Below are 53,605 nucleotides of genomic sequence, written 5' to 3'. Positions count from 1 at the left end.
CACTCCGCCACCGCACAGCGCAGCGATGGTCCACGCGGCCACGGGCTCGGCCACGCGGTCGGCGAATTCCGGCTGCACGTTCCACAGGAAAAGCCCTCCGAACAGCAGAGAGGCGAACAGCGCGAACGAGATCACCATCGTGCCCACGATCGACACGTGCAGGTGCCCGCGCCGGTCCACCGCGTTGACCGCCAGGCGCAGGCCGCCAAGTCCCGTATCGCGGGTCACACCGCTGTCGGACGGCTCCCGCGTCCAGGCGGTGATGCCCGCCAGCGCGGTCGCGAAGCCCGCGACCGTCAGCCAGTAGAACGACGCCAGCGTCGCGCCGAACCCCAGCGCCACGCCGGAGGCGCTGATCAGCGGCATCCATGTGGGGTGCGGCAGGCGCAGGATCTGGATCGGCTCGCCGCTGACCGGATCGCTGCCGATGGTCTCGCGGCGGTGGTCTGGGCAGGCACGCAGGGCGCCGGCGACGTCGTGGGCGGGCCGATCACTCAACTCCGGCTGGTCCCACAGCGGCTCGCGCGAGCGAACCTCGGGGATGGCGCGGAAATTGTAGCCGGGCGTCACCGGCTGATAGAGCCATTCCAGCGTGCCTGCTCCCCACGGATTGAGCGGCGCGCGCAGCCCTTGGCGGAAATGGCGGACGAAGTCCCATACGAACAGCGCCACACCCGCCGCCAGGATGTACGCCCCGATCGAGGACAGCAAGTTCAGCCGGTCCCAGCCCAGCCCCTCGGGATAGGTGGCGATGCGGCGTGGCATGCCACGCAGGCCCGTCAGGTGCATCATGAAGAACGCGAGGTTGAAGCCCGCGAACATCAGCCAGAACACCCACTTGCCGATGCGCTCGGACAGCATCCGGCCCGTAAGGTGCGGCATCCAGTAGTAGAGTGCGCCGAACATCGGGAAGACGAAGCCGCCGATCAGCACGTAATGCAGGTGCGCCACGACAAAATAGCTGTCGTGCGCCTGGAAGTTGAACGGCACGCTGGCCAGCATGACGCCCGTCAGCCCGCCCAGCACGAAGATAAACAGGAAGCCAAGCACGAACAGCATCGGTACCGTCAACCGGGGCTTGCCCTGCGCCAGCGTCGCGATGAAGCAGAATATCTGCACGCCCGTCGGCACCGCCACCATCGTCGAGGCCGCCGAGAACAGCGACAGCGACATGACCGGCAGGCCGGTGGTGAACATGTGGTGCGCCCAGAGACCGAAGCTCAGGAACCCCATGCTCACCACCGCCGCCACGGCGAAGCCGTAGCCGAACAACGGCTTGCCCACGAAGGTGGGCAGCATCGTGGCGACCATGCCGGCGGCGGGCAAGAAGATGATGTAGACCTCCGGGTGGCCGAACAGCCAGAACAGGTGCTGCCACAGCAGCGGGTCACCCCCCAGTGCAGGGTCGAAAAACGGCAGGCCCAGCAGGCGCTGGGATTCCAGCAGGATCGAGCCGATGATGAGCGGCGGGAACGCGATCGCGATCATGAACGCGGTTACCAACAGGTACCACATGAGGATGGGCATCCGAGTCAGGCTCATCCCCGGCGCGCGCGAACACAGGATCGAGGCGATGATCTCGACCGCGGCGGTGACGCTTGCGATCTCGGCCAGCGTGATGCCGATCAGCCAGAAGTCCGCCGAGAGGCCGGGCGTGAAGTCCGACGTCGACAGCGGCACGTACATGAACCAGCCGCCGTCCGGTGCTGCGTCGAACAGGAACGACGACAGCACCATCAGCCCACCGTACAGGTAGCAATAGTACCCGAAGGCGCCAAGCCGCGGGAACACCAGGTCGCGCGCGCCCACCATCAGCGGGATCAGGTAGACACCGAACCCCTCGAGCATCGGGATCGCGAACAGGAACATCATGATCGTTCCGTGCATCGTGAAGACCTGGTTGAAGGTCTCGGCGTCGAGGAACGTGTTGTCAGGCACGATCAGCTGCGTGCGCACCAGCAGCGCAAGGAAACCCGCGATCAGGAAGAAGCAGAAGCCGGTGACGAGGAACCGCTTGCCCACCACCCGGTGGCTGACCGAGGACCAGTAGCGCCAGCCGCGCGGCCTGTCCCAGATCTCCTCGAAGCTCTTCGACGGCTCGCCCTTGCGGGCACCGCCGTGCTCGGCGGGGTTGATCCGGTCCAGCGTGGTGTCGGAGGTGGTGTCGGTCATTTCAGACTCGCCAGCCAGGCCGTCAAGGCGCGCAACTCTGGGCCGCTGAGGTGGTTAAACGACGGCATGTTGGCACCCGGCTTCATGTCCTGCACGTCGGCGATCCAGCCCGCGAGGTTGCCCTTGTTCATGCGCCACATGCCGGCGCCCAGCGTCGCGCGGCCGCCAACGCGGGTCAGGTCGGGGCCCAGCACGCCGCCCTCGGCCACGCCGCGCACCTCGTGGCAGGCGGGACAGCCGGCGGTCTCGAACACCTCGCGCCCCTGCACGAGCTGCGTCTGCGCAGCATCCTCTGCCTCGCCCATCGTGTCGTCGAACCAGCGCAGGAAGTCCTCGGGCTCCAGCACGACCACCTCGAATGCCATCAGCGGGTGGGACAGGCCGCAGAACTCGGCGCATTGGCCGCGGAAACGCCCGGTCTCGGTCGCGGTCACCGTCAGCGTGTTGGAGCGGCCGGGGATCATGTCCATCTTACCGGCGATGGACGGCACCCAAAAGGAATGGATCACGTCTTCGGACATCAGCCGCAGCGTGACCGGCCGGCCCTTCGGCAGTACGATCTCGTTGGCGTCGCGCATGGCAAGGCCCTCGGGATCGTAGACCACGTCCCACCAGAACTGGTGACCGGTGACGTCGATCACTAGCGAGTCCGGGTGCGCGCGGGTGATCGCCTGCAGCGTCGAGATCGAGAACACCATCAGGATCAGGATCGACACCAGCGGCAGCACTACGCCGCCGCCGACGATCCACCAGGTGCGCCCGCCGCTGCGCGTCCAGGCGAACCACACCAGCGCCATCACCAGCACGAAGACGACGCCAAAGGCGATGGTCATGCCCCAGGTCAGCGGCAGGATCGCTGCCGCGCCTTGCCCCGCCGGATCCAGCGTGGACTGCGCCCCGAAGTCGCCAAGGGTCGCGGTTTCGAACGGCTCCATCAGGTCCCCCGCCGGTTCAGCAGGTAGGCGGCCATGTCGCGCGCCTCGTCCACGGTCAGGCCCAGCGCGGGCATGGCGGTGCGCGGCGCATAGGCGGGCGGGTTCAACAGCCAGCGGGTCAGGTCGCCAGGCTCGTTGGGCAGGATGCCGGCGATGTAGGCGCGCGAGGCGAAGCCGCGCAGCGACGGCCCGACGGTGCCCTGCGCGCTGCGGATGCCGGGAATGATGTGGCAGGCGCCACAGCCGTGCTGGACCATCAGGTTCGCCCCGCGCGCGGGATCACCGTGCAGCACCTGGCGGCGCGCGGCGTCGAAGTCGGTCCGGCCGTCACCGGCGTCGCGGCGCCAGGCCGCCGTCCCGGCCACAGTCTCGCTGACCGGGTTCCACAGCGCCCGCGCGCGGTCATCGCCCGGCGGCATGGCCGACCAGGCCATGGCGGCCGCGGCGAGCAGAAGCGCGACCAATATGCCGGTCAGCCGCATACTCAGTCCGCTTCGACGTCGAGCGTCTCGGCCAGCGGCTCGATCTCGGGCGCCAGCCCGGTGGGGCCAAGATCCGCAGCGTCCTCGATGTCCTCCTGCGCGCGGACCCGGGCATAGTATTCGCTGACTGCGCGCATGTCCTCGTCGCTCATCTTGTCCGCGATCGCCGACATCACGTTCATCGGATCGTTGTCGCGCGTACCCTCGCGCCAGAGCATCAACTGGTGCTCCATATAGGTCGCATACTGGCCCGCCAGGTATGGCACCGACGGCGGGTTCCCGGTGCCGGACGGCCCGTGGCAGTTCACGCAGGCCGGGATGCCCTTCTCGGCCGAGCCCACCGCACCCAGCATCCCGCCCCATTGCAGCACATCCGGCGCGATGTCCGAGGTCACGTCGCGGAACGGCGCGTCGATGGCGGCGTAGTAGGTCGCTACGGCCTCCATCTCGCGTTCCGTCAGCTTCTGGGCGATGCCGGTCATGATCTGGTTCGGCCGCGTGCCCGAGGCGTAGTCCATCAGCTGTTTGTACATGTACCATCCGGGCAGGCCAGCCAGCCGCGGGAAGGCCGCCGACCCGTCGCCGCGGCCGTTCGCACCGTGGCAGGTGAAGCAGGCCATGCCCGAGCCCCCAAACTCGGCCCCGCCCATGGCCACGAGGCGCCCGGCCTCCAGCAGGTCGTCGTCCACCGGCGCCTCGACCCGTGCGTTGAACAGCGCCCGCTCGCTGTCGAGGTTCGCCACCAGCGCGTCGATCCCCGGCGTCTCGGAGTAGTCCTGCGCACCCGCCGACACCGCGGCGAAAGAGCCGACCGTCAGCACCACGACGGCGGTGATCTTGCTCAGGGGTGTCATGCGCGCAACTCCTGCATCAGGCATCCATCAGGGGGCGAGGGTTCGGAAGATAGTCGTTCTTCATGTGATGAAGCGTCCAGTAGGCCAGCCCCATCAGCGGCCCGGTGGGGTTGTAGCCAAGGTTCTGCGGGAACAGGCACGCGCCGAAGACGAAGACGTTGTGGTGGTCCCACATCTGGCCGTAGCGGTTGACCGCGCTGGTGGCCGGATCGGTGCCGATCACCGCGCCGCCGGTGTTGTGCGTGGTCTGGTAGGGCACGATGTTGTAGTTGCTGCCCACCGCCGCCAGGTTCGTCGACTTGACCGATCGGACGTGCTCCATGTTCTCGGCGATCTCGACGGCGCGGTGCATCACGTAATCGGACATACGCCGGTCGTTGTCGGGAAAGTTGAACGTCATCCGCAGCAGCGGCCGCCCGAAGGCGTCGGTCCATGTCGGGTCGAGGTCGAGGTAGTTCTCGGGCGTCGGCATGCTCGAGCCGTGGACGACGATGTCGCCGTGGTGGCCGTAGTTCTCGCGCACGGCGCGCTTCCATTCGAGGCCCCAGCGCGGCGTGCCCTCGGGGACTGGCTGATAACCGATCGGGCGGCCGTGATACTGCTTGCAAGCGATGTAGCCGCCGCCGACGAAGCCCAGGTCGGAATGGTCGAAATTGTCGCCGTTGTAGTCGTCGACCACCACGCCCAGCGCGCCGGCACCCATGAACGGGTTGGTGATGACGCTGTCGTCGAAGAACGCGTCGACCGAGGCGATGGTCTGGTAGGCATAGTTCCGCCCCACCACGCCGGTGCGCGTCTTGGGATCGTAAGGCTTGCCTAGGCCCGAGACCAGCATCAGGTGCACGTTCCACAGCGCGTAGGCGTTCATGCAGATCGTGTCGGCGGGCTGGAAGTATTCCCGCCCATCGGGCCCGAGGTATAGCGCACCCGTCGCGGTCTGCCCGTCCTCGGACTTCTCGATGCGCAGCACCTGCGACTCGAACCGGATCTCGAAGTTCTCGTGCTCCTTGACGCGGTCGTAGACGCAGATGATGGGGTCGGCCTTGGCGAAGTAGCCGCAGCCGAAGCGTTCGCAGAAGCCGCAATAGGTGCACGGGTGCAGCTTGGCCCCGTAGGGGTTTTCGTATTCGCGGGTGACGTTGGCCGAGGGTATTGGGAACGGGTGCAGTCCCATGCTTTCGGCGGAGCGGCCGAACAGCGTGTTCGAGATCGGCTGCTTCATCGCCGGATTGGGATAGTCTTGGCTGCGCGGTCCTTCGAAGACATTGCCGCCATCGCGCCGCTCGCCCTGCAGGTTGCCGGCATAGCCCGCAGCGCCGCAGATCTGTTCGAAGAAGTCGTAGTGCGGCTCGAGTTCGTCGTAGGTGACACCCCAGTCCTGCACGCTGAGGTCTTCGGGAATGAATTGGCTGCCGTAGCGGTTCTCGTAATGCGTGCGCATCTCGAGATCGCTGGGCAGCGCCCGCCAGAGTTGGCCGTTCCAGTGGATGCCCGCGCCGCCCAGGCCCGATCCCGGCAGGAAAGAGCCCAGCCGCCGCATCGGCAGCGCCTGCTGTCCGCGGTCGTTGCGGAAGGTCAGCGTTTCCTTCGTCACGTCCACCATGTGGTGGTGACGGATCGCGTATTTCATCTCGTCGTGTTCCTCGGGGCCGGCGAAGCTGGTGGCGTCGTGACGATGCTCGCCGCGTTCGAGGATGACGCAGCGCTGCCCGGCATGGGCCAACTCGTAGGCGGCGGTCAGACCGGTCCAGCCACCGCCGATGATCAGCACGTCGGTCCTGGGAAGCGTGGTGGGTGCCATGGATCAGCTCCCTCCGACGATGCGCGGGAATGTGTGGGGGTATTCGCCATGCGCGATGCCCATCGGAGGCTTGTCGAAGGGGCGATTGTGCTTGTCGACGAAGGACAGGTAATAGGCGTGCGCACCAGGGAAGCCGACCATTTCCCAGCCGGCATAGGCGTTGTTGCCCATGTAGATCGGGTCGGCGAAGCAGCCCTCGTTGGTCAGGCTCAGAAGTTCGGTGAAGAACGTGCCGACAGGCACGTCGCTGTCGTCGATGTTGCCCTGCGCTTCCGACATCGCCTGCACGTAACGTTCGCGGCCGGCCGCGTCCTGCGCGGTCACGTCGCCCTCGGCCAGCGCCGCGGCGATTCCACGGCGCAGCAACTCGGCCGGCGGACAAGGTGCCTGGTAGCCCTGCTCCGGCGCGCCTTGGGAAAACGGCTCCTGCAGATACAGCCGCGCTCCCTTGCCGTAATGGGTGGCCATCTGGAAATCTATGTAGTCGACCACCCCCGCCTGCGTCGCCGAGGGGTACTCGTCCGCGGGAATGAAGACGTCGACGATCGCCGCCAGCCAGCGGGCCTCGTTATCGGTCAGGAAGAACCACGGCCGGTCGTCCAAGGCGGCGAAGGCGTGGCCGGCCGGTCCAGCGGTGGCTAGCGCACCGCCCAGCGCAATCTGGCCCAAGACCGCGCGGCGGGAATATTCGGCCGGCATCTGTCTCTCCTGTCGGGTCGCTTTATGACCCCAACGGCAGCTACAGTGTCCAGTTCCGGAAAAACTCCCCGCTACTCCGCGGGTTGTCCGGCGGGCATGTTCTCTTCACTCTTCGCGTCTCTGCCGCTTGTGATCCCGCTGTCTGCGGAAGGCGTCGCCGCCTTGGTGGTCCTGTTCAACGACTTGCGCATGGCGGGACTCGCCGACCGCGCGCGGACCGCACCGGGCTGGGCGAGGCGATGATCGGCGACGCGCTCGCCACGACCGTGTGACGCCGAGCCGGCGACTTTGTTCGACGGCTCTGTGGTTTCCGCAACGTGAAGCGACGAAACAACCAAGCGCGGCGTCCGTTGGCGCAGTGAGACGCGCCGCGGGATCGCGGCGCACAACCGCACCACCGAAAGGAGGATCGCGTGAAACGACTGATCGGAACGACCGCAATCGCAACCCTGATGGCCCTGCCGCTTGCCGCGCAGCAGGACTCGGACAACCAGAGCGCCACCGGCTCCCAGGCACCGGCCGAAGCCGGCAGTCTGGTCACCACCGGCGACGCCAACACCGACGCCACGGCCCAAGGCGGTGTGACCGACGGCACGGCCGCCCAAGCCGACACTCAGGCGGCGCAACCGGCCGAACGCCAGCAGCAAGACACGGCGCAGATGCGCATCGAGGTAACAAGCCTGATCGACCAAGCCGTCTACCTTCCGTCCGACGAGGCGCGGCAGAACGTTCGTCGCGTCATGGATGAGGCGCCGGACAACTGGGAAATGGTCGGCGAAATCCGCGACCTGATCGTGGCGCGCGATGGCACCGTCGCCGGCGTCATGATCGATGCGGGCGGCTATCTCGGCGGCGACAACGCGCAACGCATCGTGCCGATGAATGCCATGACGTTCGTCCGCGACGGCAACGACGAGGGCGAATACTTCGTCCTGTTCCGCGGCAATGAGCAGGCCTTCGGCCAAGCACCCGCCTACGATTCCGCGGCCGTCCGTCAAGCCGGCGGCGCCAGCGCCGCCGAGGCAGGCTTCCTCGACGATGTTCAGCGCGAGGGCCAGCCGGTCGAGATGGTCGACGTGAACGTCGACAACGTCCTTGGCGCACGCGCATACGGTCCGCAGGGCGAATGGGTCGGCGCGGTGTCCGAGCTGGCCGTTGCCGAAGACGGCCAGATCGAGGCCTTCATCGTCGATGTGGGCGGCTTCCTCGGGGTCGGCGACAAGCCGGTCGCGCTTGAACCCGATCAGGTCGACGTGACGCGGACGGGCGACGACGCCTTGCGCGTCAGCGTTGACGCCACCGAAGCCGAGCTTGAGTCGATGGAGCGTTGGGCCGGCGCCGAAAGCTGAGGTTCCGACCTTTGATGAGACGACGAAGGGGCGCGGCAATGCTGCGCCCCTTTTCATGCCTGCCCGAGCCTGCCGAAGCGCCCCAAGGAACTTCGACGGACGGGCTTTGGTTCACAAGGCAGTTTTCTTTGACCCGGGGGCACTTATGGGGGAAGCGAAATTCGACCTGCACTGGATCGATTACACGATCGTACTGGTCTATTTCGTGGCCGTGATCGCGCACGGCCTGTACGTGTCCCGCAAGCTCGAAGGCGGCGCGGACAGCTACTTCCTGGCCGGCCGCTCCCTGCCCTGGTACCTGATCGGCTTCTCGCTGTTCGCGTCCAATATGTCCGGGTCCAGCTTCGTCGGCCTGATGGGTGGCAGCTACGACAATGGCGTCGCGATGTTCAACTACGAGTGGACCGCAGCCTTCGTGCTGATCCTGTTCGCGATCTTCATCCTGCCGTCGTTCCTGCGCGCCAGGATCGGTACGGTCCCGGAATTCCTGGAAGAGCGCTACGACGTGCGGTCGCGCCGGGCGTTCTCGTTGTTCACGATCATGGCGATCCTGTTCATCGACACCGCCGGCGCGCTTTATGCGGGCGGGTTGGTGATCTCGAACGTGACGGGCTACCTGAACCTGTGGACCGCAATCGCGGTGCTTGCGTTGGTGGCAGGCATCTACACCATCCTCGGCGGGCTGTCGGCGGTGGTGGTGACCGACACGGTGCAGGCCCTCTTGCTGATCGCGGGCGCGGCCGTGCTGTTCTGGATCGGCCTGAACGAGATCGGCGGCTGGCAGGAATTGTTCGTGGGCATCCCCGAGGAGAAACAGCACCTGATCCTGCCTGCGTCCGACGACTTCCTGCCTTGGACCGGGCTTTGGGGCGTCGTTCTGCTTGGCTTCTACTACTGGTCGATCAACCAGTTCGTGGTGCAGCGCACCCTGGGCGCCAAGGACCTGCGCGAGGGCCAGATCGGCGCGCTGTTCGCGGGCTTCCTGAAGATCCCCAACTTGTTCCTGATGATCCTGCCCGGCCTGATCGCACTGAAGCTCTACCCGGATCTCGAGACACCCGACCTGGCCTTCCCGACGCTGGCGTTCGATCTGATGCCGATCGGCGTGCGGGGCCTCATCATTGCGGCGCTGATCGCGGCGATCATGTCCTCGCTCGACTCGGCGATGAACTCGGCGTCGACGCTGGTCGTGAAGGACTTCGTCGAGCCGATCTGGAGGGTGAACGAGATCGCCAGGTCTGGCTGGGCCGCGTCGTGACCGGCGTGGTCATGGTGTTCGGCGCGATCTACGCCCCTTCGGTGGCAAGCTTCGAGTCGCTGTTCGAATACTTCCAGTCGTCGCTGAGCTACGTGGTGCCGACCATTGTCGTAGTCTACATCGCGGGCCTTTTCGTGCCGTGGCTGAACGGCAACGGCGCCTTCTGGACCATCGTCGCGGGGCTCGTGGTGGGGGTGCCGCTGTTCATCCTCAAGGAGGTGACCAGCATGTGGACCGACTTCGGCCTACCCGAGATCCACTACACGATCATGTCGTCGATCATGATGGTCATCGGCATCGGGATCCATTTCGGCCTCTCGGCAGTCACACGCCAGTCGAAAAAGGAGCGGATCGAAGAACTGGTCTGGTCGGGCGACGAGGCGAAAGAGATCTTCACCACGCTCGAACGACCGATCTGGCGTGACCGGACGCTGTGGTCGGCGCTTCTGGCCTCCTGCATGGTCGGCTTCATCATCTGGATCTGGTGATGGATGCGGCAAGCTACATGCAGGCGGCTGACGCGGCGATCGCCCGCATGCCCTCGGCCGCCTTCCCGGTCATCATCCTGTTGATGGCCGTGGCGGCCGCCGTCTCGCTTCATTTCCTGCTGTTCCGGCTGGTGCTTCGGTTCGCCGGTACCGATACCGGGCTGCTGGGCTCTCTGCTGCGACGCGCGCGGCGGCCGCTGCGGCTGGCGATGATCCTGGCCGCGCTGGCGATCGTGGTGCCGCGGTTGCATCTACCCTTCGGCTGGGAGCGCGGCATCGGCCACATCCTCCTGATCCTGCTGATCGTTTTCCTGGGCTGGACCGCGATCCTGCTGGTGAACCATTTCACCGACCGCTCGATCCGCCGTCACCGCTTCGACACCGAGGACAACCTTGCCGCGCGCAAGTTCGTCACGCAGATCCGCGTGTTGCGGCGCACCGCGACCATCGTGCTGGGCATCCTGACGGTCGGCGCCGTGTTGCTGACCTTCGACGCGGTGCAGGAATACGGTCTTTCGCTGTTTGCCTCGGCCGGCGCCGCGGGCCTGATCCTGGGTCTGGCGGCGCGGCCGGTGCTGACCAACCTGATCGCGGGGGTCCAGATCGCCATCACCCAGCCCATCCGGCTGGAGGACGTCGTGATCGTCGAGGGCGAATGGGGCTGGATCGAGGAGATATTCGCCACCTATGTCGTCGTGCGCATCTGGGACTGGCGGCGCATGGTCGTGCCGCTGAGCTACTTTATCGAGAAGCCGTTCCAGAACTGGACCCGCGACAGCGCCTCGATCATCGGGTCGGTCTACTGGTATCTCGACTACACCGTGCCGATGGACGCGATGCGCGAAAAACTCGAGGAACTCGTCCATGCCTCGCCGCACTGGGACGGCAAGGTCTCGGTGCTGCAGGTCGTCGACACCGACAAGGACACGGTCGCGCTGCGCGCATTGATGAGCGCACGCACTTCGCCGCAGGCGTGGGACCTGCGCTGCGAGGTGCGCGAGAAGATGATCGTCTGGCTCCAGGGCGAACACCCGCAGGCCCTGCCCCGCCTGCGCGGCGAATTCCGGACCAGTGCCGCCCCGGAAGCGGACCCCGCCCTGCCCCGCGACCGGATCGAAGGAGGAAGCTCGACATGAACCGGACGCTTGTTCTTCTGGGCGGCGCCCACGTGCACCTGCCCGACCACATCGCCCACCTGCAGGCACGCGGCTGGCGGATCGGTGCGGTGCACGACCGCGATGCCGAGCGGCGCGACACCCTTTGCGCGCGGCTCAATGCGCGGGCGCTGCCGGATCTTGCGGCGTTGCCGACGGATGCGGCGGGCGCGCTGGTCTGCTCCGAGACCGTGCACCACGAGGCCGACATCACCGCCGCCCTGAACGCCGGTCTGCCGGTGTTCACCGAAAAACCGCTGGCCGGCAGCGCCGCCGCCGCCGCGCGCTGCGCCGCACTGGCACAGCGCACCGGCATCGACCTTCAATCGGGCTATTTCTTCCGCACGAATGCCGCGTTGAAGGCGCTCAAGGCGGCAGTGGACGAGGGCGAGTTGGGCATCGTCCACGAAGCGAGGATGCGCTTTTCGCATGATGGGGGCTTTGCGGACTGGCTCGACCTCGATTGCTGGATGACGGATCCGGCGCTGGCCTGCTACGACGGCTTCGTGGACGAGGCGGTGCATTGCGTCGACCTTCTGCAGTGGCTTCTCGGCCCGGCGCGCACCGGCCACGCGATCACCGCCAACGCACTGGGCTGGGCGGTCGACGATCATGGCGCGGCGGTGCTGCGCTTCGAAAGCGGCGCCACCGCGACGATCGAGGCAGGCTGGACCGACGCGGCGATGCGGCTGGAGATCGATCTCGTCGGCGACGCAGGCCATGCGCGGCTGCAGGACGGCCAGTTGACGATCCGCACGCGTGGCGACGACGTGCCCGTGCGCTGCCAAACGTTGTCCGAACTCGATGCGGGCGAAGGGATCGAGCCGTTCCTCGACACCCTCGAAGGACGGACGAACGATGCGCGGGTGTCGCCGGAGGAGGCGGCGTCGGTCAACGCCATGCTCGATCGCATGGGCCTGCGCCTCGATGGCGGGACCGCACGGGACTGAGGCCACCGGAACCCGCCGGAACAGCTGACGTTGAAGGCGGAACCACAAACGACACGGAAAGGGGCTTCGATGGAACTCGGACTCGAAGGCAAGACGGCGCTGATCACCGGCGGCGCGTCGGGCATCGGTCGGGCGACCGCCGCGCAATTGATCGAGGAGGGCGCGCAGGTGATCCTGGTGGACGTGCAGGGCGACAAGGTGGCCGAGGCCGCGCAATCGCTGGGCGCGCAGGCCAACGCGCTTCAGGCGGACCTGACGCAGCGCGACCAGGTGAGGGGGCTGGCCGAGACCGTGCGCGAACGCTTCGTCATGCCCGACATCGTCGTCTGCGCCGCCGGCGTGACCGGCGCGAAGGGCCACCCGCTGGAGATGTCCGATGCCGAATGGAACGAAGCCTGGGAAAACGACTTCATGTCGGTCGTCCGCACGCTGCGCGTGTTTGAGCCCGAGATGGAGAGCCGCGGCTGGGGGCGGATCGTCATCGTGACTTCGGAAAACGCGGTGCAGCCCTACTCGGACGAAGTCGTCTACAACGTCGCAAAGGCCGGCCTGCTGAACTTCGCCAAGGGTCTCAGTCGCGCGGCGGCGCGGCGGGGCGTACTGGTCAACACCGTCTCGCCGGCATTCATCGAGACACCGATGACCGACGGCATGATGGACAAGCGCGCCCAGGCCCGGGGCACCGACCGCGACGACGCCGTAGAGTCGTTCCTAGACGAGGAACGCCCCCACATCGAGTTGAAACGCCGCGGAAAACCCGAGGAAGTCGCCGCGGCCATCGCCTTCCTGTGTTCCGAGAAGGCCAGCTTCGTCGTGGGGTCGAACTACCGTGTCGACGGCGGATCGGTCGAGGGCATCTCGACCTGATCACTCCTCGTCAGTCTTCCGGCCAAAACGCTTGCGCGCGCTGTCTTCCATCGTCTTGACGAGACGGATGATGATCAGCGCCAGCGCCGCGGTCATCGCCGCCATCACCCACATTCCGAATCCGATCGCCAGTCCGATCGCCGCGCACAGCCAGAGGCTTGTGCCGGTGGTCAGGCCCTGAACCTTTCCCTTCGCAAAGACGATCATGCCGGCCGCCAGGAAGGCCACGCCGCTGGTCACCGCCTCGATCACGCGGATCGGGTCCATCGCGACGCGATCGGTGAAGTCGCGCGCGTCCGCCAGCGTCTCGAGCATGATGAGGCAATAAAGACAGGAGGCGAGGCCGACCATCATGTGCGTACGCAGGCCCGCCGGGCGCGCGCGGGCCTCGCGTTCGAACCCGATGACGCCGCACACCAACGCCGCCCCCAGCAGACGCACAAGGATCACCAAGGTATCCAGCGAGGTGTCCGTCGCAAAGTCGTTGAAAAGGCTGCCCATGAGTCCTCCGTGGCTTCGCCCGTTCCTTCATGCTCAACGCCGCACTTGCCGCGCGGTTGCCGGCGCCGGCGGAACCGCGGCGTGGGCATCCCGTTGGCGAATACAGGCGCGCCGCATGCCCGGCGCACCGCAGACACATCCGGAACCGCAGATCGAAGGACCTCGTCATACCCTCCAACAAAGTGGCCGTCGTTGCAGGCGGCACCGCCGGCGTCGGACGGGCAATCGTCGACGCTCTTCTGGCAGACGGCTATCGCGTCGGCATCCTTGCGCGCGGCCAGACGCGGCTGGACGCGCTGCGTGACACGTTCGCCGATGCCGTCTTCACCCTGCCCTGCGACGTGGGAGACGCCACCGCCGTGCAGCGGACCGGCGCAGCCATCGAGGAAGCCTTGGGGCCGATTTCGGTCTGGGTCAACGCGGCCATGCTGACCAGCTTCTCGCCCTTCGCGCTGGCCGGCCCGGACGAATTCGACCGGATCGTGCGGGCGACGTTCCTGGGCCAGGTCAACGGAACGCGCACCGCCCTTTCCCTGATGGAGGGGCGCAACAGCGGCCGGATCGTCAACGTCGGTTCCGGGCTGAGCTATCGCGCGGTGCCCTACCAGGCGGCCTATTGCGCGTCCAAGCACGCGATCAACGGCTTCACCGACGCGCTGCGCTGCGAGCTGATCCGCAGCGGCTCGGACATCACGCTGAGCGTGGTGCAGCTTCCGGCGATCAACACCCCGCAATTCGACTGGGCGCGCAATCGCCTGTCGAAGCAGCCACGCCCGGCGGCGCCGGTCTTCACGCCGGAATTGGCCGCGCGGGCGGTGATGCGGGCCATCCGCGACGGCACGCGCGAGATCTTTGTCGGCCGGTCGGTGCTGAAGATGGCCTTCGGTCACTTCGTCGCGCCCGGCTGGCTGGACCGCAAGCTGGCCGATGCGGGTGCCGAGATGCAGAAGTCCTGGCAGGACGAGCCGGGCGGCCGGCCGGACAACCTGGATGCGCCGGACCCGCGGCGCGGCCCGGACGCGCACGGCAGCTATGACGACGAGGCGCAAGAGCGCGGGCTGACCGTCGATGCCGCCCATGCCCGGCTGGCCGTGTTCGGTGGCGTGCCGGTGATCACGTTCCTTCTGGGCCTCGCGATCGGCTAGGCCGCGTCCTTTACGTGCCACCCGGCGACCGAGCGGCGGCAGATATCGCGAACGCCCGCGAGGGTGCGGGAGTGCCACCCGGTCCGCTCATGGCACGCCCCCCGTATCCGGGCCGTGTCGGATGATCAGGGCTAACCATGCCGGCCCGAGCCGGTTCCGTGCTTGACCTCGTTGCGCACCTGACCCCAAGCCAGCAGGGTGAAGATCGCGGTGCCGCCCAGCACGTTGCCGGCCAGGACCGGCAGAAAGAACCCGAACACCGCCTCTCGCAGGCCGGTCTCGGCGATCATGAGCAGATAGAACATCTCGACCGAGCCGGCGATGATGTGGGTGAAGTCGCCGACCGCGATCAGCCAGGTGAAGGTCAGCACGATGAAGAAGGCGTTGCCCTGCGCGGATGGCATCATCCAGACGATGGCCGCGACGATCATTCCCGCCGGTAGCCCCCGCAGAAAGCTTTCGTCCGCCGGCATGTGGACGGCGTGCCGCGACAGTTCGACCACGGCAGTCTTGACCTCGGGGCTGATGACCGTCGTCTGCGACAAGAACGCTGCGGCAATCATCGTGCCTAGGACATTGGCCGCCAATACAATGCTCCAAAGGCGCAGCATGTCCGTGATGCACTCCCGTTCGGGCCGTGCGATGACCGGCAGAACCGTGGTGATCGTGTTCTCGGTGAACAGCTGCATCCGGCCGAAGATCACTACGATGAACCCCATGCTGTAGCCGAAATTCTCCAGCAGGAACGATGACGGCCGGTCCGGCAGGTACGTGCGCAGGATCGCCTCGGACAGCACCGACAGGCCCATCAGGATCCCGGCAGCGGTTCCCGAGAAGCTCAGCGAGGTGAGCGGGCGGCGCAACTCCTCCTCGCCGTCGCGGCGCACCACCTCGTAGATCAGGCGGGCCGACAGCCGCGTCGCCTCCGAGACCGAGTGCTCCTCGCGCTCGTGCCGGACGGCATTGTCGTTGTCGCGCGGGTCGGCGTTGCCGGTCGAGGGGCTGTCTTCGTTCTCTTCCGGTGTCATGCGGGCCTCCTGCCGAAGCTCCTGACAGCGCGGCGCGCGTCCGGCCTCGGCACGCCCGTCAACGGCATTTGCACCGCGACGAGCACGCGCTCGTGCGGATCGGGAATTTGGACGATCATGTCGGGCTCCGTACCGGGCGCAACGCCCGCTTCCGAACGCGGGCCATGACCCGCCGTCGGCAGACAAACCCGCCCGAGCCGGATGGGTTCCGCCATGTCCGCCCCGGCGACCTTGCCCGGAACCGGCCACGCAGCGCGGGCGTTTGCTTCCAGACACATGACGTGACGGGCGCGCGACGACGCACAGCCCGGCCGAGGATACCGATCGATGGCTTCCAAAGATGGACAACCCGACCTGACCCCGCCCCGCGCCGTGGCCGATGCCGCAGCACGGGGACTGGAATTGCGCCGCCGGTTCCACCGGGGCGGCACAGCCGTCGGTGTCGCGCGCGCCCGCGACCTGTCCAACCGCCGCAGGCTGTCGCCCCAGACGATCCAGCGCATGACGTCGTATTTCGCACGCCACGCCGTCGACAAGAAGGCAAGCGGCTTCGGCAACGACGACGATCCGTCGGCGGGTTACGTGGCCTGGCTGCTCTGGGGCGGCGATCCGGGGCGGGACTGGGCCGAGCGCATGGCCCGCGCACTGGACGACGCCTGAACCCGCACGAAGGGGACCTAGATGCTGCAATCTTTCCACGACCTGATGAACCGCAACCTTGCGACCGATGGTGGCAAGGCGAAGCTGCGCGAGGCCTTCTTCGATCCCGGCACCGGCTTGGTGCGCTACATGGCCGTCGATATCGGCGGCTGGCTGGATGCGACCGAGGTTCTGGTCGAGGCCGATCGTCTCGCGCCGCCGGGTGAAGAGGGCGCTTCGTGGATGCTGCGCATCTCGGAAAGCGATCTGGAAGCCGCTCCGCGGTGGCACGAGGGGATGGCCGAGGAACGCATAGACCTGCGGGCATGGCCACCGGTGCTGGTCGGTCCGTTCGGATCGACCTACTCGCCGCTCCTGATGTTCGAGCAGTTGATCGCCGAGCAGCGCGAGCACGAACTCCCGCCGGCCCCGGACGGCGACCGGCTGGTGCGTCCCCTGGAAGAAGTCGGCAGCTGGATCGGGCTGCCCGCCTTTTGCACCGACGGAGAGATCGGCCCGGTGGCGGATCTGCTTTTCGAGATCGACACGCGGCGCGTCGTCACCGTCGCGATCACGCCGAAGTCCGGCACGACGGCAGGCACTGAAGCCGGCTCCGGCGCGACGGAGACGACGGGAAGGGATCAGCTGGGACGAATCCTGCTGCCGCTGACGGCGCTGCGTCACCGCCCCAAACAGGGGACGCACCTTGTCTTCGACACGACTTTGCAGGCACTACACCTGGACCCGGCGTAGCCCCAGCGGCAGGGTGGCGGTCGCCTCGTCTGCGTCCACGGAAAAGCAAAAACCCCGCAAGTGCCAACTCGCGGGGTTTCTGTTATAATGCCTTCGGGCTTGGAGCCTCAGGCCTGGTTGCGCGACCAGTCGTCGACTTCGCGCTCGGCCTCGTCTTTCGAGCGCCCGTATCTTTCCTGCACTGCACCGACCAGCTTGTCGCGATCGCCTTCGATGGTGCGCAGGTCATCGTCGGTAAGCTTGCCCCACTGACGCTTGGCTTCGCCCTGCACCTGCTTCCATTGGCCTTTGATCTGGTCCCAGTTCATTGGTCCCTCCTTGGCTATCGAGTTCATTTGGAGAACGCTGCCCGACGGCCCCGGTTCCGGCCTGTCGGACCATCGCGTCGGGAATTCCTGGCAGCGGGCGGTAAGGCTTCAGCGCCGGTGCCCGTTGCGACGCAATCGCGCTGGTGGTGTCGAAAATCGGCATGGCAGACTTCGGCCGCGGTAATCAGGATCCCTCATCGCTGGCCCGTCAGCCGATCTCGGGTCAAGGTTGCCTTGGTTCGAGCGCACGTCTTCGGGATCGTAAGCCGATCAGCGCTTAAGGTTGAGCGCCGGTCGTCGGCGGTTCATTCTCGGCCGGATCGAACAATGCCGGCACGAACGTGACGCGAACAATGAAGCGATCCGCGCGGCTTTCCTCTTCCAGCCGCGCATCGAGTTGCGATGCGAAGGCAGCGATCAATTGCCGGCCAAGCCCGGTCCCGTCATTTTCCCTGCCCTCGGACGCAACCGTGTTTTCGACCGTCAGGGTGGCGCGCAGGTCGTTGCCCTGCCCGTCCAGGGCAAGTTTCAGCAGGATGCGGAAGTCGCCCGAGGCGTCGGGTCCGCCATACTTGAAGGCGTTCACCACTGCCTCGGTCGCCAGCATCGCCAGCGGACCTGCCTGGTCCGGCATCAGCGTGACCGGGTCCAGCTCGCGTACGACCTCGGCGCCGCTTCGGTCGGCCGAGCCGAGCGTCGCCAGCTGCGCCACGATGTCTTCCAGAAGCACATCCACGCGCAGGCGGGTCAACGACGGCTCCTGGTACAGCGCCTGGTGTACCGATGCGAGGCTGGCCACCCGGTCCTGGAACTGCCTCAGAGCGGCACGAGCCTCGTCGCTGTGCACCTTGCGGACCTGCATGTTGATGATCGATGACATTAACTGAAGGTTGTTCTTCACCCGGTGATGGACTTCCTTTAGCAGGATCTCGCGCTCGCGCAGGGCGTTTTCCAGATCCGCCTCGTCGCGGATGATCTGCGTCGCCATGCGTTCGAATGCGTCGTCGATGTCGCGGATCTCGGTCGGCGCGCGACGGCTCTCGGCAGGGCGATAGATGCGCCTGATGTCGGCGAAGCTGCGCATGCGGCGGCCCAGCGCGTTGACGTGCCGCAGCACCAGCTGGTTCAGCGCCATCAGGGCCACCAGCATCGTCACGGCCCACATGATCAGTGGAAAGCTCAGCGTGGCACCGGTGAACCAGGTCCCTCCCGATGCGCCGCCCGTGACGGGGCTCCAACTGCCCAAGGCATAGGCGCGGTCCCGAACGATCGGCACTACCGCGAAGGTGCGTTCTTCGCCGCCGGCGGTGCGCGCCCGAAAGGTGACGGGCGGGGAGCCGACAAGCCCGCGCAGCGCCACGCCCAGCGGCATCTGCGGGGCGACGGCCGTGCCGGGTCCGGAGGTGGTCAGGATCTCGCCATCCTGGTTGAACGTCACGACAGTCGCCTGTTCGCCGGTCTCGGGCACGCTTTCGAAACCCAGCCCCGCGACGGGGAACGATACCACGACGAAGCCGCGCAGCCCGTCCTGCGGGTTCATGACGGGTTCCGCGAATATGATCACCGGCTGATCGGTAACCGCGCCCCGCGCAGTAAAGCTGATCGTCGGCTCGGCCTGCGCGAACATCTTCCGGACAGCGGGACGCTCCCTGAAGTCGCGCTCCGTATCGGTGGTGTTGCAGCGCGTGATCCGGTCCATATCGATCAGACCGATAAAGGACAGTCGCGGATTCTCCTGAGCTGCGCGGGCGAAGAGCGCCTCGCAGGCCCCCAACGGCGGATCAAGCGCCTCAAGCGCGCCGGCCAGAGTGCCGGCCACGCCCATCGTGGTATGGATGGCCTCGCGCTCGGGAGCGACGATGGCGCTGGTCTGCGCCAGCAGCGTGCTGGCGAAGATCTCGCTGTTGCGCTCCATCGCGCGCCAGGTCTGCCCGATCATGATGATGCCGATGGGCAACATCGCCAGCGTCAGAAGCAGCGCCACGCGCACCATGAGGCTGTCGCGCATCCGCTTCGACGCCCATCCGCGCCCGGGCGCGTGCCCGGCGCCCGCCATTACCAGCTCCTTGGGTTGCGGGCCAGAACCGCGACCGTGGCCGCATCGGTGAGTTCGAGTTCCTCGTTCTTCTCGAAGCCCATGGCTACGGCCAGTTGCGCCCGGCCGCGGCTGGCCCGGCTCTTGATCGTGCCGATCGCGCAGCCGCACATCTCGGCCGCTTCCTCGTACGAGAAGCCTTGGGCCCCCACCAGCACCAGCGCCTCGCGCTGGTCGGCCGGCAGCGCGTCGAACGCCTTGCGGAAGTCGTTCAACGCCAGATGGCCGTCATGGGCGGGCTTCTGGGCGATCATGCGCGCCATCTCGCCGTCGCTGTCCGAGTATTCGCGCTGCGCCTTGCGGCGCTCGGAATAGAAGGTGTTGCGCAGGATGGTGAACAGCCAAGCGCGCATGTTGGTGCCGCGCTCGAACTTGTCGATGTTCGACCACGCCTTCACCACGGTTTCCTGCACCAGATCGTCCGCACGCGCGAGATCCCGCGTCAGCGACATCGCGAAGGCGCGCATGGATTTCAGATGCAGCACGATCTCTTCGCGCGGGTCCATCGAACCCGCGTCGTCGCCCGCCCGTTCATGCTTCATGTGTCGCCGTCTTTCTTCGAATCCTGTTCGCGCAGCCTGCGCAGCAAATCGGTGAAGCGATCGGGCACGTCGTCATCGATCAGGCCGTCATAGACACGCCTGAGGTTCTCGTTGATCGGATCGGATTCGTGGCGCCTGCCCGCACGGCCGTTGTCCTGTTCCTTCATGAGAAAAGCCAATTCCATTCGTCCCGCCCGCGTTTTGTCAGAGCCTGTATGGAACCGAACGCGGCCATGCGGGGTTTGTTCCGAAGATTTGCAGGGGCTGGGGGGTACCACAGAAGATGTCCGACATGAACGAAGCTCTGTCCGACCGGATCGCGCGTCATCTGCCGTTTCTCCGACGCTACGCGCGGGCATTGACCGGCACGCAAAGCGCGGGCGACGCTTATGCCGCCGCCACGCTCGAGGCGCTGCTGCAGGATCGGTCGGTTCTCAAGGAGGGGCTCGATCCGCGGGTCGCGCTGTTCCGGGCGTTCCACATGATCTGGACCAGCGCGGGCACTCCGGTCGAGGTGCCGGACTCGACGCTCGAGCAGGCGGCGCAGAACCATCTGAACCACCTGACGGCGAATTCGCGCGAGGCGCTGCTGCTGAACACGATCGAGTCGTTCACCCCCCACGAGATCGGGCAGATCATGGACATCAGCGCCGGCGAGGCGCGCGAGATGATCGCTATCGCCCACCGCGAGATGCACGACAGCGTCAGCGGAAAGATCCTGCTGATCGAGGACGAGGCGATCATCGCGATGGACATCCGCGCCATCGTCACGGGAATGGGCCACCACGTCACCGGCGTCGGGCAGACACACCGCAAGGCGGTCGAACTGGGGTTGCAGGACTATCCCGACCTGATCCTGGCGGACATCCAGCTGGCGGACAATTCCTCGGGGATCGAGGCGGTGAAGGAACTGCTCGAGACGGTGGGCAACATCCCCGTCATCTTCATCACCGCCTTCCCGGAACGGCTGCTGACCGGCGACCGGCCCGAGCCGGCCTTCATCATTCCCAAGCCGTATTCCGAGCGGCAGGTGAAATCGGCCGTGAGCCAGGCGATGTTCTTCGCCTCGACCGAGACGCTGAGCGCCTGAGGCGGGATGTCCCACGATGGGACACGAAGGTGACGCAGCGTCTTCAATGGCTTGCAGGGACGGATTCACGATCCTTTAGGAAATCGCCTCACTCCGGCAGTCGCGCGGTCTTCCACGCAACTGCCGGTGCGCTTCGGGCCGCGCCGTGGGCAAACACGCCGGTCGTCGTCTGCGCATCCCTCGAAGGCATTCGGGACCGCGTCCCGATCCCTCCAATTCGATGCATTTAATCGTCGCGCCTTAACGGGACGCCCACCCGGACTTTCGCAAAATTCCGGCAAAGAGCGAGTTGCGCGATGTCTGCACTGAAACTGAGACCCGAAGTCGAAGGCCGCCTGCCGGACGAGATCATTGCCACGGCACTGGCGACGGTCCGGGAACATCTGGGCATGGAAGTCGCCTACCTGTCCGAGTTCGTCGACGGCAACAGCGTGTTCCGGGCCGTCGACGCGCCGGGGCTGGAACACGTCATAGCCGCGGGAGACAGCCACGATCTGAAGGACGTCTATTGCAGGCACATCCTGGACGGGCGCCTTCCCGCGCTGATCCCGGACACCAGCGCCGACCCGCTTTGCATGGCCATGGCCATCACCACGGACATGCCGGTCGGCAGCCATGTCGGCGTGCCGATCCGGCGCGGCGACGGCAGCCCCTACGGCATGTTCTGTTGCCTGAGCACCCGCGCGAACCCGACGCTGACCCAACGTGATCTGAGCGTGATGCGCATCTTCGCGGATCTTGTCGCCGAACAGGTCAACACCGCGCTGATCCGGCGCGACAGGCACAGCGCGCAGGTCGCCGAGATCCAGGCCGCGATCCGGTCCCATGCCTTCAGGATCGTCTACCAGCCCATCGTCGAACTGTCCTCGGGCGCGGTGCGGGGGTTCGAGGCGCTGAGCCGGTTCGAGGCCGAGCCGTATCGCGCGCCCGACCTGTGGTTCGCCGAGGCCAGCGGCGTGGGCCTGGGCGTCGAGCTGGAGCTTGCCGCGATCGACGCGGCGCTGGTCGGGTTGGCCGCCCTGCCCGAGCCGCTCTACCTGTCGTTCAACGCCAGCCCGGGGACCGTCGCCTCGGGGCGGCTTGCGAAGGTGCTGGAGGGAAAACCCTTGGACCGGCTGGTGATCGAGATCACCGAGCACGACCAGATCGGCGCCGAGGCGCCATTCCTCGACCAGTTGATGCGCCTGCGCGAGGGCGGGCTGAGAATCGCGGTCGACGACGCGGGCGCCGGCTATTCGGGCCTGCAACAGATCATCCGGATCTCGCCGGATATCCTGAAACTCGACAGGTCGCTGGTGACGGGCATACATGTCGACCCGGTTCGTCGATCGCTTGCGGCCGCGATGGTGCATTTCGCCACCGAGACGAAGGCGCAGATCGTTGCCGAGGGCATCGAAACCGCCGAGGAATGCCGCGCCCTGGCGCGGCTTGGCATGCATGGCGGACAGGGATGGTATTTCGGGCGCCCCGCCGATCTTGCCACGGCGCTGGCCGCCTGCGGGTTGCCGGCGCGCGGCGCGACGGGCGCCGCCTGAAGACGTCGGACCCCTGAGCGGGACGGTCGCGAGGGCGGCTGCGCCCTGATGCCGACAGCCGCGTCGGCACGGCCGCCGGCCGCCGAACGGCGGACGGCGGACAAGAAAAAACCCCGCCTGGCCGGGGAGCCAGACGGGGTGTGGTCACAAGCGCGAAACCGGGAAGAGACGCCCGTGACCGGGGGGAATCGTCAGAGCTGCCGTGTGCGGAGTTGGCGCGCCTGACGCGAGACAGGGATATTCTGCGTCAGCAGAACCCTTTCGGGACGAAACGGCCGGAAAGACTGACGCATCATGTCGTCGATGCGCTCAACGATTTTTGCGATCCAGTCCAGGGGCATCCGCCGCTCCATCCAGTTGCGCATCCCGTTCGGGATACGACTGGGAAACCGGCGACCACGCTTTCGGTTCCGGCATTTCTCGTGCCGCCGCAAGAATTTTTTCCGGCGGTGTTTCGGCACGTCCGGCGTGCGCGCAGGCGGCTCCGGTCTCGCGCCCGTGCGCGCGCTCGACCGATCCTTCGATCTGCCAGGCGCGCGAGTTCGGGGCCTTCGGCGGTGCGTGCGTCACCGCACATTAGGCGCGCGTGAGGACGCGGTCCGGCGTGGAACCCCGCGGCGCTCCCGGCGATTGTAGCCGCGTTGACCCCTTACGGAGCTTGCATGACACCTGACCGCCGACCGGGCGCCGCGAACCGATGACTGCCGCGCATGACGATCTGAACCAGGGCCCGGTGTGGCGCAAGCTGACCAAGGTCAGCGCCCCGATGGCGCTGGGCATCCTGGGCGTGCTGCTGGTGGGGCTGGCGGACGCCTTCTTCCTTGCCCGCGTGGGCGAGACCGAACTGACCGCGGTGGGCTTCGTCTACCCGGTCATCGTCGCCGTCAGCGCCTTTTCCGTGGGCATGTCGGCGGGCGCCAACGCCGCATTTTCGCAGACGCTGGGGCACGGCGACGGCGACGCGGCCGAGGCCCGGCTGACGCTGCACGCGGTCGGCTTCGGCCTGGTCGTGGGCGTCGCCATCGGTGCGGTGCTGTGGCTGGGCGCACCGGCGATCTTCACGACCCTGGGCGCGGGCGACGCGGTGCTGGAGGCGATCCTGAACTACGTCCCGTGGTGGGCGGCCAGTTTCCCGATCCTCGTGGCGACGATGATCCTGAACGCCTCGTTCCGCGCCGCGGGCGACGGCGCGACGCCGTCGGGGATCATGGTGATGACGGCGGTGCTGAACATCGCGCTGACGCCGGTCTTCGTGTTCGGCGTGGGACCGATCGGCGCGATGGGCATGATGGGCGCCGGCGTGTCGACGCTTCTGGCGCGCAGCCTCGCGCTGGCGGTCGCGGTGGTGCTGGCGCGGCGGCAGGGCCGCCTGTCGCCGGGCCCGCGGCCGCTGGAGGGCATGGCCGCGTCGCTGCGCGCGATCACCGCCACCGGGCTTCCGGCAGGCGCGTCGCGGGCGGTGAACCCGGCGGGCATGGCGGCGGTGACGATGGCGGTGGCGACGATCGGCGACACGGCGGTGGCGGGCTTCGGCGCGGCCTCGCGGGTGCAGGCGATCGCGCTCGTGCCGTTCTTCGCGGTGGCGTCGGGGCTGGCGCCGGTGATCGGGCAGGCCTGGGGCGCGGGACGGGCCGAACGCGCGGCCGCCGCCATGCGCGTGGCGGTCTGGTTCGCGCTGGGTTACGGGCTGAGCGTGGCGCTGATCCTGTGGATTTTCGCGGACGCCATAGCGGGCCTGATGACCGCCGGGCAGGACGCGGCCGCCTACACGGCCCATTACCTGCGGATCGTCGGCTGGAGCCTGGGCGCCTACGGTGTCGTGCTGGCCGCCAACGCCGCGATGACGGCGCGGTCGAGCGCGCGCTGGGCGCTGGGGCTGAGCCTGCTGCGGATCGGTGCGCTTTACGTGCCGCTGGCCTGGCTGGGCGTCACGCTCTTCGGCTATGCCGGCGTGCTGGCCGCGACGGTGATCGCGAATGCGCTGGCGGCCTGGGCCGGGCTGATCCTGGCAAGGCACAAGCGGGTCCTGCGTACGGACACCGCGCCGATCGCGGGCCCGGCGAACCGGCTTTGGGCGCTCGGCGACCATCACGGCGAGTAGGGCCGGCACGGCCGATGACGCCTGGACCCGCCGCCTTGCGCGGCACCGGACGGGGCTGGCGCGGCTGTCCTTCGCGGGCACCGAACGGCCGGGGCTGAAGGACGATCTCGACGACAGGCGGTCGGTGCTGGACAGCGGAAGCCTTTTCTGGACGATCTTCCGGGTGTCGCAGGTTATCCGAGGCGGCGCGCCGCCCATGATCGGCCTGCCCGCGCGCCTTTGTCAGCGGCAAGCACGACCCGGCACCAATGGCGCCGACCCGTTTTATCAGAAGGAGAAGGCTATGTCCCGTAAACCGTCCCGCGCCGCGGACCCGCTTGACATGCGACCCGACGCGACGCTGTTGCGCATATGCGCGATCGTCGGGGCGCTTGGCGTCGCGGCCCTGATCGCGTCGAACATCGTGGGCAGCGTGCTGGTGCCCGGGCACGATTGGGTCTCGGACACGGTCAGCGACCTTGCGGCCGGAGAGTTCGAGATCATTCAGGACGTGGGCTTCTACGGTTTCGCGGGCGGGCTGTTCGCCATCGCGCTGGGGCTGGCGCATATGCGGCTGAGCGGCACGCGCATGACGGTGACCATACTGTCGCTGGCGGTCCTGACCGGCATCGTGATCATCGTCGGTGCCCGCAACGAGTACGGCGACAACGACAACGAAGGCGTGGTGATCCACATCTACCTGGTATATGCGCTGGGCCTTTTGTTCCTGGCCGCGTTCGCCGCCCCCATTCCGGCCTTTCGGGATCTGAGCAGGAACCTGAGCCGCATTTCCTTCCTGTGCGCTATCTTGTGGGCGATCATGGCGCCGATCTTTTTCATAATGCCGACCGCGTACGACGGGGCGTGGGAAAGGGCTCTTGGACTTGTTGCGGCTTTCTGGGTGGCTGCCGTTTCCCATGAGATCGGGAAATGCGCATCGCGGGAAAGCTGAGTTTCGTCGAATGAAGCGGATCAAAAAGGGGCGGAAATGACGACCCCGGAATCGGAAAAGGGCCCGAAGGCCCTTTTCACTTTCGATATCTTACGAAAAGCTTAGTTCCAGAAGCCTTCGTCGACGCCTTCCAGCTGCTCCAGCTGTTCTTCGGTCAAACGCGTAACGTAGGCGTAGGTCTCATCGTCGATGGGGACGAGGCTCACGTCGTTGACGGGGATCATGACGTGCTTATCACCGATGTCGAAAAAGCCACCGACCTCAGCAATGATGCCGATCATCTGGCCGTCACGCGACAGGATGATGTCCTCGATTTCGCCGATGTCGTTCCAGCCGTCACCGATCCCCGTATAGGCCTGCTCGCTCCACGCCATCTCGGCGTCGCCTGCAAGACCGGTGTAATCCGTGCCCATCGAATAGATGTCGCCGCCCGTGATGTCGCGGGTGCGGATCAGGTTCGCGCTGTCGGCGTACATGTCGTCGACCGTGTAATCGGTATAGTCGCGGCGCACCATTTGGTTGTCGCCTTCGACGACCACGTTTTCGTTCTCCACGACTTCGGCCTCCATGTGGGTTTCCGCGTAAGCGGCACCCGATGCGAGGACGAGGGCAATTGCACTGGTTCCGAGATATTTCATCAGGATAACTCCTTTTGCTGTGGTTCTGGCCGGTCAACGAGCGCGGAAACCGTCAGTTCCCAAGACATCCGGCCGGATGGTGGATTCTGCCGATGGCGCGCACGGGCGCGGCCCGTGCCTAGACCGTCGAGGTCGTGCGGCGCGGTCCGGCGATCAGCCAGACGATGAAGCCGATCAGCGGCAGAAGGATGATGAACAGCGCCCAGAGCACCTTGGCGCCGGTGGAGGCGTTCGAGCCGATGATGTGCACGAGCGCCCAGATGTTGAGAACGAGCAGGATGAGCCCGCCGATGCCATAGAATTCCATTACAGCCTCCTGTTGCGCCCCGGGGACGCGGACGGGTCCGCGCAACGGACGCCGGGGCGCGTCTTGTTGCGTCTGCCGGACCAACGAATCCGGCCGGGGCGGTGTTCCGCGGCGCCCCCGCTCGGGGCCTGAGGATCGGCGCGGGATGATGTGGAACCGCGCGGGCGCGCGCGGGGTTGGGCCGCCATGTCACGTCTGTCCCGCAAAACCCGCCACGCCCGCTCCATCCTCCGCTCGGTCGAGATCCGGTCGCTGATCACCCTCGCGCTGATCGTCGGCGCGGGCTGGGCCTTCGCCGAACTCGCCGACGAGGTGATCGAGGGGTCGACCCGCAATCTCGACCGCGACCTGCTGCTGCTGCTGCGCACCGAAGGCGACCTGTCCGACCCGATCGGCCCGGCGATGCTGGAGGAGATGGGCCGCGACCTGACCGCGCTCGGCGGCGTGATCGTGCTGACGCTGGCCACGCTGTTCGCCGGCGGCTTCTTCCTGATGCAGCGGCAATACGGCTCGATGGTGTACCTGTGGGCCACGGTGGGCGGCGGCATCCTGATCTCGGGGGTGGCCAAGGAGTTCTTCTCGCGCCCCCGGCCCGAGCTGGTGCCGCACGGGTCCTACGTGCACACGGCGAGCTTTCCGTCGGGCCATTCGATGATGGCCGCGGTCGCCTACCTGACGCTGGGGGTGCTGATCGCGCGGGTCCTGAAGCGGCGCCACCTGAAGGTCTACGTCATGGGGATCGCGATCCTGGTGACGATGCTGGTGGGGATCAGCCGCGTCTTCCTGGGCGTCCACTGGCCGACGGACGTGCTGGCCGGGTGGCTGGTGGGCCTGGGATGGGCGATGATCTGCATGATGGGCGCGCGCGCCCTGTCGCGCCGGGGCCATGTCGAGCCCGAAGCCGACGAGGGCGAGGGCGAGGCGGCGGAGACGGCGGGTCCGCGCTGACGCAAGGCGCCGCCCGCGGTCAGCCGATCGAAGCGGCGCCGCGCTTCCTGCCGCCGCCGCCGTCCTCGTCGCCCTCGGCGTCCATGACCCGCTCGCGCGGCCACCATTCGGGATGCTCGGCGGCGATCCACGACACGAACTGTTCGCGCAGGCGGGCCTCGGCGCTCCAGCCCGTCGAGGGGTCCGGCATCATCGCGTAGAAGCTGACCTCGAGCCCGTCGGGCCCGTGGTTGGTGGCATAGGCGAAGGCGCCGGCCGGGTCGTCGTCCATGATGTCCTCGTCCTCGGCGATCAGCTTCTCGAATTGCTCTCGCAGAGTCCCGACGTCGGCGCGGTGGTCGAGCGTCAGCTTCACCACCTTCATCATCTTCGCCTCGGTCACGGACCAGTTCTCGAACGGTTTCGAGATGAAGTACGTGACCGGCACGACGATGCGCCGGTGATCCCAGGTGCGCAGCCGCAGGAAGGTATAGTAGATGGACTCGACATAGGCCCAGTCGCCCTCGAACAACACGCTGTCGCCGATGCGCACGGGCTTTGCGAAGGCGATCTGCAGCGAGGCCATGATGTTGCCCAGCACCGCCTGCCCGGCGATGCCCGCGATCACGGTCAGCACGCCCGCCGAGGCCAGCAGCGCCATGCCCACCGTGTCGAACAGGTTCAGCCAGTTCATCACGATCACGATGGCGAAGCCGACCATCACCAGCAGGATCAGCCGCCGCAGCGCGTAGATCGAGGTGTAGATCTCGCGCTCGTCCGCGCCGCGCTTGTCGTCGATGTCGCCGACGAAGCGCAGCGTCACCCGTTTCAGGACCGCATCGACGACGCGCAGCATGGCCATGCCCACGCCCCAGACCATCAGCAGCGTCAGGATCGGCCGCAGGATCGCGTTAACCGGCCCCGAGAAGGTCAGCACCCAGTGCAGCAGGATCTGCACGAAGCCGGCCATCACCAGCATGGCCAGCGGCAATCCGCTGCGTTCCAGCGCGGCCTCGAGCCAGCCGCGTTTCGTTCGCCGGGACTGCCGCAGCACGATCGACCGCGTGCCCCAGCCCAGCAGCAGCGTCAGCGCCCCGATCAGCGGAAGCGCGATCCATTCCCACAGCCACAGGCCCGAGACTTCCCGCTTGAGGGATTGTGGGATGTAGGCTTCGTAGCGGCGCGGTCCGAAGGTATCGTACAGCGGCGGAATGTTCCGCACGGTCTGCGGCGTGAACAGCCAGACCGGCCGATCGTCACCGGCGCGGTATCGGCCGATGCGGATGTCGTAGAGCGTGTCGTTCGCCTCGAGCCGCGCGATGCGGATGTTGCGCCGCGGCTGGCCGGCCAGCGGGTCGGAACTGGCGGCGACCTCCTGAATGGCGTCGGGACGCGCGGACAGGTCGCTCCAGTCGATCCAGACCTGCCGCTGGATGACCTCGGCCAGCTGGCGCGCCGCAAGGGGGCCGACGCGCGACTGCGCCTCTTGCGGGACCTCGGTCAGGTTCAGGAAATGCGCGGCGCGCTCGAAGTCGTTCTCCCTGGCGGCGTTCAGGAACCCGCGCACGGTGGTGCGCGGCGTGTCGCGGTCTATCAAATTCGGCGCCGGGCCGAGACCCTCGTTGATGCTGCTCTGCGAGTACCACTCGGAAGCGCCGCCGTCGTCCTGGGCGAGAACGGGAACCACCCACAGGCCGCATATCACGGCCAGGATCACGATCGCCGCAGAGCGGAGGGCGATCCTGCCTGCGGGGTTGCAACCGGGATTGAGCGGCACAGGGTCCTCCCGCGGCGGTGACGACGAACCGAAAGCGAACGCCCCCGCCCGCAAGGGACAGGGGCGGCGGACGCCTCTGCACGTGGCTGCCCGGTATCGCCTTCGAGACCCGCGCGAGGGATGGACGCGGGTTGCAAGGCCAACGCCGCAGGGGATCAGGAAGTTCCGCCCCGAGGCAAAGGCGCCCCCCTACCCGCGGCTCGCGACCGCGTCGTGCACGAGGCCGGCCAGATAGGCGACCTGCGGGTTCTGGTAGCCCGAATGCCGCGCCGTCATTCCCACCGCCCCGGTCATGAAGCCCGAATCCAGCGTGAAGCGATGCAGCGCGCCGGCCGCCACCTCGTGCGCGACCACCCCGCGCGAGATGAACCACAGCATGTCCGAGCGTTGCAGCAGCGGGCGCGCGAACGCCAGCGACACGGTCTCGAACGCGGGACGCAGGCCCGACAGGCCGATCACGCCGAGGTACTTCTCGACCGTCTCGCGGATGATCGCGCCGCTTTCGGGCAGGATGACCGGGCAGGCGCGCAGGGCCTCGGCCGCGGGGCGGCCGGCGAAGGGATGCCCGGCACGGGCGACAAGGTCGATGCGGTCCTCATAGAGGTAATCGAAGCGCAGGCCCGGCATGTCGTCGGCGGCGGGCATCCGGCCGATCATCAGGTCTATCTCGCCCGCGCGAAGCCGGTCGATCAGGTAGCGGTTCGGCCCCGTCGTCACCGCGACCTGCACCTCGGGGCGCGCGCGGGCGAAGTCGATGGCCACCTGCGGGAACAGGCTGCCCGCGACGGTAGGCAGCACCCCCACGGCGATCCGGTCGCCGGCGCCCGCGCCGCCCAGCGCGCGGATACCGGTATCGAGGCTCGACACCGCCTGAAGCGCGTGGCGCCGGAAGGCGCGGCCCTCGGCGTTCAAGACGACGCTGCGGCCGGTGCGGTCGAAGAGCCGCGCGCCGACGAGGGTTTCCAGATCGGCGATGGTCTTGGACAGCGCGGGCTGCGACACATGGCGCGCGCGGGCCGCGGCGCTGAGGCCGCCAAGGTCGGCGACCGCCAGGAACGCCTCGACATGGCGCAGCTTCAGCCCGGTGGGTATAGTCATGGAGTTATGGATACCGGCCGGATTTCTATTTTCCAAGGGCGTGGCGTTATGGAAAGCTCGCGGGCAAGGGATGTTGCCAGGGGGACGGGGATGAGCGATCGTTACGAGGCCGGCATGCGCACGCGCCGCAGGATACTGGGCGATGCCCACGTGGACCGCGCGGAACAGGCGAAGGGCGAACTCGACACGCCGTTCCAGGACCTGATCACCGAGGCCGCCTGGGGTCATGTCTGGTCGTCCGACGCGATTTCCGACCGCGAACGCTCGATGCTGACGATCGCGCTGTTGGCCGCCCTGGGCAATTTCGAGGAGATCGCCATGCACGTCCGCGCCACCGCCCGCACCGGAGCGAGCCAGCGCGACGTGGCCGAGGCGCTGCAGCACGTGGCGATCTATGCCGGCGTGCCGCGCGCGAACCACGCGCTGAAGATCGCCAGGGCCACCTTTGCCGAGATGGGAGAGCAGACATGACCGACACCACGCGCGCCCTGGGGCGCGAAATGGGCCGCGACCCGGCCCCCGGCCCTGGCCGCCTGATCCCGCGCGACCTGAGCGCGCATCCGGTGCCCTACGATCCCGACTACAAGACCTCGGTGCCGCGTTCGCCCTCGCTGCCGCTGTTGTCGCTGGAATCGACGCCGACCGAGGAGACCGGGCCGACCTTCGGGCACGGCGACCTGGGCGCGCTGGACGCGAACCTGGTGCTCAACTGGACGCGCGGCGAGGCGCAGGCGATCGGCGAGCGGATCCTTGTCCACGGCCGCGTGCTGGACGAGATGGGGCGCGGCGTGCCGCACACGCTGGTCGAGATCTGGCAGGCGAACGCGGGCGGGCGCTACCGTCACAAGAAGGACGGCTACCTTGCCCCGCTCGACCCGAATTTCGGCGGCTGCGGCCGGGCGCTGACGGACGAGCACGGGCACTACGCCTTCTTCACGATCAAGCCCGGCGCCTATCCCTGGCCCAACCGCGGCAACGACTGGCGCCCGGCGCATATCCACTTTTCCGTCTTCGGGCATTCCTTCGGGCAGCGCCTGATCACCCAGATGTATTTCGAGGGCGATCCGCTGATCGACCGCTGCCCGATCGTCGCCACGATCAAGGACCGCAGCCAGATCGACCGGCTGGTCGCGCCGCTGGACCTGAGCCATGCGCGTCCGCTGGATCACCTCGCCTACAAGTTCGACATCGTGCTGCGCGGGCGGCGGCAAAGTTTCTTCGAGAACCGGCCGGAGGGCATGTGATGGTCCAGACACTCGACACCCTGCGCGAAACCCCGTCGCAGACGGCGGGCCCTTACGTGCATATCGGGCTGATGCCCGGCTGGGCCGGCAATCCCGGCGCCTTCGAGACCGAGCTTGGCCAGACGCCCGCCGGCGACGGCGCGAAGGGCGAGCGGATCGAAATCACCGGTGCCGTGCATGACGGCACGGGTGCCGTGATGCGCGACGCACTGATCGAAAGCTGGCAGGCGGATGCGGCCGGCGTCTATCCCGGCCAGGACGGCGCCGATCCGGCGGTGTCGGGCTTTGGCCGCTTCGCCGCCGATCCCGACACCGGGCTGTTCACGCTGAAGACGATCAAGCCGGGCGCGGTCACCCTGCCCGACGGGCGGGTGCAGTCGCCGCATATCGCGCTGTGGATCGTGGCGCGGGGCATCAATATCGGCCTGATGACGCGGGTCTATTTCGACGATGCCGACCGCGACGGCGACCCGGTGCTGTCGCGGATCGAGCAGCGGCACCGCGTCGAGACCCTGGTCGCCAAGCCCGAGGGCGAAGGCCACTGGCGCTTCGACATCCGCCTGCGGGGCGACGGCGAAACCGTGTTCCTCGATCTCTGACGCGATGACGCTATCGCCCCTCGACAGCGCGCTCTGGTCCGGGCTCTACGGCAGCGCTGCGGCGAAGGCCACGCTGGACGACGGCGCGCTGATCGCCGCCATGATCCGCGTCGAGGCCGCCTTGACCGAAGCCTGCGGCGAGGCGGGCATCGTGCCGAAGGACGCGGCGGCGCGCCTGTTGCGCGCGCTGTCGGAGATGCGCGTGGCGCCAACCGAGCTTGCACAGGGCGCCGCCCGCGACGGAGTCCCGATCCCGGCGCTGCTGGCGGCGCTACGCGAGGGGCTGCCGCCGGACCTGGCGGAATGGCTGCACTGGGGCGCCACCTCGCAGGACATCATCGACACCGCCCTGATCCTGTGCCTGCGCGATTTCGCGCATACGGTGCTGGCCGAGGTGTCGGCGCTGCTGGATGCGCTCGCCGCGCTGGCCGAGGCCGAGGCCGAGACCGTGCAGCTGGCGCGCACGCGGACGCAGGGCGCGATGCCCACGACCTTCGGCGCGACGGTGGCCCTGTGGGGGCATGGGTTGGCGGACGCGACCGAGGCGCTGATGACGGCGCGCGACGCGGTGGCGGTGCTGTCGCTGCATGGCGCGGCGGGCACGGACGCGGCCTTGGGCGCCGATGCGCCGGCCGTTCGCGCAGCGATGGCGCGCGCGCTGGACCTGCGCGCCGACGATGCCCCTTGGCACAGCCGGCGCGGCGCGGTGGCGGGCTTTGCCGCGGCCGTGGCGGCGCTGGCCGCGGCGGCGGGGCGGATCGGCGGGGACCTCGCCTTCCTCGCCTCGACCGGGATCGGCGAGGTCAGGCTGGCGGGCGGCGGGTCCTCGGCGATGCCGCACAAGGTCAACCCGGTGCGGGCCGAGGCGGCGCAGTCGTTGGCGCGCCTCGCTGCGCATCTGCAGGCGGCGGTGTCCGAGGCGTCGATCCATACGACCAACCGCGACGGCGTGGCCTGGGGGCTGGAATGGCTGTCGCTGCGTCCGCTTTGCGGCGCCTCGGGCGCGGCCGTCGCCGCAATCGCCGAGGCGGTCGAGGGCCTGCGCCCGGACCGCGACGCGATGCGCGCCCACCTCGACGCGCTGGGCCCGGCGGTCTATTCCGAGCGGCTGGCCTACCTGCTGGCGCGCCACATGCCGCGCAGCGCCGCGCGGCGCGCGGTGACCGAGGCGCTGGCCAGCGCCGATCCGCTGGCTACGCTGCGCGCAGCCCATCCCGACATGCCGCTGGACGACGCGCTGGACCCGCTGGTCGCGGCCGGCGCCGCCCCCGCGCAGGCGCGCGCCTTCGCCGCGACGCGCCACCCCTGACACGGCGGTCCACCGCCTTGCACATTTCCGGCCCGGAGCGAAAGTAGGGCCAGCCAGAACACGAACGAGAAGGACAAGCGCCGATGTCGAACCCCGCCATCATCTGTGTCGCCATCACCGGGTCGGTGCCCACCAAGGCCGACAACCCGGCCGTGCCGGTCACGATCGAGGAACAGGTCGAAAGCACCCATGCCGCCTTCGAGGCGGGTGCGGCGATCGCGCATTGCCACGTGCGCGACGACGAGGGGAAGCCGACCTCGGATCCCGAACGCTTCGCCCGGCTGAAGGAGGGGATCGAGACGCACTGCCCCGGCATGATCGTGCAGCTGTCGACAGGCGGCCGGTCGGGCGCGGGCCGTGCGCGCGGCGGCATGCTTCCGCTGGCACCGGACATGGCGTCGCTGTCGGTCGGGTCGAACAACTTTCCCACCCGCGTCTACGACAACCCGCCGGATCTGGTCGAATGGCTGGCAGCGGAGATGCAGGCGCACGGCGTGAAGCCCGAGATCGAGGCCTTCGACCTCAGCCACATCTTCCAGGCGAAGCTGATGAAGGACCGCGGAGAGCTGGACGGCACGCCCTACGTGCAGTTCGTCATGGGCGTGAAGAACGCGATGCCGGCCGACCGCCGGGTGTTCGACTTCTACATCGAGACCGTGAAACGCCTGTTCGGCGAGGATGCGCCGTGGTGCGCTGCCGGGATCGGAAGGCACCAGGCCGAGCTGAACGATTGGGCGGCGCAGGCGGGCGGACACCTGCGCACGGGTCTCGAGGACAACATCCGGCTCGACCGCGACACGCTGGCACCGTCGAACGCCGCGCTGGTCGAACGCGCGGCCGAGACGGTCCGCCGTCACGGCCGAAGCGTCGCCACGGTGGCCGAGGCGCGCCGCATCCTAGGCCTCCGCGCCGCCTGAGGCGTGACGGCCGGCCCCGGCGGGGCCGGCACCGGGCTAGGCCGTGAAGGCGTCGCGGTAGGTGTGGCGGTATGTGTGTCGCGAAGGACGTTCTTCTGCACCTTACCCATCACGTTGCGCGGCAATTCCTGAACCACGCGGAAATCGCGGGGATGCTTGTAGCGGGCCCGTGCTCTCGGCATCCGCGATCGCCTCGAGGTCGGGCTGCGCGCCCTTCTCGGGCACGATAACCGCCAGCGGCGTCTCTCCGAAATCGGCATGCGGCACGCCGATCACGGCGGATTCCAGCACGCCCGGCTGGTCGTCGAGCACCAGCTCGATCTCTTTGGGATAGATGTTTTAGCCGCCCGAGATGATCGGGTCCTTGTCGCGCCCGACGATCTGGAGATAGCCGTCCTCGTCGTAGCGGCCCAGATCAACCCGGGTGCGCCGTCGGCACCCAGCGTCACAAGCTGCGCCCCCTGCCCTTCGGCCATGTCGCGCAAACCGTCCGCGCGCTGGGTCGCAGATCAGAATGCCGGCGCCCGAATTCTCGACGAAGTACGAAAGCTCGTCCCGCGTGTAGCCGGTGTCGAGCGGCAGGAGAACTACGCCCGCCTGACCGCAGGCGGCATATAGCGCCAGCGCGTCGGGCGACTTTTCGACCTGAACGGCAAGGCGATCGCCAGGTGCGAGGCCGGCGTCGGTGATCGCGTGGACAAGGCGCGCGGCTTGGACCAGGAACGCGGCGTAGGAAATCCGGTCGCCGTCCGGCAGGATCAGGAAGGGTTTGTCCTGCTTGGCATGGGGCGCGATGCTGTCCTCACAGGCCGTGAACGCCCCTGCTTGGGCCCGTCGGCGCAGGGTCGTTCGTGGTTCTGCGATACGCAGGCCGGATCGTAAAGGCGGCTCACGCCCGCCTTCACTGGCAGGTCGAGGTCACCACAACGGGAAACAGCGTCCACAGCGTCGCCATGAGGCCCACCCAGCCCGTCATGATGCTGACGCCGCGGACGAAGCCCGAGGGCGAGCCGAAGCGGCGCGAGTGCAGTACGGCCACGGTCACCGCGAGCACCGCGAGCGATGCCAGCCACGCCGCCGTCAACGCGACGCGCATCAGTGACAGGCCCCACGCATCGATGTCGGCCCAGCCGAAAGCGCACGCGACGCCGTGCAGGCCGTAGACGGCGCTGAAAGCCGACAGCCAGACCAGCGGGCCGATCAGGATGCGCACGAGGTCCTTCATGGCGCGACCCCCGGCAGATGCGCCACGGCGAGGACGAGTATCGCGACCACCGCCATGTAATCCACCCACAGGCCGGCGATGGGCAGCTCGGCCCGCCGCGCGGCCGAGACGAAGCCGCGCGAGACTCGCGCCGCGAGGAAGCCCAGCATGAGGAGCGGGATGAGCGTGTGCAGCACGCCGTAACCGCCCAGCACGAACAGCGTGGCATTATAGGCATGGCCGCTCGGTGGCGGCGTCCGCACCAGCAGTGCCGCGAGCGAGAGGAGGACGACCAGCGCCCCTGCCCCCGCGATGGCCAGCCCCGTCCAGGCAGAGCCGCCCCGGCGGTTGGCGCGGATGGCAAGGCGCATCCCCGCCGCCGCGGCCAGGGCGCCCGCGACACCGCCCCCAAGCTCCAGCAGCGAGAACTCGAACCACGCGGGCGGCGGCCAGCCGGGCGCGACGGTGAAGAGGAAGGCGTAGCCGAAGATCAGCGATCCGAACAGGACGGCGTCCGCCACTAGCAGGAATAGCGAGCCCCACCAGCCCGGCGCGCGGTCGACCTCGGCCGCGTGGGGCAGCGAGACGCCGAGGCCGGCGTCGAGCGGGCCCCGGTCCTGACGCTGGCCCAGCACCCAGACCCAGCGCAGCGCAAGCACCGCGACGCCGGCCAGCGCGACCGGCGTGAACCAGTAGACCTTGATCAGGAGCGACAGGAAGAACAGCCCCGTCACCGCCGACATCACGATGGGCAGGCGGGTGTTGGCCGGGTAGACCACGATGTAGTCCGGCGTGCCCCGCGCGGCCTCGACCGTCAGCGTCTCGCGCCAGTCGTGGCGCGGCGTGCCAAGATAGCCGTCCCCCCGCGCGATCTGCACAGGCAGGCCGGGGTTGGCGTAGAGCGGGTCGCGGTCGCGGATATGCGGCACGCTGGCGAAGTTGTAGTTCGGGGGCGGCGTCGGCATCGCCCATTCGAGCGTTCCCGCGCCCCACGCGTTGCGCGGCATGCGCCGGCCGACGAAGAAGCACAGCACCACCTCGATCAGGACGATGGCAAGGCCGAAGGCCATGATGAACCCGCCCACCGACGAGACGAGGTTGATCGCGGTCCAGCCGTCGGAGGTCTCGTAGGTCCAGATCCGCCGCCGCTGGCCCAGAAGGCCGACCCAGTGCATGGCGAGGAACGTGCCGTGGAAGCCGAGGAAGATCAGCACGAACGCGACCTCGCCCAGCCGGAAGAACCGCTGGCGCCCGGTAAAATGCGGCAGCCAGTAGTAGACCCCCGCGAGGATCGGGAAGACGAAGCCGCCGAACAGCACGTAGTGCAGGTGCGCGGTGATGAAGGCGGTGTCGTGCGCCTGCCAGTCGAACGGCACGACCGCGACCATGACGCCGGTCAGCCCGCCCATGACGAAGGTGGCGAAGAAGCCCAGGATGTGCAGCATCGGCAGGCGCAGGTCGGGACGCCCCTTCCACATCGTGCCGATCCAGGCGAAGACCTGCACCCCCGTCGGCACCGCCACCAGCGTCGAGGCGGCCGAGAAGAAGGCCAGCCCCATATGCGGGATGCCGGTGGTGAACATGTGGTGGACCCAGAGCCCGAACGACAGGAATGCCAGCGCCACCGCCGCCGCCACGATCCAGCCGTAGCCCAGCAGCGTGGTCCGGCACATCACCGGCAGCACGGTAGAGATCACGCCCGCCGCCGGCAGGAAGATGATGTAGACCTCGGGGTGGCCGAACAGCCAGAACAGGTGCTGCCACAGCAGGCTGTCGCCGCCCAGCTCGACCTGGAAGAACGGCAGGCCGAATGCGCGTTCGAGTTCCAGAAGCACCGAGCCGAGGATCAGCGGCGGAAAGCCCAGCAGGATCATGATCGCCGTGACCAGCGCGTACCACGCGAAGATCGGCATCTTGTCAAGCGACATGCCCGGTGCCCGGTAGCGCAGAACCGAGACCGTGATCTCGACCGCCGCCGCCATGGCCGAGATCTCGACGAAGGTGATCCCGATGAGCCAGAAATCGGTGTTGATGCCCGGCGAATGGATCGGGCCCGTCAGGGGCGGATACATGAACCAGCCGCCGTTCGGCGCGATCCCCAGCACCATCGACACCAGCAGCATCGTGCCGCCGAAGGCGTAGCACCAGTAGCCGTAGGCGGTGAGCCGGGGATAGGCGAGGTCGCGGGTGCCCAGCAGCTTTGGCAGCAGGTAGATCGCCAGCCCCTCGAACGTCGGGATGGCGAACAGGAACATCATGATGGTCCCGTGCATCGTGAAGAACTGGCTGTAGAGCTCGGGACCCGCGAAGGCCGAATGCGGGGTCGCCAGCTGCGCGCGGATCAGCATGGCAAGGACGCCGCCCACCGCGAAGAAGAAGAACGACGTCACCAGGAACATCCGCCCCAGATCGGTGTGGTTCACGGACGAGGTCCAGCCCTTCCAGCCGCGCTCGGAGGCCCAGATGTCCTGCAGCCTGCGGTGCCGCTCGAGCGTCCTCATCGTGTTCCCCCTCTTAGGAATTGGTCCCATCCGGCCGCGTCGTGGGCGATCACCTCGAATTCGTGGTCGGCATAACCCTCGCCGCTGAACTCGGCGCTGGCGCCTCGGTAGCGGCCTGGCTGGTCCGCCTCGATCCGCAGCACGTTCACGTGGCCCGGAATGGCGTCGAGCTTGCCGGCCAGCCGCGGCACCCAGAAGCTGTGGATCACGTCCACCGTGGTGATCGCCACGTCGACCGGGCGGCCGGCGGGAATGTGCAGCACGTCCTCGGTCACCACGCCCGGCGCGTCGTCGTAGGCGAAGCTCCAGGCCCATTGCCGCCCCTCGGCCTGCACCGAGACCACGTCCGCGCCCTGCCGGGGCAGCAGCCGTTCGCCGACGAACAGCCCGTAGGCCAGCAGCGCGGCCAGGACGGTCAGCGGAAAGGCCAGGCCCATACCGGCGATCCAGACGCGCTCGGTCCCGGGGCCGGTGCGGGTGAAGGCCAGCGCGATCAGGCCCAGCACCAGCGCGAGGATCGCGCCCGCGCCCGCCAGCATCACCCACCACAGCGTCGCGATCTGCCCGGCCGCCGGACCCGCCGGATCGACCGTCGACAGCGCGCCGTCGCAACCCGCGAGCGCCAGAAGCGTTACCCCCGGGAAAAGCGCACAGAGGAGCCGCCGACCATGGCCACGAACGCCACGCAGGACGAAGACAAGCTGGTCGATCCGATCACCGAACGCCCCGGCTTCGACGAGACCGAGTCGCGGATCGCGATCAGCGGGCACCCGATCCACGCGATGAGCGTCGCGTTCCCGATCGCCCTGACCTTCTGCGCCTTCGGTGCCGACCTGCTCTACTGGTGGACGGGCGATGCGTTCTGGGCGCGCGCCGCGATCTGGGCCGCGGGCACCGGCTTCGGCTTCGGGATGCTGGCGGCGTTCTCGGGCACCGCCGAACTTCTGCTGGTCAGCGGCATCCGCGCGCGCGCAGCCCCTTGGACCCACGCGATCATCGCGGTCACGCTGCTGGCGCTGCTGGGCGCAAGCTGGGCGCACAGGCTCTACGGCTACGAGGAGGCCGTGCTGCCCTACGGGATCCTGCTGTCGGGCCTGAGCTTGGTCATGGTTGGCTTCACGGGATGGCATGGGGGCAAACTCGTCTTCGATTATCGCTTGGGCACTGCGAAGGGCAGCTGACCCTGCCGCGGCTCGGTAAGCCATGTCGGGAACTCGATCCACGACAGGTCCGGTTTGCCGAGCACGAGAAGCAGGATGGCGATCATCGGAAGCAGGACGACAAGCATCGGCAAGTAGGGCGCGGGCGGTCCGTCGCGTCCCTTGTTCTCGGCGACGGCAACGAGGATGTGACCGATCCAGGCATGCGCGAAGACCAGCAGCGCCACGAAGAACAGCTTGGCGTAGAGCCACGGCACCAGCGCCTCGCGGAAGAAGATCAGCCACGTGCCCGCGACGACGGCGACGACGGCCGCCGGCGTGACGACGATGGTGTAGGTCAGGTGGGTGGCCCGCCGGATGCGCAGGTAATCGTTGCGCGAGTTGCTTGCGTCGTGGCGCGCCAGCATGAGCGGCATCGCCAGGATCCCGCCGCACCACACGAAGAGGGCGGCGATGTGCGCCGCCTTGAAGAAGGGGATGAGCACCTCGGCGATGGTCTGGAGCCAGACAATCACGTCGGCTGGCCCCGCATTCTGGACCAGCCGCCGCGGGCGATCAGCGCGGCTGCCACGGCGTAGGGGATGCCCGCGGGCACCCACATGAGCAGGCCGCCCAGCTGCTGGTCGGCCAGTGGCGTCAGCCCCCAGTCCATCGGCGCGATCGCATGGGCTGCGTAGAGCGGCTGCGGCGCGAAGGTCAGAAGCGCCCCCAGCATCCCCATCTGCGCGAAGGCGGCGAGGACGAACAGAAGGGCATCGACTGGCGCGCGCTCGTCGGCCTGAACGGCACGCCAGAACCACACGGCGCTGCCGGTCAGGGTGATCTGCATGATCCAGTAGACCCCCTTGTGCGACAGGGCGAGATCGTAGGCCGCCGGCAGGTGCCAGGCCCACAGGACCGCCGTCGCGACCGCGAAGGAAAGCGCGATGGGCCCTGCGCGGAGCAGCGGCAGCGCGCGGGCCAGCAGTGGCGCGGCGACGGCGATGAGCAGGACGTGATGCACCACCCGGGCCGAGAACAGCGCCGAGGACAGCGCGCAGAGCGGCGAGACGAAGGCGACCGTCAGCACCGCCACGCCCGCCAGCCCCGCCGGGTCGCGCCGGAACACGACCGTCAGCGCAAGCAGGCCGAGGATCAGCGCCGGGTCGAGGTTCCAGCTCGTCCAGATGTCTTGCGGCAAGGGGGGCGGGCCGCAGTAGATGCCGTTCATGTACCTTCGCTCGGAATCGGGGGGCCCACGCGGCGCGCGGGCTTCTGTGCTTCCCAACCCCGCCGGCGCCTCGACGGTTCCACCGGACGATGCGGGCCGAGCATGACCCGGTCGTGAGACCTTTCCCCGCTGGGTGCGCGGCCTGCGCGACGTCAGATACGCTCGACGATGAAGTCGGGCGAGATGCCCGATCGGGCGATGGCGTCGGCCGGATCGAGCCCCTTGAGCGCCCCGAAGCCGGTGACCAGCGCGGTCGCGAAGCCCATGTGCCGCCCGCCGAGGATATCGGTGTGCAGCGTGTCGCCCACCATCAGGACGCGGGACGGGTCGGGCGGGTTCGGCAGGCGCGACAGGACGAGGTCGTAGACACCCGCGAACGGCTTGCCGAGAAAGACGGGCCGGATGCCGGTGCGGTCCGCGAGGTGATGCGCATAATGGCCGGGTTCGCGCGACAGACCGTCCTCGCGCGGGGCGACGATGTCGGGATTGCCGACGATGACCGGGCGGGGGCGTGCACGCAGCGCGTTTTCCAGCAGGTCTTGGCGATGCTCAGTCCAGCCGTCCGACCCGACCAGCAGGAACCCCTCGGCCGCGTCGTAGGCTTCTGGATCGTCGGCCAGGAACGTCGTGTGCAGCTCCTCGAATTCGTCGGTCCCGTAGGCATCCGACAGCATCATGCCCCATCGGCGCACAGGTTCGCCCGCAAGGTATGCCAGAAGCGCCTCGCGGCTGGTCGCGACCTCTTCGGGCGCGAAGTCGAAGCCGAGGCGGGCATAGCGCTGCATCAGCATCCGCTTCGGGTATCCCGCGGAGTTCGACACGACCATGACCGTCTTGCCCGCCGCGCGCATGGCCGCAATGCGGTCCGCGGAACCGGGAACCGGGCTCTCTCCGACGTTCAGCACGCCGTAGGAATCAAGCAGGATAACGTCGAACGGCCCGGCGACGTGCTCGAGCGTGTCGTGGTGGCTCGGCGCACCGCCGGGCGTGGCCCCCGGCAGGCGGTGACGGATCGAGAGATAGGCCTCGAGCGCCTCGGCCGCCTGCCCGCTCACAGGATCCGGCGGCGCAGGACGGCCGACACGATCTCGCCCAGGATCACCAGCACGAGGATCGCGATCAGGACGGTCGCCGCCTCGGGCCAATTGAAGGTGTCGATCGCGCCCTGCAGGATGATGCCGATACCGCCGGCACCCACGAGGCCGAGCACGGTCGACTCGCGCAGGTTGATGTCCCAGCGCAGGATCGAGACGGCCCAGAAGGTCGGCATGACCTGCGGCACGATGGCATAGGCGATCACCTTGAGGCGCGACGCGCCCGTGGCTTCCAGCGCCTCGACCGGCCGCTTGTCGATCTCCTCGATCGCCTCGCCCAGAAGCTTGCCGATGAAGCCGATCGAGCGGAACATGATCGCGATGATGCCGGCCAGGACGCCGGGACCGAAGATGGCAACGAACAGCAGCGCCCAGATGATCGTGTTGACCGACCGCGAGGTGACGAGGATCAGCCGCCCCAGCCAGAGCGTGCCGCGGTTCGGCGTGGTGTTCTGGGCCGCGATGTAGGCGACCGGCAGGGACACGATCACGGCGATGGCCGTGGCGATGGTGGCGATGTTGACCGTCTCCAGCAGCACGCGCAGGATGACGCCGAGGTTCGTGGCATCGGGCGGATACATGCGCCCGAAGAGGTCCCCCATCTGCTGTGGCGAGTCCCAGACCCACGCCCAGACCACCTCGATCGAGCTCAGCGCCCAGGCGATGGCAGCGGCGCATACGGCGAAGATGACGAAGCGCCGGGCCTTCTGCTTCGGCGTGTGGCGCGACCAGTCCTCGCGCCCGAACTGTTCGGAAATGCTGCTCATCCCACACGCTTCCTGATATAGCCGCTGACCGCTTCAGACACGAGGATCACGGCGACGATCACGATGGTGATCGCCAGGGCGAAGTCATAGTCGTAGCGACCGAAGGCATTTGCGAGCGTCGCGCCGATCCCGCCCGCGCCGACAATGCCCACCACGGCGGAGGCGCGCAGGTTCGAGTCGAGCTGGTAGATCGTGAGCCCGATCTGGCGGGGCATGATCTGCGGGAAGATCGCGTAGAACAGGGTCGAGAAGAACGGCGCGCCGGCGGCCCGCATCGCCTCGACCTGTCCCATGTCGATCTCTTCGATCCGTTCCGCCAGCATCTTGGCCACGAATCCGATGGAATAGACCACCAGCGTCAGAACCCCCGCGAAGGGGCCGAAGCCGACCGCCTTGACGAAGATGATCGCGACGATGACCGGATGGAAGCTGCGCGCCACGATGATGATCGCGCGGCCCAGGTAGAAGATCGGCAGCGGCGCCACGTTGCGCGCGGCCATGAAGGCGATGGGGACCGACAGCAAGACGCCGCCCGCGGTTGCCAGCAGCGCGATCCGGATGCTTTCGAGAAAGCCGTCGATCAGCAGTTGGCTGCGCTCGAAGCTGGGCGGGAACGCCCCGCCGAAGATACGGCCCGCGCGTTCGACGCCCGCGGCGACGCGCTCCCAGTCGATGGGGATGGTGGTCACGACCCAGACCACGTAGATCGCGGCCCCGAGGTAGGTTGCCCATCGCAGCCAGGGATTGGCGATGAAGGGCGGGCGGCTCCATGTGTCGGGATGCCGGCTCATTGGGCGGCCACGCCCGTGTCGCTGCGGTCGGCGTGGGGGCTGCCGGAATAGATGCGATCCATCGCGTCCCGGTCCAGCTTCGACGGCACGTCGTCGAAGATGATGCGCCCGTAGCGCATCCCGACGATCCGGTCGGTGTATTCCTTCGCCTCGGCCACGTTGTGGATGTTGATGAGCACCGGCAGCTTCAACTCGCCGGCGAGGTCGCGCAGCAGGCCCATGATCTGCTCGGACGTCTTCGGGTCCAGCGAGGCGGTCGGCTCGTCCGCCAGCAGGATTTCCGGGTCCTGCATCAGCGCGCGCACGACGCCGACGCGCTGGCGCTCGCCGCCGGACAGCTGGTCCGCGCGCGTATTGGCGTAATGGGCGATGCCGACGCGCTCCATCAGCTCGTAGGCACGGCGGATGTCCTTCTTGGGATAGCGGCGCATGATCGCCGCCCAGCTGGAAATGTAGCCGAGGCGCCCGGACTGGACGTTTTCCATCACGGTCAGCCGCTCGACCAGGTTGAAGCCCTGGAACACCATGCCGATCTTGCGCCGGGCCGCGCGCAGCTTCCCGCCGCGCAGGCTGGTCAGCTCGGTCCCATTCAGCACGATGCTGCCCGAAGTCGGCTCGACTAGCCGGTTGATGCAGCGCAGCAGCGTCGACTTGCCCGCCCCGGAAGACCCGATGATCGACACGACGCTTTCGCCCTCGATCGTCAGGTCCAGATTCTTGAGGACCGGTTCGCCGCCGTCGTAGCGCTTCACCAGGTCGGTGATCTTCAGCATCTGCTAACTCCTCGAACGGGGCCGGCACACGGCGCGCCGGCCCCTTGGGCATCTTATTCCGCGGCAAGACCCTGCGGCGTGTACTCGACCCCGTTGGCCCGCTGGATCTGGCGGATGACCTTCCACTGATCCTTGTAGGTGATCGGGATGAATTTCGACACGCCCTCAAATTCCTCGCCAAGCGCGGTGCCCTCGAAGTCGAAGCTGAAGAACGCCTCCTCGATCTTCTCCTTCAGCTCGGGCGCAAGATCATGCGCATAGGCGTAGGAAGTGGTCGGGAACGGTTCGCTCTCCCAGACGATGCGCACGTCCTCGGGATCGTAGAGGCCGCGCTCGGCCATGCGGTCGACCACCTCGGACGCGACGGGGGCGGCGTCGTAGTCGCCCGCGACGACGCCCAGCATCGACTGGTCGTGGCTGCCCGAGTAGTTCACCTCGTAATCCTCGCCCGGGACGACGCCCAGGTCGGGGAACAGCGCGCGCGGCGCCTGATTGCCCGAATTCGACGTGGGCGAGGTGTGCGCAATCCGCTTGCCCGCCAGATCCGCCATCTCCTGGATGTCGCTGTCGGCCTGGGTGTAGACCTGCAGCGTATAGCCGAAGCGGCCGTCGTCCCCGCCCATGATGGCGAAGGGAACGGCGCCCGCGAGGTTCACGGCGAAGGGCGTCGGCCCGGTCGAGAACCCGGCGATGTGCAGGCGACCCGAGCGCATGGCCTCGACCTCGGCCGAGTTCGACTGGACGGCGAAGAACTGCACGTCCTTACCGGTCACATCCTCGAGGTGCTCGATGAACGGGGTCCAGATGTCCTCGTAGATGGCCGGATCCTCGACCGGGGTGTAGGCGAAGACGAGCGTGTCCGGGTTGCGCAGCGCGCTCTCGTCCTCGGGCGCGTCGGCCACGAGGTCGCCGTTCTTGTCGGTGTACTGGCTGTCGAGCGCGGCGGTTTCTTCCTGCGCCAGTGCGGCACCCGCGGTCCACGCGAGCGCGGCGATCAGCGCCGTTCCGTAAGTCGAAGTCCTTCGCATTGCAAATCCTCCCGTTTGGTCGTTTCTCTGCAGCCACCTTCGGGCTGCAGTTGAGATCAAGAGACCACCGAAACGGCCGGCGTGCAACGTGCGCCGAAAAAAATGGGCGCCATCCGAAGCGAGCGCGGCCCGCGCATCTGGGTGTCGCTTTCCCGGCGATCGAACCGCGACGGCTCCGGAAGCTCCAACTCTTGAGCAGGGTCCAAGCACCGCGTGCAAGATGACGACATAGTCTTACGCGGCGTTCGCGACCGTGGGGGTCGTATGGTCCTCGATAGCCGCCGACAGCCGATCATGCGGCAGGGCCCGGGGACGCTGCCCGGATCCTGCCATCTTTCAGGTCAGTCGCTCAGGCCGCCTTCGGCGTCACGGGCCATGCGCATACGGCGGCGGATCAGGCCGCCCACCAGGATCGGCAGGACGAAGCCGATGACCGCGATGGTCCACAGCAGGATGGTCAGCGGCGACGAAACCAGCACCGAGTAGTCGCCGTCGGCGATGTTCACCGCCCGGCGGAAGTTCACCTCCATCTCGTTGCCCAGAAGCGTGCCCAGGATCACCGGGACCAGTGGCACGTCGAGCTTGCGCAGGATCCAGCCCATGACGCCGAAGCCCACCATCACCATCAGATCGAAGCTGGAGCCCGAGATGCCGTAGATGCCCACGAAGGAGATCATCGCCACAACGGGCATGAGAATCCGCGGCGGCACCAGGAGAACCCGCGTGAACAGGCCCACCATGGGGATGTTCATCGCGAGAAGCATGAAGTTCCCGATGAAGAGCGCCGCGATAAGCCCCCAGACCACGTCCGGGTTCTGGGTGAACAGAAGCGGCCCCGGCGTGATGTTGAGCGACAGGAGCACCGCCAGAAGCACGGCGGTCGTCCCGGAACCCGGCACGCCGAGCGCGAGCATCGGCACCAGGGCGCCGCCGGCGGCGGCGTTGTTGCCGGTCTCGGGCGCGGCGACCCCGCGCGGATCGCCCTTGCCGAACGTGCCGTCCTTGTCGACCAGACGCTTCTCCATCGAGTACGAGATGAACGAGCCCAGCGACGCCCCCGCCCCCGGAAGCACGCCGGCGATGAAGCCCAGCACGGTCGTGCGGCCCATGGTCGGGATGCAGGACCGGATCAGCGCCCAAGACGGGATGATGCGCCCGATCTCCATCCTCGGCTTGTTCGAGATGTCGCGATCGGTGCCCCGGTGCTCGAGGAAGATGAAGACCTCGGACAGGGCGAAGAGCCCGACGATCGCCACGAGGAAGTCGATCCCGTCGTAGAGGTGCACTTCGCCGAAGGTGAAGCGCGGCACGCCGGTCTGGGTGTCCACGCCGATCATGGCGAGGCCCAGGCCCAGTGCCGCGGCGAAGGCGGACTTCGCCTGATTGGTCGCCGAGATGCCGCCGAGCGTGGCGAAGGCCAGCGCGAACAGCGCGAAATACTCGGCCGGGCCGAACAGCAGCGCCACCTTGACGAGTTGCGGCGCAAGCAGGACAAGGCCGCAGGTGGCGAAGAACGCGCCGACGAAGGAGGCGATGCCCGACAGGGCCAGCGCCTCGCCGGCGCGGCCCTGCTGCGCCATAGGATAGCCGTCGAGACAGGTCATCATCGCCGGTTCGTCGCCCGGGATGTTCAGCAGGATCGAGCTGATCCGCCCGCCATACATGGCTCCGTAGTAGACGCTGGTCAGCAGGATCAGCGACGGCGTCGCGCCGAGGCCCAACGTGAAGGCCAGCGGGATCAGGATGGCGACGCCGTTCGAGGGGCCAAGGCCCGGCAGCGCGCCCATGATCGTGCCCAGGAAGCAGCCCATCAGCGCCAGCGCGAGGTTCTGCCAGGTCAGCGCCACGACGAAGCCGTCGGCGAGGTTCGACATCAGTTCCATAGATTGCTCCTCAGAAGCCGAACGGGCCGCGCGCGAGGCTCAGGCCCAGCAGGAGGCGGAATATGACGTAGATGCCGGCCGAGGTGCCGACGCCGATCAGTACGCTCTGCACCGGGCTCGAGCCGAGGCGCCAGGTGAGGTAGCCGGCGGCCAGCGCGGTCGCGATGAGGAAGCCCAGTTCCGGCAACGCCTGCGCGTAGGCAAGCATCACGAGCGCGGCGAAGGCGATCTCGGCCAGGCGGCCGGCGCGCGGCCAGTCGGGCTCGGGGTCGGGCTTGACGAGGAAGTAAGCCGACGCCAGCGCCATGATCGCGGCGATCAGATATGGGAATGTCTTCGGCCCGACCGCATCGCTCAGAAAGCTTTCCTGAATGATCGACGCCTGCCAGGCGAATATGATGGCGAGGATCATTCCGATCCCGCCGAATATGCGGTCGCTCATGCGGCGTCCTCCCTCGGGTTTCCGCAAAGGTGGCGCCTCCGGTCGGACCGGAGGCGCCGTGCGTGGCTCGGCTTACTGAAGGATGCCGATTTCGCGCGACAGGCTCTCGATGTTCTGGACCGACTCGGCCACGAACTGCTCGAACTCCTCGCCCTGCAGGTCCAGCGGCGCGAGACCGTTGGTCTCCATGATCGCCTGCCATTCCGGGCTGTCGTACAGCGTGTCGATCTGGCCGACCCAGTAATCGTAGGCCTCGTCGCTCATGTTGCCGGGGCCGTAGAAGCCGCGCCAGTTGGCGCCGATCGTGTCGATGCCCTGCTCGCGGGCCGTCGGGAAGCCCGAGAACTCGCCCTCCAGCCGCTCGGGCGCCAGAAGCGCGATGACCCGGATGTCGCCGGATTCCACGAAGCCGCGCGCCTCGGAGAGGTCGCCGGTGAAGGCCTGGAGCGAGCCGGCCAGAAGCTGCGTCACGGCCTCGCCGCCGCCCGCGAAGGCGATGTACTTGACGTTGCGCACGTCCTCGACGCCCGCCTTCTGCGCCGCGTTCAGCACCTTCAGGTGATCCCAGCCACCCACGGCCGACCCGCCGCCGATCGAGATCGAGGCCGGGTCCTCCTTGATGGCATCCATCAGCTCGGGCAGCGTCTGGATCTCGCTGTCGTCGGCGACCGCGATGACGCCGTAATCCGCGCCGACCGCACCGATCCAGCGGACCTGGTCCATGGTGTTGCCCGGAAACGCATTCTGCGCGAGGCGCGTCGCCGTGGCCGACGATGCCGCCACGATCAGGTCGTCCTCGTCGTTGCGCTTGTTGACCACCTCGGCAAAGGCCACGCCGCCGCCCCCGCCGGACAGGTTCACCACCTGCATGGTGGACGGGATCAGCCCCAGATCCTGCAGCGACTTGCCGACCTGACGGCAGGTGAAATCCCAGCCGCCGCCCGGGTTGGCGGGCGCGATGCATTCGGGGTTTTCGGGGGTGAATTCCTGGGCCGTGGCCGCCAGCGGCGCACAGGCCAGCAGAACAGCGGCCGCAAGGCCGCGACGGATCGTCGTGATGTGCATGTGTTCCTCCAAGGATGTCTGACGACAGCCCTCCGTGCTGCCGGTCGTTCGCGGACGATAGGGGATCAACCTGTCGTCAACCTGTCATCCCGGCGGAATGCGGCACTTTTCGTTCACCGGCGAACCGAATACGGTCAGGGCCGGAGGAGTGGCGCGATGCGATTGCTGATCGTCGAGGACACGGGCGATGTCGGCGATGCCGTCGTCGCCAGCTTGGGCAATGCCGGCTTTGCCTGCGACCTGGCCGAAACGCTCGGCCGCGCCGAAGAGGCCATGGCGGTGCAGGTCTACGATGCCATCGTGCTGGACATAAACCTCCCGGACGGGGACGGGCGTGACTTTCTGCGGTCCCTGCGCCGCAAGGGCGCGCGGATACCGGTCCTGATGCTGACCGCCGAGTTCGAGGTGACCGCGCGGGTCGAGGCGCTGGATCTGGGAGCCGACGACTACCTCGTGAAGCCCTTCGACCTGCGCGAGCTCGAGGCACGGCTGCGCGTGCTGCTGCGCCGCGAGACCGGCTGGGCGGACAACGCGATGACCCTCGGCGACCTGTCCTTCGACGAGACCGGCAAGGCCGTGCGCATCGGCGGCAAGCCGGTGCACATGACGCGGCGCGAGATGTCGCTGCTGTCGATGATGCTTGCCCACCGCGGACAGATCCTGTCGAAGGAGCGGCTGTTCGACGGGCTGTTCTCGTTCGACGGGGCAGAAGTCGGCACGAACACCGTCGAGCTGTACGTGGCGCGGCTGCGCAAGAAACTGGCGGGCTCGCAGGTGCGGATCGAAACCCATCGCGGCATCGGCTACCGCCTGAACGAAGACGATGGCTGAGTCCGGAACGATCCGCGCCACGCCGTCGCTGAAGACGCGCGTCGCGCTCGCGGTGGCGGCGGTGCTGGTCCTGGGCGGCGCGCTGGTGCTCGTCGCGGCGCTCGCCTATGGCAGGCAGGCGGCACGCGAGGCCTATGACCGCCTGCTGCTGGGCGCCGCTGCGGACATCGCCACGACAATCACGGTGCGCGATGGTTCGGCGCTGGTGGACATGCCCGTCTCGGCGTTCGAGCTTCTGTCGCTGGCACCGGACGACCGGATCCGGTACCGCGTCGTGGCGCCGGACGGGACGACCCTGACGGGCGATGCGTCGGCTCCGATGCCCCAGGTGTCCGGCAGTGCCGAGGCCGTGTTCTTCGACGCAAGCTTCGGGGCTGAACCCGCGCGCTATGTCGCCGTGACGCGCCTCTTCGCCGAGCGCAACTTCTCGGGCCCGGTGCGCGTGATCGTTGGCCAGACCCTGCTTGCGCGGCGCGAGCTTGCCCGCGACATCGCGCAGAATGCGCTTGTGGTGCTTGGCGCGGCCGGCGCGGTCATGGCCCTGTTCGCGTGGCTCGTGATCAGCCGCGCCCTGCGCCCCCTGCCCCTGATCGGCGCGGCACTGGCCTCGCGCGAGCCGACAGACCTTACGCCGCTGTCCCTGTCGGCCCCGCGCGAGGTGGCGGGAATGCTGGTGTCGCTGAACACGTTCATGGCGCGGCTCGAACGCCAGAGCGTCGCCACCGGCAACCTGATTGCCGACGCGGCGCATCAGCTGCGCACGCCGGTGTCGGCAATCCGCGCGCAGGCGCAACTTGCCGCCGCCGAGACCGACCCCGAGCGGCGCGAGAGGATCGTGAAGCGGATCCACGATCGCGCCTCGGGCCTCGGACGGCTGCTCGACCAGCTTCTGAACCGGGCGATGATCATCCACCGCGCCGACAGCCAGCCGGCGACGCCGCTGGATCTGCGCGACATCGCCGTCGAGGTGGTCGAGGCATGCGACGATCTCGCCCTTGCCGCGGCAACCGAGGTCGAGCTTGACCTTCCCGGCGCGCCCATCGTCCTGCGGGGCGATGCATTGTCGCTGACCGAGGCGGGAAAGAACCTGCTGGCCAACGCGCTGTCCCACGGCCGGCCGCCGGTGCGCGTCGGGGTGACGGGCGGAACGCGACCTTCCCTGTGGGTCAGCGATTGCGGCGAAGGCCCGCCGGCCGAGGTGAGCGCCGCCGGCGGCAGCCGTTTCATCCGCACCGGGCGCGTGGGCGGAAGCGGCATCGGCCTCGCAATCGCGCACGAGGTCGCCGAAGGGCATGGCGGGGCTATCCGGATCGTCCGTGCAGGCGGACGCTGCACGGTCTCGCTCGACCTGCCGGGACGCGTGCCATGAGGCGTCTTCTTGCATGCGTCGCGGCGGTCCTGCCGATGATCTCGCAAGCGGCCGAGCTGACCGCGGCCTTCGGTCCCGAAAACGCCGTACAGACCGCCACGATCCGCAGCACGACCGACCTCGCGGCGATCGGCCCGGTGATCGCGGCGTTCCTTCAGACGCAGCCCGGCACGCGCATCGTCTACGAGCAATGGGGCTCGAACGAACTCTACCGGGTGACGCGGCAGGATTGCGCCGCAGGCCGCACCGGCGCCGACCTGGTCGTCAGCTCGGCCGTGCACCACATAGTCACTCTGGTGAACGAGGGCTGCGCGGCCAGCCATGCGTCGCCCGCCACGGCGACGCTGGCGCCACGGCTGAAATGGCGCGACCAGCTGTGGGGGATCACGCGGGAGCCCGCCGTCATGGTCTACAACCGCGATCTCCTGGCCCCGTCGGAGGTGCCCCGCTCGCGCTTCGATCTGCTGGATCTTCTGCGACCCAGCGACACCCGCTTCGCGGGCCGCGTCGCCACGTACGATATCGAGGATTCCGGGCTGGGCTACCTGCTCGCCTTCAGCGACTCGCTCGAAGCGAGCACGTTCGGCGGCCTGATGGAGACGTTCGGCCGGACCGGCGCCGTCGCGACCTGCTGCTCGGCCGAGATCATCGACGCCGTGGCGTCGGGCGATTACCTCGTCGCCTACAACGTTCTGGGGTCCTACGCCCTGCAACGGGCGCGCGAGGACGACCGCCTGGGGGTCGTCGCGCCGGGCGACTACACGCTGATCCTGGCGCGCGCCGCGATGCTTCCCGCCGGCGCCTCTTCCGCTGGCGTGGCGCAAGCCTTCCTCGACTATCTGCTTTCTCCAGCGGGCCGCGCGGAGCTCGAGGCGCGGGACCTGTTCGTGTGGCTGGGCGAAGAATACGGCGCACCGATCGAGGTGTCGGGCACGGTCGAGACGCTCGAAAGGCCCATCGGCCTGCATCCGCCGCTGCTGATTGCCATGGACGCCGACAAGCGCGAGATCTTCATCCAGCGCTGGCGCGATGCCTTTCCGCAGAAGGGTGTGGACCGAAAGCCAGCCAGAGCGAGGCACCGAACAGAATCCTGCGAGAAGCAAGGAACAGAGATTGACCCGCGCCCCGCTGGTCCTTCGTTCAGAATGACAGTCCCCGGGTGAGTTCCGGGTATCCGGCCGGGCCTGGTGGCGCAAGCGCGCCGGGCGCGGGTGCCAGGTTGCCCAAGGCCGAGTGTGGTCGTATGTGGTTGTAGTCGTATCGCCATCGGGCGAGCTTTCGCAATCTTTCCAGACATGTCCGCCAACCGCGCTGTGTGCGCCACGGCCCGACGACGAGACGACGAGACGACCATGACCACCGGGACCACCGCCCTACTCTATCTGCGCGCCGCCAGCGCGAACGACGCGGCCATCGCCGAACAGCGCAGGTTCTGCACCGGCTACGCGGAAGCCCGCGGCTGGCGCATCCTCGATGTCGTCGTCGACAACGGCGTCAGCGGGATGCGTGACGCCCCGGCCTGACCATCCTGCGGGACCGGATTGCAAGAGGCGAGGCGCAGGCCGTCATCGCGACGGATCTGGCGCGCATCTCGCGCGATCCCGAGCGAGTTCGCGCCGTCGCCCGGTTCTGCCGGCAACACGGAGCCGCCTTGTGCCTCGTCGAGCGGACAGTCAATCTCGACGCCATTCTCGCCCCCGCCGACGGCGTCGGCTCATTTTTCAAGGCGCCCCACGCCGAACGGGAGACTCGTTCATGACCAGGCATTCGAGCTTCGAAGCCCCCCTGCCGCGTCGCTCTTTATGCCCGCTACTCGACCGACTTGCAGAACCCAACGTCCGTTGAGGACCGGTTCCGCCAGGCCGAGCGCTACGCCAGGCAGGGGGGCTGGACGATCGTCGAGCGCTGCTTTTCGGACAGCGCGGTCAGCAGCACGGCGGGCCGGACCCGGCCGGGCTTCACGGGCCTGTCGGACGCGCTTCACCACGGCACGTTCGACATCGTCCCTGCGGAGTTCCTCGACCGGATTTCCCGCGACCAGGAGCCCCTGGCCGGCTTCTACAAGGCAGCGAAGACCGCGCGTGTCGAGATCCAACGTCGGTCAGGAACTTTAGGACGCCGTGAAGGCGCGTCAGGCGGCGCAGACGAAGCGTCGGTCGAAGGTGGCGATGACGGACCGGAACCGCCTGTCCTCGGCGCAGACGCTCCGGCGCCGGAAGTAATTGCTGTCGGGGCTGCTCCACTGCGGCCTCTGCGAGGGCCGGATGACCGTGGCCGGGTCGGGCAAATACAAGACCTACTCCTGCGCCGACGCCAAGGAGAAAGGCCCGAGCGTCTGCACCGGCTTCCGAGGCCTCCGGGAGAGCGTTGCGCTGCCCTTGGTGCTTTCGGGCCTGCGCGACGATCTGATGAAGCCGGCGGCCTACGCACGGTTCCGGGATCGCGTGTATCACCCGTTGGAGGCAGCCCAGGGCACCGCAGAGGACACGCTGCGCCTTCACGACGCGCGGGTGCGGCAGCTGGAGATGGTGCAGCGCAATCTGGTCGCCCTGGCGAAGCAGGGGCTGGAATCGGAGTCGCTCGTCGCCGAGCCGAAGAAGATCGAGGCAGACCTCACTCGCCTCGCGGAGACCCGCGACGAGATCGTCCCGCCCGATATCGAGTTGCCCGAGGACCTGCCGGACCTCTACCGGGACCATGTCGAGGATCTTGTCGGGACGCTCACGGACGAAGCCGTGGCGGGCCCGGCGGCTGACGAGTTGCACACGCTGATCGAGACGGTCGTCGTCTCGTGGGACGAGGATGCGGACCTCCACACATTGGAGATCCGTAGCAAGCTGTTGGAACTGTTGAGCTTTGGGGATAGCAAAAAGGCCGCTACCTTTTCGGGTGCGGCCTGTTCGCTAAAGTTGGTTGCGGGAGTAGGATTTGAACCTACGACCTTCAGGTTATGAGCCTGACGAGCTACCGGACTGCTCCATCCCGCGACAGGGT

The 53,605-nt window shown here is 67.8% G+C and carries 57 protein-coding genes, 1 tRNA gene and 4 pseudogenes (1 of these 62 cut by a window edge); 26 read left to right on the top strand and 36 right to left on the bottom strand.

Annotated elements, in window-relative coordinates:
- The 6 genes in view from ctaD (BLW27_RS09610) to BLW27_RS09585 are tightly spaced (at most 16 nt apart) and all read right to left on the bottom strand, a layout consistent with a single transcriptional unit that may run on beyond the window.
- Positions 1-2,172, bottom strand: the 5' portion of a protein-coding gene (gene ctaD, locus BLW27_RS09610; RefSeq protein ID WP_089882635.1) for a cytochrome c oxidase subunit I. Its footprint begins 363 nt before the window's first position; 2,172 of the gene's 2,535 nt are visible here — the first part of the coding sequence; its start codon is at positions 2,170-2,172; its stop codon lies beyond the left edge, outside the window.
- Complete coding sequence (coxB, locus tag BLW27_RS09605; protein ID WP_089882633.1) at positions 2,169-3,107, bottom strand: cytochrome c oxidase subunit II; 939 nt, start codon at positions 3,105-3,107, stop codon at positions 2,169-2,171. Before coxB ends, ctaD (BLW27_RS09610) begins: the two co-directional genes overlap by 4 nt.
- Positions 3,107-3,589, bottom strand: a complete 483-nt coding sequence (locus BLW27_RS09600) for a c-type cytochrome (protein WP_089882630.1) — start codon at positions 3,587-3,589, stop codon at positions 3,107-3,109. Before BLW27_RS09600 ends, coxB begins: the two co-directional genes overlap by 1 nt.
- A 2-nt stretch (positions 3,590-3,591) precedes the next feature.
- Complete coding sequence (locus BLW27_RS09595) at positions 3,592-4,443, bottom strand: c-type cytochrome (protein ID WP_089882628.1); 852 nt, start codon at positions 4,441-4,443, stop codon at positions 3,592-3,594.
- 16 nt (positions 4,444-4,459) lie between these two features.
- Positions 4,460-6,244 carry a GMC family oxidoreductase gene (locus BLW27_RS09590; protein ID WP_089882626.1) on the bottom strand — a complete coding sequence of 595 codons (1,785 nt, stop codon included), beginning with the start codon at positions 6,242-6,244 and terminating at the stop codon, positions 4,460-4,462.
- A gap of 3 nt (positions 6,245-6,247) precedes the next feature.
- Positions 6,248-6,943, bottom strand: coding sequence for a gluconate 2-dehydrogenase subunit 3 family protein (locus tag BLW27_RS09585; protein WP_089882624.1), 696 nt, complete (start codon positions 6,941-6,943; stop codon positions 6,248-6,250).
- Between the two features lie 413 nt (positions 6,944-7,356).
- On the opposite strand from BLW27_RS09585, the gene BLW27_RS09580 reads away from it, so the two are divergent.
- The 6 genes from BLW27_RS09580 (at position 7,357) to BLW27_RS09555 (ending at position 13,009) form a co-directional block, all read left to right on the top strand.
- The gene (locus BLW27_RS09580; protein WP_089882621.1) at positions 7,357-8,292 is read left to right on the top strand and encodes a PRC-barrel domain-containing protein; all 936 of its coding nucleotides are present in this window, start codon (positions 7,357-7,359) and stop codon (positions 8,290-8,292) included.
- Positions 8,293-8,437: 145 nt separating this feature from the next.
- Positions 8,438-9,550 (top strand): sodium:solute symporter family transporter, encoded by a 1,113-nt coding sequence (locus BLW27_RS09575; RefSeq protein WP_177177864.1) that lies wholly within the window; start codon positions 8,438-8,440, stop codon positions 9,548-9,550.
- Entirely contained in the window at positions 9,547-10,038 is a 492-nt protein-coding gene (locus tag BLW27_RS09570) for an SLC5/6 family protein (protein ID WP_089882617.1), read from the top strand. Before BLW27_RS09575 ends, BLW27_RS09570 begins: the two co-directional genes overlap by 4 nt.
- Positions 10,038-11,174, top strand: a complete 1,137-nt coding sequence (locus BLW27_RS09565; protein WP_089882615.1) for a mechanosensitive ion channel family protein — start codon at positions 10,038-10,040, stop codon at positions 11,172-11,174. Before BLW27_RS09570 ends, BLW27_RS09565 begins: the two co-directional genes overlap by 1 nt.
- On the top strand, positions 11,171-12,142 hold the full coding sequence (locus BLW27_RS09560) for a Gfo/Idh/MocA family protein (protein ID WP_089882613.1): 972 nt from the start codon (positions 11,171-11,173) through the stop codon (positions 12,140-12,142). Before BLW27_RS09565 ends, BLW27_RS09560 begins: the two co-directional genes overlap by 4 nt.
- A 69-nt stretch (positions 12,143-12,211) precedes the next feature.
- Positions 12,212-13,009: an SDR family NAD(P)-dependent oxidoreductase gene (locus BLW27_RS09555; RefSeq protein ID WP_089882612.1), complete on the top strand. Its 798-nt coding sequence runs from the start codon at positions 12,212-12,214 to the stop codon at positions 13,007-13,009.
- On the opposite strand, the gene BLW27_RS09550 is transcribed toward BLW27_RS09555, so the two are convergent.
- The gene (locus tag BLW27_RS09550; protein ID WP_089882609.1) at positions 13,010-13,510 is read right to left on the bottom strand and encodes an MgtC/SapB family protein; all 501 of its coding nucleotides are present in this window, start codon (positions 13,508-13,510) and stop codon (positions 13,010-13,012) included.
- A gap of 182 nt (positions 13,511-13,692) precedes the next feature.
- Here BLW27_RS09550 and BLW27_RS09545 point away from each other — a divergent pair, with 182 nt between their 5' ends.
- On the top strand, positions 13,693-14,655 hold the full coding sequence (locus tag BLW27_RS09545) for an SDR family oxidoreductase (protein WP_245710831.1): 963 nt from the start codon (positions 13,693-13,695) through the stop codon (positions 14,653-14,655).
- 131 nt (positions 14,656-14,786) lie between these two features.
- Here the strand turns inward: BLW27_RS09545 and BLW27_RS09540 are convergent, their stop codons facing one another.
- Both BLW27_RS09540 and BLW27_RS21945 read right to left on the bottom strand, forming a co-directional pair.
- Positions 14,787-15,683, bottom strand: coding sequence for a formate/nitrite transporter family protein (locus tag BLW27_RS09540; RefSeq protein WP_089882607.1), 897 nt, complete (start codon positions 15,681-15,683; stop codon positions 14,787-14,789).
- The gene (locus BLW27_RS21945) at positions 15,680-15,802 is read right to left on the bottom strand and encodes a hypothetical protein (RefSeq protein WP_281242741.1); all 123 of its coding nucleotides are present in this window, start codon (positions 15,800-15,802) and stop codon (positions 15,680-15,682) included. The genes BLW27_RS09540 and BLW27_RS21945 overlap by 4 nt, the downstream gene beginning before the upstream one ends.
- Before the next feature lie 208 nt (positions 15,803-16,010).
- Between BLW27_RS21945 and BLW27_RS09535 the strand changes: the two genes are divergently transcribed.
- Positions 16,011-16,343 (top strand): hypothetical protein, encoded by a 333-nt coding sequence (locus tag BLW27_RS09535; protein ID WP_089882605.1) that lies wholly within the window; start codon positions 16,011-16,013, stop codon positions 16,341-16,343.
- A gap of 21 nt (positions 16,344-16,364) precedes the next feature.
- The gene (locus BLW27_RS09530) at positions 16,365-17,075 is read left to right on the top strand and encodes a hypothetical protein (protein ID WP_089882602.1); all 711 of its coding nucleotides are present in this window, start codon (positions 16,365-16,367) and stop codon (positions 17,073-17,075) included.
- Positions 17,076-17,182: 107 nt separating this feature from the next.
- Here the strand turns inward: BLW27_RS09530 and BLW27_RS09525 are convergent, their stop codons facing one another.
- From BLW27_RS09525 to BLW27_RS21165, 4 genes are all read right to left on the bottom strand, one after another.
- Positions 17,183-17,383, bottom strand: coding sequence for a CsbD family protein (locus BLW27_RS09525; protein WP_089882600.1), 201 nt, complete (start codon positions 17,381-17,383; stop codon positions 17,183-17,185).
- A 277-nt stretch (positions 17,384-17,660) separates the two neighbouring features.
- Positions 17,661-19,439 (bottom strand): sensor histidine kinase, encoded by a 1,779-nt coding sequence (locus BLW27_RS09520; protein WP_089882597.1) that lies wholly within the window; start codon positions 19,437-19,439, stop codon positions 17,661-17,663.
- Positions 19,439-20,020: an RNA polymerase sigma factor gene (locus BLW27_RS09515; RefSeq protein ID WP_089882595.1), complete on the bottom strand. Its 582-nt coding sequence runs from the start codon at positions 20,018-20,020 to the stop codon at positions 19,439-19,441. The genes BLW27_RS09520 and BLW27_RS09515 overlap by 1 nt, the downstream gene beginning before the upstream one ends.
- Entirely contained in the window at positions 20,017-20,187 is a 171-nt protein-coding gene (locus BLW27_RS21165) for a NepR family anti-sigma factor (RefSeq protein ID WP_177177863.1), read from the bottom strand. The genes BLW27_RS09515 and BLW27_RS21165 overlap by 4 nt, the downstream gene beginning before the upstream one ends.
- Positions 20,188-20,303: 116 nt before the next feature.
- On the opposite strand from BLW27_RS21165, the gene BLW27_RS09510 reads away from it, so the two are divergent.
- Positions 20,304-21,110 carry a response regulator gene (locus BLW27_RS09510; protein ID WP_089882593.1) on the top strand — a complete coding sequence of 269 codons (807 nt, stop codon included), beginning with the start codon at positions 20,304-20,306 and terminating at the stop codon, positions 21,108-21,110.
- Positions 21,111-21,406: 296 nt separating this feature from the next.
- Positions 21,407-22,645, top strand: coding sequence for a sensor domain-containing phosphodiesterase (locus BLW27_RS09505; protein WP_089882589.1), 1,239 nt, complete (start codon positions 21,407-21,409; stop codon positions 22,643-22,645).
- A 191-nt stretch (positions 22,646-22,836) separates the two neighbouring features.
- On the opposite strand, the gene BLW27_RS21430 is transcribed toward BLW27_RS09505, so the two are convergent.
- Positions 22,837-22,986: a hypothetical protein gene (locus BLW27_RS21430; protein WP_218141097.1), complete on the bottom strand. Its 150-nt coding sequence runs from the start codon at positions 22,984-22,986 to the stop codon at positions 22,837-22,839.
- 356 nt (positions 22,987-23,342) lie between these two features.
- Here BLW27_RS21430 and BLW27_RS09500 point away from each other — a divergent pair, with 356 nt between their 5' ends.
- Entirely contained in the window at positions 23,343-24,746 is a 1,404-nt protein-coding gene (locus BLW27_RS09500) for an MATE family efflux transporter (RefSeq protein ID WP_089882587.1), read from the top strand.
- 124 nt (positions 24,747-24,870) lie between these two features.
- Entirely contained in the window at positions 24,871-25,677 is an 807-nt protein-coding gene (locus tag BLW27_RS09495; protein WP_245710830.1) for a DUF998 domain-containing protein, read from the top strand.
- 101 nt (positions 25,678-25,778) lie between these two features.
- On the opposite strand, the gene BLW27_RS09490 is transcribed toward BLW27_RS09495, so the two are convergent.
- A complete protein-coding gene (locus BLW27_RS09490; protein WP_089882585.1) occupies positions 25,779-26,315 on the bottom strand; it encodes a PRC-barrel domain-containing protein in 537 nt (178 codons plus the stop codon).
- A 118-nt stretch (positions 26,316-26,433) separates the two neighbouring features.
- Positions 26,434-26,622 carry a PLD nuclease N-terminal domain-containing protein gene (locus BLW27_RS09485; RefSeq protein ID WP_089882582.1) on the bottom strand — a complete coding sequence of 63 codons (189 nt, stop codon included), beginning with the start codon at positions 26,620-26,622 and terminating at the stop codon, positions 26,434-26,436.
- Positions 26,623-26,808: 186 nt separating this feature from the next.
- On the opposite strand from BLW27_RS09485, the gene BLW27_RS09480 reads away from it, so the two are divergent.
- Complete coding sequence (locus BLW27_RS09480; protein ID WP_089882899.1) at positions 26,809-27,570, top strand: phosphatase PAP2 family protein; 762 nt, start codon at positions 26,809-26,811, stop codon at positions 27,568-27,570.
- A gap of 19 nt (positions 27,571-27,589) precedes the next feature.
- Here the strand turns inward: BLW27_RS09480 and BLW27_RS09475 are convergent, their stop codons facing one another.
- Positions 27,590-29,326 carry a mechanosensitive ion channel family protein gene (locus BLW27_RS09475; protein WP_089882580.1) on the bottom strand — a complete coding sequence of 579 codons (1,737 nt, stop codon included), beginning with the start codon at positions 29,324-29,326 and terminating at the stop codon, positions 27,590-27,592.
- 189 nt (positions 29,327-29,515) lie between these two features.
- The gene (locus tag BLW27_RS09470) at positions 29,516-30,424 is read right to left on the bottom strand and encodes a LysR substrate-binding domain-containing protein (RefSeq protein ID WP_089882578.1); all 909 of its coding nucleotides are present in this window, start codon (positions 30,422-30,424) and stop codon (positions 29,516-29,518) included.
- A gap of 90 nt (positions 30,425-30,514) precedes the next feature.
- Here BLW27_RS09470 and pcaC point away from each other — a divergent pair, with 90 nt between their 5' ends.
- From pcaC to BLW27_RS09445, 5 genes are all read left to right on the top strand, one after another.
- Positions 30,515-30,895 (top strand): 4-carboxymuconolactone decarboxylase, encoded by a 381-nt coding sequence (gene pcaC / locus BLW27_RS09465; RefSeq protein WP_089882575.1) that lies wholly within the window; start codon positions 30,515-30,517, stop codon positions 30,893-30,895.
- Positions 30,892-31,668, top strand: coding sequence for a protocatechuate 3,4-dioxygenase subunit beta (gene pcaH / locus BLW27_RS09460; protein ID WP_425429287.1), 777 nt, complete (start codon positions 30,892-30,894; stop codon positions 31,666-31,668). The genes pcaC and pcaH overlap by 4 nt, the downstream gene beginning before the upstream one ends.
- A complete protein-coding gene (pcaG, locus tag BLW27_RS09455) occupies positions 31,668-32,267 on the top strand; it encodes a protocatechuate 3,4-dioxygenase subunit alpha (protein ID WP_089882572.1) in 600 nt (199 codons plus the stop codon). Before pcaH ends, pcaG begins: the two co-directional genes overlap by 1 nt.
- Positions 32,268-32,271: 4 nt before the next feature.
- Positions 32,272-33,576, top strand: a complete 1,305-nt coding sequence (locus BLW27_RS09450) for a lyase family protein (RefSeq protein WP_089882570.1) — start codon at positions 32,272-32,274, stop codon at positions 33,574-33,576.
- 83 nt (positions 33,577-33,659) lie between these two features.
- Complete coding sequence (locus BLW27_RS09445; protein WP_089882568.1) at positions 33,660-34,493, top strand: 3-oxoadipate:acetyl-CoA acetyltransferase; 834 nt, start codon at positions 33,660-33,662, stop codon at positions 34,491-34,493.
- Positions 34,494-34,570: 77 nt separating this feature from the next.
- On the opposite strand, the pseudogene BLW27_RS22100 reads toward BLW27_RS09445, so the two are convergent.
- The 5 genes and pseudogenes from BLW27_RS22100 to BLW27_RS09425 form a co-directional block, all read right to left on the bottom strand.
- A pseudogene (locus BLW27_RS22100) lies at positions 34,571-34,910 on the bottom strand (AMP-binding enzyme); the annotation flags it as partial.
- A gap of 138 nt (positions 34,911-35,048) precedes the next feature.
- Positions 35,049-35,231, bottom strand: a pseudogene (locus BLW27_RS22095) (AMP-binding protein); the annotation flags it as partial.
- Positions 35,232-35,394: 163 nt separating this feature from the next.
- A complete protein-coding gene (locus BLW27_RS09435) occupies positions 35,395-35,718 on the bottom strand; it encodes a hypothetical protein (protein ID WP_089882566.1) in 324 nt (107 codons plus the stop codon).
- Positions 35,715-38,198 (bottom strand): cytochrome c oxidase subunit I, encoded by a 2,484-nt coding sequence (ctaD, locus tag BLW27_RS09430; protein WP_089882564.1) that lies wholly within the window; start codon positions 38,196-38,198, stop codon positions 35,715-35,717. The genes BLW27_RS09435 and ctaD (BLW27_RS09430) overlap by 4 nt, the downstream gene beginning before the upstream one ends.
- A complete protein-coding gene (locus tag BLW27_RS09425) occupies positions 38,195-38,737 on the bottom strand; it encodes a cytochrome c oxidase subunit II (RefSeq protein WP_245710829.1) in 543 nt (180 codons plus the stop codon). Before BLW27_RS09425 ends, ctaD (BLW27_RS09430) begins: the two co-directional genes overlap by 4 nt.
- Positions 38,738-38,866: 129 nt before the next feature.
- On the opposite strand from BLW27_RS09425, the gene BLW27_RS09420 reads away from it, so the two are divergent.
- Positions 38,867-39,379 carry a DUF2231 domain-containing protein gene (locus BLW27_RS09420; protein WP_089882559.1) on the top strand — a complete coding sequence of 171 codons (513 nt, stop codon included), beginning with the start codon at positions 38,867-38,869 and terminating at the stop codon, positions 39,377-39,379.
- On the opposite strand, the gene BLW27_RS09415 is transcribed toward BLW27_RS09420, so the two are convergent.
- The 10 genes from BLW27_RS09415 to BLW27_RS09370 form a co-directional block, all read right to left on the bottom strand.
- Positions 39,349-39,873: a CopD family protein gene (locus BLW27_RS09415; RefSeq protein ID WP_245710828.1), complete on the bottom strand. Its 525-nt coding sequence runs from the start codon at positions 39,871-39,873 to the stop codon at positions 39,349-39,351. The genes BLW27_RS09420 and BLW27_RS09415 overlap by 31 nt on opposite strands.
- A complete protein-coding gene (locus tag BLW27_RS09410; protein WP_089882556.1) occupies positions 39,870-40,568 on the bottom strand; it encodes a cytochrome c oxidase assembly protein in 699 nt (232 codons plus the stop codon). Before BLW27_RS09410 ends, BLW27_RS09415 begins: the two co-directional genes overlap by 4 nt.
- Positions 40,569-40,720: 152 nt before the next feature.
- Positions 40,721-41,623 carry an HAD-IIA family hydrolase gene (locus tag BLW27_RS09405; protein ID WP_089882554.1) on the bottom strand — a complete coding sequence of 301 codons (903 nt, stop codon included), beginning with the start codon at positions 41,621-41,623 and terminating at the stop codon, positions 40,721-40,723.
- Positions 41,620-42,429 carry a phosphonate ABC transporter, permease protein PhnE gene (gene phnE / locus BLW27_RS09400; protein WP_089882552.1) on the bottom strand — a complete coding sequence of 270 codons (810 nt, stop codon included), beginning with the start codon at positions 42,427-42,429 and terminating at the stop codon, positions 41,620-41,622. The genes BLW27_RS09405 and phnE (BLW27_RS09400) overlap by 4 nt, the downstream gene beginning before the upstream one ends.
- Positions 42,426-43,220 (bottom strand): phosphonate ABC transporter, permease protein PhnE, encoded by a 795-nt coding sequence (phnE, locus tag BLW27_RS09395; RefSeq protein ID WP_089882550.1) that lies wholly within the window; start codon positions 43,218-43,220, stop codon positions 42,426-42,428. The genes phnE (BLW27_RS09400) and phnE (BLW27_RS09395) overlap by 4 nt, the downstream gene beginning before the upstream one ends.
- The gene (gene phnC / locus BLW27_RS09390) at positions 43,217-43,993 is read right to left on the bottom strand and encodes a phosphonate ABC transporter ATP-binding protein (RefSeq protein WP_089882547.1); all 777 of its coding nucleotides are present in this window, start codon (positions 43,991-43,993) and stop codon (positions 43,217-43,219) included. Before phnC ends, phnE (BLW27_RS09395) begins: the two co-directional genes overlap by 4 nt.
- 53 nt (positions 43,994-44,046) lie before the next feature.
- Positions 44,047-45,021, bottom strand: a complete 975-nt coding sequence (gene phnD / locus BLW27_RS09385; protein ID WP_089882545.1) for a phosphate/phosphite/phosphonate ABC transporter substrate-binding protein — start codon at positions 45,019-45,021, stop codon at positions 44,047-44,049.
- Positions 45,022-45,362: 341 nt separating this feature from the next.
- The gene (locus BLW27_RS09380; RefSeq protein ID WP_089882543.1) at positions 45,363-46,904 is read right to left on the bottom strand and encodes a tripartite tricarboxylate transporter permease; all 1,542 of its coding nucleotides are present in this window, start codon (positions 46,902-46,904) and stop codon (positions 45,363-45,365) included.
- A gap of 10 nt (positions 46,905-46,914) precedes the next feature.
- The gene (locus BLW27_RS09375) at positions 46,915-47,346 is read right to left on the bottom strand and encodes a tripartite tricarboxylate transporter TctB family protein (protein ID WP_089882541.1); all 432 of its coding nucleotides are present in this window, start codon (positions 47,344-47,346) and stop codon (positions 46,915-46,917) included.
- A 72-nt stretch (positions 47,347-47,418) separates the two neighbouring features.
- Positions 47,419-48,411 (bottom strand): Bug family tripartite tricarboxylate transporter substrate binding protein, encoded by a 993-nt coding sequence (locus BLW27_RS09370; RefSeq protein WP_089882539.1) that lies wholly within the window; start codon positions 48,409-48,411, stop codon positions 47,419-47,421.
- Between the two features lie 156 nt (positions 48,412-48,567).
- Here BLW27_RS09370 and BLW27_RS09365 point away from each other — a divergent pair, with 156 nt between their 5' ends.
- Genes BLW27_RS09365 through BLW27_RS09355 form a run of 3 tightly spaced genes read left to right on the top strand, consistent with a single transcriptional unit; the run spans position 48,568 to position 51,774 of the window.
- Entirely contained in the window at positions 48,568-49,242 is a 675-nt protein-coding gene (locus BLW27_RS09365) for a response regulator (protein ID WP_089882537.1), read from the top strand.
- Entirely contained in the window at positions 49,235-50,611 is a 1,377-nt protein-coding gene (locus BLW27_RS09360) for a sensor histidine kinase (RefSeq protein WP_089882535.1), read from the top strand. The genes BLW27_RS09365 and BLW27_RS09360 overlap by 8 nt, the downstream gene beginning before the upstream one ends.
- Positions 50,608-51,774, top strand: coding sequence for an ABC transporter substrate-binding protein (locus BLW27_RS09355; protein WP_089882533.1), 1,167 nt, complete (start codon positions 50,608-50,610; stop codon positions 51,772-51,774). Before BLW27_RS09360 ends, BLW27_RS09355 begins: the two co-directional genes overlap by 4 nt.
- Here BLW27_RS09355 and BLW27_RS09350 read toward each other — a convergent pair.
- Positions 51,752-51,922: pseudogene (locus BLW27_RS09350) on the bottom strand (integrase core domain-containing protein); the annotation flags it as partial. The gene BLW27_RS09355 and the pseudogene BLW27_RS09350 sit on opposite strands and share 23 nt — an antisense overlap.
- Positions 51,923-51,963: 41 nt before the next feature.
- Between BLW27_RS09350 and BLW27_RS20680 the strand changes: the two are divergent.
- Together BLW27_RS20680 and BLW27_RS22085 are read left to right on the top strand one after the other, a co-directional pair.
- Complete coding sequence (locus tag BLW27_RS20680) at positions 51,964-52,134, top strand: recombinase family protein (RefSeq protein WP_177177861.1); 171 nt, start codon at positions 51,964-51,966, stop codon at positions 52,132-52,134.
- 299 nt (positions 52,135-52,433) lie between these two features.
- Positions 52,434-52,643, top strand: a pseudogene (locus tag BLW27_RS22085) (recombinase family protein); the annotation flags it as partial.
- 99 nt (positions 52,644-52,742) lie between these two features.
- Here BLW27_RS22085 and BLW27_RS21160 read toward each other — a convergent pair.
- Positions 52,743-52,904 (bottom strand): hypothetical protein, encoded by a 162-nt coding sequence (locus tag BLW27_RS21160; RefSeq protein WP_177177860.1) that lies wholly within the window; start codon positions 52,902-52,904, stop codon positions 52,743-52,745.
- Between BLW27_RS21160 and BLW27_RS22080 the strand changes: the two genes are divergently transcribed.
- Positions 52,876-53,565, top strand: coding sequence for a hypothetical protein (locus BLW27_RS22080; RefSeq protein WP_089882890.1), 690 nt, complete (start codon positions 52,876-52,878; stop codon positions 53,563-53,565). The two genes, BLW27_RS21160 and BLW27_RS22080, sit on opposite strands and share 29 nt — an antisense overlap.
- On the opposite strand, the gene BLW27_RS09335 is transcribed toward BLW27_RS22080, so the two are convergent.
- Positions 53,522-53,598: transfer RNA gene (locus tag BLW27_RS09335), tRNA-Met, on the bottom strand. The genes BLW27_RS22080 and BLW27_RS09335 overlap by 44 nt on opposite strands.
- Between the last annotated feature and the right edge of the window lie 7 nt (positions 53,599-53,605).

The sequence above is a fragment of the Citreimonas salinaria genome (assembly GCF_900107235.1).
In the GTDB taxonomy this organism is placed as follows: Bacteria; Pseudomonadota; Alphaproteobacteria; order Rhodobacterales; family Rhodobacteraceae; genus Citreimonas; species Citreimonas salinaria.
This window is presented reverse-complemented; position numbering and strand designations above follow the sequence as displayed.

What these genes read in the sequence shown, in the direction of transcription:
- BLW27_RS09520 (WP_089882597.1), bottom strand. Translation starts at nt 19,439, where the DNA reads ATGGCGGGCGCCGGGCACGCGCCCGGGCGCGGATGGGCGTCGAAGCGG.
- BLW27_RS09375 (WP_089882541.1), bottom strand. Translation starts at nt 47,346, where the DNA reads ATGAGCGACCGCATATTCGGCGGGATCGGAATGATCCTCGCCATCATA.
- BLW27_RS09410 (WP_089882556.1), bottom strand. Translation starts at nt 40,568, where the DNA reads ATGAACGGCATCTACTGCGGCCCGCCCCCCTTGCCGCAAGACATCTGG.
- ctaD (WP_089882564.1), bottom strand. Translation starts at nt 38,198, where the DNA reads ATGAGGACGCTCGAGCGGCACCGCAGGCTGCAGGACATCTGGGCCTCC.
- BLW27_RS09480 (WP_089882899.1), top strand. Translation starts at nt 26,809, where the DNA reads ATGTCACGTCTGTCCCGCAAAACCCGCCACGCCCGCTCCATCCTCCGC.
- phnE (WP_089882550.1), bottom strand. Translation starts at nt 43,220, where the DNA reads ATGAGCCGGCATCCCGACACATGGAGCCGCCCGCCCTTCATCGCCAAT.
- BLW27_RS09510 (WP_089882593.1), top strand. Translation starts at nt 20,304, where the DNA reads ATGTCCGACATGAACGAAGCTCTGTCCGACCGGATCGCGCGTCATCTG.
- phnC (WP_089882547.1), bottom strand. Translation starts at nt 43,993, where the DNA reads ATGCTGAAGATCACCGACCTGGTGAAGCGCTACGACGGCGGCGAACCG.
- BLW27_RS09445 (WP_089882568.1), top strand. Translation starts at nt 33,660, where the DNA reads ATGTCGAACCCCGCCATCATCTGTGTCGCCATCACCGGGTCGGTGCCC.
- BLW27_RS09565 (WP_089882615.1), top strand. Translation starts at nt 10,038, where the DNA reads ATGGATGCGGCAAGCTACATGCAGGCGGCTGACGCGGCGATCGCCCGC.
- BLW27_RS21165 (WP_177177863.1), bottom strand. Translation starts at nt 20,187, where the DNA reads ATGAAGGAACAGGACAACGGCCGTGCGGGCAGGCGCCACGAATCCGAT.
- BLW27_RS09515 (WP_089882595.1), bottom strand. Translation starts at nt 20,020, where the DNA reads ATGAAGCATGAACGGGCGGGCGACGACGCGGGTTCGATGGACCCGCGC.
- BLW27_RS09560 (WP_089882613.1), top strand. Translation starts at nt 11,171, where the DNA reads ATGAACCGGACGCTTGTTCTTCTGGGCGGCGCCCACGTGCACCTGCCC.
- BLW27_RS21430 (WP_218141097.1), bottom strand. Translation starts at nt 22,986, where the DNA reads ATGCCCCTGGACTGGATCGCAAAAATCGTTGAGCGCATCGACGACATG.
- coxB (WP_089882633.1), bottom strand. Translation starts at nt 3,107, where the DNA reads ATGGAGCCGTTCGAAACCGCGACCCTTGGCGACTTCGGGGCGCAGTCC.
- BLW27_RS09420 (WP_089882559.1), top strand. Translation starts at nt 38,867, where the DNA reads ATGGCCACGAACGCCACGCAGGACGAAGACAAGCTGGTCGATCCGATC.
- BLW27_RS21945 (WP_281242741.1), bottom strand. Translation starts at nt 15,802, where the DNA reads ATGATCGTCCAAATTCCCGATCCGCACGAGCGCGTGCTCGTCGCGGTG.
- BLW27_RS09365 (WP_089882537.1), top strand. Translation starts at nt 48,568, where the DNA reads ATGCGATTGCTGATCGTCGAGGACACGGGCGATGTCGGCGATGCCGTC.
- BLW27_RS09485 (WP_089882582.1), bottom strand. Translation starts at nt 26,622, where the DNA reads ATGGAATTCTATGGCATCGGCGGGCTCATCCTGCTCGTTCTCAACATC.
- pcaG (WP_089882572.1), top strand. Translation starts at nt 31,668, where the DNA reads ATGGTCCAGACACTCGACACCCTGCGCGAAACCCCGTCGCAGACGGCG.
- BLW27_RS09535 (WP_089882605.1), top strand. Translation starts at nt 16,011, where the DNA reads ATGGCTTCCAAAGATGGACAACCCGACCTGACCCCGCCCCGCGCCGTG.
- BLW27_RS09525 (WP_089882600.1), bottom strand. Translation starts at nt 17,383, where the DNA reads ATGAACTGGGACCAGATCAAAGGCCAATGGAAGCAGGTGCAGGGCGAA.
- BLW27_RS22080 (WP_089882890.1), top strand. Translation starts at nt 52,876, where the DNA reads ATGACCGTGGCCGGGTCGGGCAAATACAAGACCTACTCCTGCGCCGAC.
- pcaH (WP_425429287.1), top strand. Translation starts at nt 30,892, where the DNA reads ATGACCGACACCACGCGCGCCCTGGGGCGCGAAATGGGCCGCGACCCG.
- BLW27_RS09595 (WP_089882628.1), bottom strand. Translation starts at nt 4,443, where the DNA reads ATGACACCCCTGAGCAAGATCACCGCCGTCGTGGTGCTGACGGTCGGC.
- BLW27_RS09470 (WP_089882578.1), bottom strand. Translation starts at nt 30,424, where the DNA reads ATGACTATACCCACCGGGCTGAAGCTGCGCCATGTCGAGGCGTTCCTG.
- pcaC (WP_089882575.1), top strand. Translation starts at nt 30,515, where the DNA reads ATGAGCGATCGTTACGAGGCCGGCATGCGCACGCGCCGCAGGATACTG.
- BLW27_RS09360 (WP_089882535.1), top strand. Translation starts at nt 49,235, where the DNA reads ATGGCTGAGTCCGGAACGATCCGCGCCACGCCGTCGCTGAAGACGCGC.
- BLW27_RS09435 (WP_089882566.1), bottom strand. Translation starts at nt 35,718, where the DNA reads ATGAAGGACCTCGTGCGCATCCTGATCGGCCCGCTGGTCTGGCTGTCG.
- BLW27_RS09355 (WP_089882533.1), top strand. Translation starts at nt 50,608, where the DNA reads ATGAGGCGTCTTCTTGCATGCGTCGCGGCGGTCCTGCCGATGATCTCG.
- phnD (WP_089882545.1), bottom strand. Translation starts at nt 45,021, where the DNA reads ATGCGAAGGACTTCGACTTACGGAACGGCGCTGATCGCCGCGCTCGCG.
- BLW27_RS09450 (WP_089882570.1), top strand. Translation starts at nt 32,272, where the DNA reads ATGACGCTATCGCCCCTCGACAGCGCGCTCTGGTCCGGGCTCTACGGC.
- BLW27_RS09530 (WP_089882602.1), top strand. Translation starts at nt 16,365, where the DNA reads ATGCTGCAATCTTTCCACGACCTGATGAACCGCAACCTTGCGACCGAT.
- BLW27_RS09540 (WP_089882607.1), bottom strand. Translation starts at nt 15,683, where the DNA reads ATGACACCGGAAGAGAACGAAGACAGCCCCTCGACCGGCAACGCCGAC.
- BLW27_RS09380 (WP_089882543.1), bottom strand. Translation starts at nt 46,904, where the DNA reads ATGGAACTGATGTCGAACCTCGCCGACGGCTTCGTCGTGGCGCTGACC.
- BLW27_RS09500 (WP_089882587.1), top strand. Translation starts at nt 23,343, where the DNA reads ATGACTGCCGCGCATGACGATCTGAACCAGGGCCCGGTGTGGCGCAAG.
- BLW27_RS09590 (WP_089882626.1), bottom strand. Translation starts at nt 6,244, where the DNA reads ATGGCACCCACCACGCTTCCCAGGACCGACGTGCTGATCATCGGCGGT.
- BLW27_RS09585 (WP_089882624.1), bottom strand. Translation starts at nt 6,943, where the DNA reads ATGCCGGCCGAATATTCCCGCCGCGCGGTCTTGGGCCAGATTGCGCTG.
- BLW27_RS09555 (WP_089882612.1), top strand. Translation starts at nt 12,212, where the DNA reads ATGGAACTCGGACTCGAAGGCAAGACGGCGCTGATCACCGGCGGCGCG.
- BLW27_RS09490 (WP_089882585.1), bottom strand. Translation starts at nt 26,315, where the DNA reads ATGAAATATCTCGGAACCAGTGCAATTGCCCTCGTCCTCGCATCGGGT.
- BLW27_RS09575 (WP_177177864.1), top strand. Translation starts at nt 8,438, where the DNA reads ATGGGGGAAGCGAAATTCGACCTGCACTGGATCGATTACACGATCGTA.
- BLW27_RS09370 (WP_089882539.1), bottom strand. Translation starts at nt 48,411, where the DNA reads ATGCACATCACGACGATCCGTCGCGGCCTTGCGGCCGCTGTTCTGCTG.
- BLW27_RS09600 (WP_089882630.1), bottom strand. Translation starts at nt 3,589, where the DNA reads ATGCGGCTGACCGGCATATTGGTCGCGCTTCTGCTCGCCGCGGCCGCC.
- BLW27_RS09425 (WP_245710829.1), bottom strand. Translation starts at nt 38,737, where the DNA reads ATGCTGGCGGGCGCGGGCGCGATCCTCGCGCTGGTGCTGGGCCTGATC.
- BLW27_RS20680 (WP_177177861.1), top strand. Translation starts at nt 51,964, where the DNA reads ATGACCACCGGGACCACCGCCCTACTCTATCTGCGCGCCGCCAGCGCG.
- phnE (WP_089882552.1), bottom strand. Translation starts at nt 42,429, where the DNA reads ATGAGCAGCATTTCCGAACAGTTCGGGCGCGAGGACTGGTCGCGCCAC.
- BLW27_RS09550 (WP_089882609.1), bottom strand. Translation starts at nt 13,510, where the DNA reads ATGGGCAGCCTTTTCAACGACTTTGCGACGGACACCTCGCTGGATACC.
- BLW27_RS09505 (WP_089882589.1), top strand. Translation starts at nt 21,407, where the DNA reads ATGTCTGCACTGAAACTGAGACCCGAAGTCGAAGGCCGCCTGCCGGAC.